We start from the raw sequence: 41,237 nt of genomic DNA, 5'->3' as shown, positions 1-41,237 counted from the left end.
GAGTTCAGGTAAGCCCGGCAGTTCGTCTTGCACTGTGCCTAAGATTTCAACGCGCTTGATGGAATCGATACCAAGATCGGCTTCCATATCCATGCCAAGTTCGAGCATTTCAGTGGGGTAGCCTGTTTTATCGGCAACCACAGCCATCATGGTTTGTTGTACTAAGGCTGCACTTAAACTGCTCGTTGCTGGCGCCGCAGGTGCAACTAAAACTGGTGCAACTTGTACTGTCACCGCAGGCGCAGCAGGAGCTGTTTGTACAACAGGCGCAACAGGTGTGCTAACCGCTGGTCTCGTCAGTACAGCCTGAGTAGCTACTGGTGCTCCATTGTGTGCCACTGTCGTTGTAGCAACAGGCGTTGGAACCGTTTGAGCTGGTGCGACAGGACGTGGCTGAGCAACCGCAGGGGTAAAGTTAATCGGCGCATTATTTAACATCGCCAAGGCCGCTTGGCTGCTACTGCTTTGTAGCTGCATAAAATCGCTATGGCTTTGCAGAGTTTGCGCTTGATGCTGGTGGAACATTTCCATCGAGCGTTGCAGGCTTTCTGGAATGGCAATGCCTTGGCTCGCCATTTGTGCTTGTGCTGTCATCAGTGTCGTGAAAGTATCGCCATATTGCTGCGGGATAGCTAAAAACTGCTGATGTAACTGCGCCGCTTGCGATTGTGCGCTGAAAAATGCCGTTAACGCATCGCCGCTAACGCTTGGTGTGCTTAAGCTTAACGGTGCAGACGCTTGTTGTGCGTTATTGTTTAAGCCTTGCGCGATGCCCTGAGATATTTTTTCCACTTTAATAGCTTCCACTTCAACAACCTTATCTACGATTTTTTCAACGACGACTTCTTTCTCAACAATTTTTTCGACTTCTTTTTCGAGAATTGTTTCAACGATGCGATCCACATATTGCACTTGGCTAGTCACGCTGCCTGTGGCGAGGGATTTGGCCATCTTCGCTTTGGTCGCAGCACTAATATGGTTAGTGGCAGTGAGTTTAATGTTCATTGCTGATGGTGCTTCACGTTCGCCAATCTCTTGTGACGTGACGGCTTGATAGGGGTCAACCTCAGTTAACGCCACACCGGCTACGGCTAATTGAACTGCGGCTAAGCGTAATTGACTGTCACTGTCGCCCTTAGGATTCGGGTTCATGCTGACAAGGCAAAGCTCATTTAAGTGTTCACCTAAGGTATTTTCAACTAACTTTTGCAGTATGTTCTTAGGGCCAAACTCAACAAACACCCGGGCGCCAGCGTCATACATGGCCTGCAGTTGTTCGCTAAAGCGAACCGATTGCAGCATGTGTTGTTTGAATTCTGCTTTAATCGCTTTGCCATCGCTTGGGTGTAATTGACCCGTGCCGTTGGCATAAAGTGCGACAGAAGGTGCGCTGAATTTAGCTTTATCAATGGCTTTGGCAAATGGCTTTTGTGCGTGTCCAATCAATGGGGTATGGAACGCGCCAGAGACGGGCAGGGCAATCGCTTTAAAGCCCAGTTCGCTAATGGCTTTAGCGGCCAGCTGAGTTTGCTCTGTGCCACCTGCGATGACTAATTGTGTCGGCGCGTTGTAGTTGGCAATTTTAACGCCATCAAACTGGGCTAAACAGCTATTGAGCGCATCGATGTCATTCTTTTGTTTAAGAATGATGGCGAACATTGTCCCTAAGTCAGTTTGAGTTCCAGTGTCTGCGGCTTTACTCGCGGTATCGCTCGGCACTTGCGCCATGGCGTGCCCGCGGGCGAAGGCCAGTTCGACGTAATCTTCATTGGAAATCACGCCTGCCGCGCAAAGGGCTGACAATTCACCAAAGCTGTGACCTGCCACCATATCGGGGGCAAATCCCGCCTGAGTTAATAGCGAATATTGCGCCATTGAAATTGCGCCAATGGCGCTTTGGGCGAACAGGGTATTGGTCAGCGCCGCTTCTTGGGCTTTCACCGCATCGGCATCGAATGCCGGAATAGGATAAAGGATGTTCGATAATGGCGTTTGGCCGTGGTGAGCAAATACCTTATCGCTGGCCATCACTTGTTGGCGCATTTCAGGGAAATGGCAGGCAAGTTCGCGGCCCATGTTCAGGTACTGTGAACCTTGACCGGCAAACAGGGCAGCTACTTTCTTTGATTCATTCTTAGCCACTAAGGCATGAGAGCGGTAGCTGATACCAGAAGGTAATTGCCACACTTCAATTGCATTGGTTTCTAAATGCGCAATCGATTGATTTAACTGAGCTTGCAGCTGTGGGATGTCCTTAGCCACAAAACCTAAACGGGCATCTGTGTCTGCCAGCGGGCGCAGCGGATATTGCTGAGCGATAGCGTTCAGGCTCGCAGCGCTGCTCTTATTCGCGTTTGCGCTCGTGTTCACGCTTTGGCTCAGCGCAGCTTTTAACTCGCTAAGCAGCGCGGCTTTATTGGCGGCGGCAAACAATAGTGTCTGCGGCACACTGCGCTGACGATATTGCTCGTCACGGCTATGCTCAGGTTTGTATTCTTCTAATACAAGATGGAAGTTGGTGCCGCCAAAACCAAAGGAGCTTACACCAGCACGGCGCGGCGTTGCATCGGCGCGCTGGAACCATGGGCGAGTTTCGGTATTTAAATAGAATGGTGAGCTTTCGATATTCAGTTTTGGATTAGGCTTGCTAACGTTAATGGTCGCAGGCAATACCTTGTGGTGCAGCGCTAGCGCGGCTTTGATCACCCCCGCAGTGCCCGCAGTTGATTTAGTGTGGCCCACTTGGGATTTCACTGAACCTAACGCGATATGCTGATTGGTGTCGTTGCCTTGGGCAAATACCGATTTTAAACCATTAAATTCAGCCACATCACCCGCGGCAGTACCTGTGCCATGGGCTTCAACTAAGCCAATGCTGTGCGGTGCAAAACCTGCATCGTCGTAAGCGCGTTCGAGTGCTTTAGCTTGGCCCTCAGGGCGCGGCGCATAAATACTCTTAAACTTACCGTCAGATGAGGCGCCAACGCCTTTGATGACGGCATAAATTCGGTCGCCATCGCGCTCGGCATCTTCAAGGCGCTTAAGCGCGACCATGCCAATACCTTCGCCGATCATCATGCCTTTTGAATCGATATCAAAGGGTTGAATGGTTTCGTTAGTGGTGAAGGCTGGCGTTTTTGAGAAGCTCATGTACATGGATGGCGAGTTGTCGGTACAGACGCCGCCGGTGATCATCATGTCGCTGCGACCTTCGGTCAGTTCAGTCAACGCCATACGCATAGCGGCAAGCGAGCCCGCGCAGGCAGCATCGACTACACAGTTCATGCCGCCAAAATCAAAACGGTTGGCGATACGGCCTGCAATCACGTTGCCTAAGGACCCTGGGAAAGAGTTTTCTTCCCAGTGGATATATTGGTCTTGGAACTTTTTGATCAGCATTTCGCTATCTTCATCGCTCAGGCCGCTGCTTTTGAATACTTTTTTCAATACTGGATATTGCAGGCGCGAGTTCAAGCTCTGACTGATTTTTTGACCACCGCCCACGCCTAGCGTGATGCCGATACGATCGCGATCGTAATCGGTGGGCAGATTGGCATCGGCAAGCACTTCTTTGGCGACAATCAGCGACAGCAGTTGTGAGGTATCTGTCAGCTCTAAAATATTGGGCGGTAGACCGAACTCCATGGGATTAAAGTCGACTTCAGGCAAAAAACCACCGCGTTTACAGTAGCTTTTATCGGCTTTGCTTTTGTCTGCATCGTAGTAATCTTCGGCGCGCCAATGGGTGTCAGGGATGTCAGTAATGGCATCGATTTTTTCGCTGATCAAATCCCAAAATTTATTTAAATAACGCGAGTTGGCAAAGATACTAGCCATGCCGACGATGGCAACGGGCATATCTTTCAAACGTTTGTTGAGTCGTTTATCTTTTTTTGACTCAGTCGCAGAATTTGGTACAGAAGGGGTATGGCTCATAAAGAGTCTCCACGGGTCGACCTGGATACGGTGACCTTGTTTTGGGATCCAGCCGCGCTTGTCATTGGAGTGCCATGGGCACCGGGAAAACGGGCTAAGAAAGTGTGATAGTTGCGAACGAGCAACTTTCGTAAATGAAACGGCCCATGTCTAAGGACATAGGCGATATATCTATTGGTCGCTTGGGTGTTACTATCTTGATAAATATCGAGATAAATCCAATCACTTGCCGTGTCTATGCCTAATAGCACAGAGCTTGGTGCTTGCTGCGTGAGCTGCGGCGGTATGGTGAGTGACACCACTTGCACCACGGTATCGCCGTCGGTACTGGGCAGTGCCAGCGCCTTGGCTAATGTTTCTGGATTGACCGTATAGGTTTGGATATCGCTGCCTTGAGTCACAGGCAATTGATTAAAATAGCGTTCGGGTACTTGTGGGGCTTCAAATTCATCGAGTCGTGATATGCCATAACGCTTTAAGCAACGGGCAAGACCAGAGCGCGACACATTGGGGTTAATATAAGTTTGAGTGACGCTGAGTAATCTATCTAAGGTCAGCCTTAACTGGTAACGCAGTCCTACCACCACATATTCTTCCATCGGCGTGAGTGTGGTGTTGAGATGGTGAGGAGTGTTTGAACTGTTGCTGATGGATTCGCGTTTACGCCACTTACGGACGGTAACTTCGGTGATATTTAAAATCTTTGCCAGTTGGCTCACGCTTAAATCCGATTGCTGAATAAAAAGCCGCATTTCTGGCGTAGTGGTGGCGTTGCGATGCCGAGGTGTACTGCCTTTTTTCGCTGCTTGAGTTGTACTCTTTGGAGCGTAAGACGGCGTTTTAGATTGAGCGTCGTGAGTTGCCATTAATAATAATTATCATCCGACATAATCTATTGGGACTGGTAAGCGGTTTTTACGAAGTTACCACAGTCAGTCTTTATGAAAAGGGTGGCGCTTGTTGTCAGCTCAGCACTTATCATCAGTGTCATTTAATGGGAAAGCAGGTTACCTGAGGTTTGGGTTCGATACAATCATGTGGGACTGAGAATTGTAGGCTTTTGTGAGCTGAGCCTGTTTTTTGTGCGGTCAGTTAGATGTTGGTTTGTGGTTTTTAGCTTTTAATCCTTTGATAAATCTAGCGTAAGATTTGTAATGTAGATGAAAACTGTTTTTTTGAGTTTACAGGGTAAAATAGCCCCTACTGGCTTAAGCTGCTTAGGTTTTATTGGTGACGAATTTGATGTTATCGCTAGATTTTCTCACCCTTAAACTGATAATTTCGCTATCGTGCGACTATTTATTATGCAATTAAAATATCATACGATTTAAAGTGACTCTAAAACGTCGTTAACACTATTTAAGATGAAGAATGAATCCAGATCATAACGCTGCAGAGTGTGCTCCCCAAAGCCAAAATATGACCGAGCATCAGCCGCAAAATACTGAAAAGCCTAACCCTGTCGTATCAGATGCTCAAACATTGGGCAAGGGCGAACGCAGTGTAAATGTAGATCTATTTTTTATTCCGTTTAGCGAGATGTCATCGCTGCATACCGTGCTGGCCCAGTCTTGGTTAAGTGATGATGAGCGCACTAAGGTTGCGCGTTATCGCGACCCCAAAGCGCAAAAGAAGGGATTGCAGGTGAGAGCAGCGCTGCGAGCTGTATTATCTTGCTATGCGGATTTATCACCCAAAGAATGGTGCTTTGAATATAGTGCTAAGGGAAAGCCAAGCTTAACGGCGCAATTACGCCAACAAACGGGGCTTGAGTTTAATTTAAGTCATAGCGGCGATTGGCTGGTGATTGGTGTAGCTCAGTTTCATGGCCTTGAGTCAGCTTTATTCGGCGTTGATATTGAAAGGTCGCGGCCAAAGACGGATATTTTTCCCATTTTAAATCACTATTTTTCATCCCAAGAAACCACAGCATTGCTAGCGCTAGCTGATGAATCGAGCCAGCGGCAACGCTTTTTCGATTTATGGGCACTAAAGGAGTCCTATATTAAGGCCACTGGCCTAGGTTTAGCGCAGTCGCTTAAATCTTTTGCCTTTGAGCTTAAGCCGTTTGAGCAATTATCTAACGTATCACTTAAGCTGTCAGGTCAAAATGCCGAAGTGAGACAGTCCTATGACATAGCGCCTATGCTCAGCATTTATCCTAATATCCCACTACAAAGCTCCGATACTGAGGTTCTATATTGGCAGACATATTTTGGGCGTTTGACCAACGAATACCGTTTTGCAGTGAGCTTAGCCCATGCTAATAATGTTGCTATTGCGGTGAAGTTAACGGCGCAACTAAGCAGTATTGAGAGCTTAATCGTCAGCGCGTAAATCATGAGATTTATTCGTACAAAAACTGCGTTAACCACTAAGTTGTGATAGCCCTTTTAGTCATGATTCTTTCTGTCTTTATCTATTTTTTAGCCTGTTTTATTCATCTTCGGTTAAACATTGCTGGGTATAGTCACGTCCATAATATTTTGCATTGGGATGCAATAAATGAGGCTCACAATGAAACGGATTAACTGCGTGTTATCGACGACTATGCTGGGGTTGCTGTCTGGCTGTGGCTATTTTGGTAGTGATGATAAACAACAATTAGAGCAGGCTTGGTTAGCTCAAGATCCACAATTGCAGCAAGTGGTTGAGCAAATTCGTACTAATGGATTAGATGTTGTGGCACAAAGCGCTGCGGCAGGCACAGTTTCAGCCTGCGTGACGCAAAAGCTTGTGCAGGATCCGCTTGGAAAATTAGTTAATGTTGAAGGCTCGCTAGTGGAATCGGCTAAGGTAGCTGAACTGTTAGGTGATTTACAGAAAGTGATGGAGCAGGACGTGAGTTTTGAAAAGCTTGCAAGTCTTCTGCAAAAAGGTGCCGATGCTGCCGTTTATGCAAAGAGTTTGATTGAACAGCAGGGATTAGAGCAAGCATTACAAAGTCTTAAGCAAATGGCGCTCGCGAGTGAACAATTTGCCAAGCAAGACTTAGGGGCACATTTTCAGCAATTATTGCTTGAGTGCAAAACTACAGAGTCAACGTCCACCTCAGTAAATTAAATTTCTATTTCAGTAAACAAATCGCCTTTAAGGTAGTGCCTATTAAGTACGAGTGATCTTTCTCGATAAATAAGCCTATGTTGAAGCATTATTTCGTTATTGAATCGCGTGGCAAATTTGGGGTTGTCACGGTTTATTAACATATTAACGCAATAAAAAGCCCTGATAATTCAGGGCTGTTTGGGCTTTTATTTAGCGAGCCACTTTACTGTAAACCTTTGACGTTATCTTGATTTACTGTCTCGCAAGCCTGTGATTTTCACCTGGTTGCTCAAAATCGCTACGATACGGGTTTATGTCTAAACCACCACGGCGAGTATAACGCGCATAAACGGTGAGTTTAGTGCAATGACAAAAACGTTTTAGATCGACAAAAATCCGCTCGACACACTGCTCGTGGAACTCGTTATGTTGGCGAAAAGAAATCAAATAGCGCAGTAGCTTCTCGCGATCGATTTTAGGCCCTTGGTAGCGGATCATCACGCTACCCCAATCGGGTTGCGAAGTAATTAAGCAGTTCGATTTTAGCAAATTAGAATTGAGCGTTTCTGCAACAATTTGTTTCTCATCGGTACTGTTTTCTAAATAATCAGGATTAAAAGTATAATCACTAACTTCAATATCAAGATCGTCAATACAAGTGCCTGGTAACTCAATGATTCGCTGAATAGCAAAGTTTTTCGGTTCGATAATCTTAATGTTAACATCACCTTGGGCGCATTGCCCTAGGTCTTGCGTTAACGTTTTTTGCAGTGAATCTATGTTATCGAACTTGGTTTGATTAAAACTATTGAGATACAGTTTAAACGATTTTGACTCAATCAGGTTCAGGCTTTCATAGCTCAAATACACTTCTACTATGGCCACCATAGGCTTACCTTTGGTATTTAACCAAGATAGTTCATAACCCGTCCAGATATCGGCACCATGAAATGGTAGCGTCTCCGTGAGTGCTATAGCGTTACGGTTTAGTGAGCGTGGAACCCCTTGTAACAGCGACGCGTCATATTCAGCTTGATAGTCTGTGGCTTTACCTAACGTCAGGCCAGCAAGCGCTTGCGCATCACTATAGGGATCGTGATTCTGTGTCATCAATACTGTTTCCATGTCAAAATAGGCATACATTATACCTGAAATTGGATTGTGCTTAAGTGTCTTGTCTGCCTGCACTCGATAAATTTTTGCAAAACTATCATAAAGCTTACTTAACGAGCTTAAGTGAACTACCGCGTTATTACCCGCAGGGTGAACCTTCTGTGTGTATTCAGGGCGAATTTCAACCCGAACTAGAACAGGCGGTTTTTTGGCAGCCTGTTAAACGCGAGGTCGAAGGGAGTTTCGCTAATGTTGAGCATGCGCTAGAATTAACTTTATGGCCAGAAATCAATCACTTTTATGGTCAATATTTCTCTGCACCACTCTTATTTGACTCAAAATGGGGTACGGGTGAGTTGCTGCAAGTATGGAATGAAAACGATTTTGATTGCCTGCAGCAAAACCTGATTGGCCATCTGATGATGAAAAAAAAGCTCAAGCAGCCACCTACTTGGTTTATTGGCCTGTTAGATGATGGCGATAAAATGCTCACTATTGATAACAATGACGGCAGTGTATGGATAGAGCTACCTGGTGAGTTGCCTTCGCAGCAATTATCGGCAAGTTTAGCTGAATTTATTGAGGCGCTATCGCCACGTATAGCACCGCCAGTAAAGCATGAAGAATTACCTATGCCGGCATTAGAGCATCCCGGTATTTTCGCTCGTTTTAAACTAATGTGGCAAAACTTGATGGGTAAACGCTAGCTAGCGTGAGCGACGCTCACCAATCAGAGTGAACTCAAGCTAAGTACGGCTTATCTTAGGTTGAGTTCTACAGCGGGATACTATGATGCTATTGATGATCCCAAGACAGATTGGACACTATGCGACAAGGCTCGCAGCGAAAATGAAACATATCTAACAGTGGTTCATCAAGTTTCCAATCTTGACTGTGACAACGTGGGCAAGCCCGTGTCATTTCAGAGGCAAGATCTTGGCCACCAACGCGATATAAATAGTAATAGGTCGGGATTTTAGTGAGATATTCGATACGACCGCGTAAATCCCAACCTCGACGAAATAAATCACTCTCTGGACTCGATAATTCCTCTAATGCGGCAAATTCAGCTTTTGTCGCCGCCGCCATTTGTAGCTCGTCACAGGCTTGCCATTCACTCTGCCAACGAATAACGCGCTTATGATCGCCATTAAAGGTGGCGGGAATTTGGTACAAGGGAATGGGTAATAAATTATCGCCACTGCGCAGGGGTGAGCACATATGCACAAAGCTAGTATAGAGTAACTGCCAGCTTGGGGTTTGGGTATTGCTGACCTCAGAGTTGATGTCCTGACCGATAAACTTTTCTCGTGGGGCCAGTAGCTTGGCTTCAGTTAATTCTGTTAACGCTTTTTTGACCCAAGGGCTGTGGTATTTGTGCGCCAAACTGTTTTTTTCTGGCATTAACAAACGCACTCTAAATTCACCATCATTAAAGGCGACCGCAAATTCTCGCCCTAAGATTTGACCGTTGGCTCGATAGGCTTCGAGAAGTTGATTAATGGCTTTTTCGGCTGCAGAAATAGTCGTGTCGGCAAAACATTCGAAGCGCAGTTCAGTGACAAACATTAAGCTTTTTTCCCTTGGGATTCTAGTAGGTTGATGCGTTGTTGAAGTTTGAGTAACTCATTTTTTAGTTGCACTATTTCTGCTGTTTGCTGTTCGGCATAGCGGTCAAAATATGTCTGTTGCGTCAATAGGCGCTCAGCAAGTGTAACAAGAGTTATGGCGTCCTGAGTTATGGGGGCTTCTTCTGTCGGGGACGTTGCTTGCAACTCGGTTAAACGTTCTCGCTCCGCCTTAGGCATTGATTTAAATTGTTGTAAACCTTGTATCAATATCGGCAGCGGTAAGCGGCTGCTTACGCGGGTTTTAATTAAGGCTAGGCTGGGTGTTTTTCCGCTGGCTTCGAGCGAACGTGCAGCCGCTAATACTTGGTCGATAGGACTCATCATTAGCAAAGTTCCTTTTTTAATAATTTAAGCAAATTGCATAGTGACACTTGAGTTTTAATTTAATAAAAAAAACAGTGTGTTATGTTTGTTTTTGCTTTATTTGTTGTCCAGTGATAATCATTTTTAAGCAAAAAAAATAATTACACAGAGGCTACATGATTAGCCATAAATGGAATAACGCACTTATCGCTATCACTTTTTAGGGCTTGCAAGCTTAGGTCTTAGTGGCAGTGTGGTCAATATGGAGGAGGGAGAATCGGACTGGAATTGCAGTTAATCTTGGGAGGCCGTTTAGGATGAAAATCTTATAAATTTATCCAAAATGAGCTTAGTAATGCCCAGAAACAAGTGATGAACTTAATACGTATTGCTGATTTTAGTGAAGCTTACATCCAACAAAGAGTTAAAAAAGGCGGTTCTAATCAACAAACCTTAATCTTGTTTTATGTACCCAGCGCAATAATAACGATGGAAAAACCACTAAGGATGAATGCACGCCTATCGTGCACAGAAACAATGCCTTAGTGGGTTGGAGTGAACGGCTTACGGTAAAATAGAATCGAATAACCTTATAATTTACGCAGCCGAGTATCTAATTTTTCAATAAGTGGCGTCCATTCAGCATCCGCTTCTAGGGCTTCAGTTAGAAAACTCTTTTGTGCGGAGTTCCAAAAGGGTGCTTGATTTAGATGAATATGATGGTCAATCTCATGGGTTTCAATAAACTGCTTTATAGCTTCATCGCTATTGTCTAAACCGAGTTGTTCGAATAAGTGGCTTAAGTCGACTGGAGTTGTGTCCATCATTATTTCCTTTTCAGTATGTTGCCAGTGTTTAGAGTAAGCGTCTGATTAAAAAATGCAATCTATGATTAAAATTTGCACTTTTTTGTTTCCTTGGTAAATTAATGGTACTCGTAAAAAGTGTGAGCTAATTCAAGGAATACGAATAATGGAAAATCAGACCTTGGAAAATTATCGAGCAGTCTATTTGACTGCGGAAGATTTACGTATTGCAGCTTCTATTCTTTATAACGCTTATCACGATGACCCCTTTTTTATTGAATCACTGTTTTCCTCAGATAAAGCGGCTTATGAACAAAAATTACGTGCTGCGATCCGTGAAGAGCTCAATACTTTATGGCAACAAAAACAAGCACTCATTGGTTTGTTTAACGGTGAAAGGCTGGTTGGTTTAGCCTGTGTTGTTACCCAGAAAATCCCCTTAGGAGAAGGACGTTATTGGCATTGGCGTTTAAAGATGTTGTTAGGTACTGGCTGGCAATCCACACAAGCTTTAATAAAAAAAGAGTCGAGTATTATTGAGTTGTTGCCCAATCATCACTGTGGCATTTTGCAGTTTATCGCACTGGTATCTAATGAGCGGCACAAAGGACTTGGACATCGTTTAGTTCAAGCGGTTGTGAGTTGGTGTGATGAGCAGCCTGACGTCGAAGGTATTGGTGTGTTTGTGACACAAGAGAGCCATACGCAATTATTTACCCAACATGACTTTTTTTCGTTGGGCGAGTTAAATATTGGCAGTATCGATGGACAGTTGTTATTTTATGCAGGCCAACAGCATGCATAATTCGAACCGTTCAGTTCGTTTGTATCGCAGTTTCACGGATTTTTACCCTTTTTATTTATCACAGCACCAAAACCCTATTTGTCGACAATTACACTTTGCTGGTAGTGGCATCGTGTTATTGCTGGTTACTATCACGATATTTACACAAACGTGGTGGTTATGTTGGTTTGTTCCATTGGTTGGTTATGGTTTTGCTTGGATAGGACACTTTGTATTTGAGAGAAATCGCCCCGCAACATTTCAATATCCATTTTATAGCTTGATGGCTGATTGGGTAATGTTTGCTCAAATGATTTGGCACTTTTTAGGTAGAAAAAATGATGTTAAGTAAGGTGCTCACTTTCGTGTGAGAGATCGCTTACACCTACTGTAGGATATCTAGCTTTATTTTTGATTGTTTTTTGTTCTCAGTGGCTTAATATCCAATTAAATCAACTTATAAAGGTTTAATCGCTCCATTGTTATATCTTAAAGTTTTGCATTGTGTTCTTTTAGCCGAACAAAGAGGTGTAAGTTAACGTAATATTCATTCATAGCCAAGATGAATGGATAGCAAGGAAAGCGAAACAGGCTTAATGGACGCAAGACGCAACAAATTAATTAGATTTCATGGTTGAAATCGCCGACAGCATGGTAGCTGTTAACTGCCTAGGACTGGCTAATGAAAAGCTAGGTTGCTTTTCAAAGATTATTAGGGATAGCGAGTTGAATTGTCAGGATGATGATTATCAGGATGAAAAAGGACACGCTTAAGGATTAAGCATGAGCTCGATGCAGGACGTGTCGAGTCAAGGATGGGGTATAAGGGTGAACAGCTTGTACTCATCTATGGAAAACTAATTTTGCAGGATGCAATAGGGAAACGTCATAGGAAGTGACTGGCTCTGTAAACGGATTTACAGGTCAAAGGATTGAGTGTTATCTCGCGAAAGCTAGATACACAGGGACAAAAAAGGATTACAGGGATGATGCTGGACGCAAACAAACGCATGGATGGTGCAGGGAGCACAAATCGAGCAGGAAGGCTTACAAAGGATAAATGGGGCGCACTATGTTGCGCCCTTTTCTTTGGCTAATTTTTACGATTGTAGATTGTATATGGTTAATTCTGTTTTGCACTGTTACCCTCAATACTGGACAGTGTGAGCCTTAATCTGACACGGAATTATGAAAAGCCTCTTATGGTTTTTGTTGTAGTGTTTTTTATCTGCATTATTTTATACATTTTGTAGTGCCCCTCCTTCTGTAAATGCTGAATATTTGCCGAAAGCTTTATTCATGTCGATAGATAAACGGAAGCTATGGAAAATATTTTCAGAGGGGCAAAACTAAACTACGAATGAATTTCATTCTAATTGCCATTATTCTTGTGAGAGATCTCTCACAATCACGTAAGTGATTTGTAAGTCCTTAGGTTGATAATGGCGCTATATTAATTAATATTCCATATTTATCATAATGTTATAGTGTAATGGCCATGTTGGTTTTTATATAGTTGGTAACATTATTAAATAATCCTCGATGAGTAAATTTGTGATTGCCGTAGAATTCATCTGGTACAAGGAATGACGAGCAACAGGATGTTGGCGATAAGGATGATTGAAGTGACAAAGGAATGTGACTAAAGGAGTGATAGGGATATAGGCTGTTCAGGATGAAACAGCGTCAACAGCCATGGAAGGGAGCAAGGACTGATTGACTCATTGCACTGGATGGCAATAGTACATGGAATGAAATTGAATGGATGCACCACTTGTTTTTCATGGATGATGATGGAACCGCTCTGGATGAGTAAGCTTGGTATGGGATGACCAAGAAATAGGGACGTACGCAAGTACAAGGAATATCAAGGATTGAGCAGGGATGAAGCAGGATGCAGATTGACGCATGGATGGTGCAGGGAGCACAAAAATAGCAGGATAGCTTAACAGAGAACAGAAAGGCGCGGCTTTATAGCCGCGCCTTTACTTGTTAATTTTTGATGTGAGTTATCTGCTAACACGAATGACGAATGACGAATGACGAATGACGAATGACGAATGACGAATGACGAATGACGAATGATAGTTAAGTTACAAAGGGTTCAATTTATTCATCAAAGTTTAATGACACTTGCCTGAACTACAACCGCTTTGTGTACCACAACCGCCAAATTTGCCCTGCGCTGTTGGCGCTTCTTGCCATTCTGGCTCAGGGAAGATAGGCCATTCTATTTTCTGAATTTTCTTGCCTTGCATCCAAATATGACCACAGTATTGGTTAATGCCATCTGTACTAAATTCAAATAAATATTTCGCTTTCCAACAAATACCTGTGGTGCCGCCAACGCTCGGGCGGGCAGTTTCCATTGCTATCGCTAATAATTGTACCTTTTGACGCCAACATTCTTTTTCAGCAAAAACACGGCTAAGTTCTGCCATTTGGCGTAATTGCCAGAAAAATGCGGCAATTACGACGAGGCCAATAATTAACAGTAGATCTGACATCATTTATTCGTTGCCTTAAACAAACCACCGATGGCTTGTGATAGTTGAACACTTCGATTGGGATTTCTTAATTCGCTTAGTAATTGATTGCGCAAACTAGGAATAGCCACAATATCAGCAAATACCTGATTAAAAAAGGCTTGGGGCTGTAGTGCTAGAGCTTCTAAGTAAAGACTGCGACTTGCATCGTGTTTTAATATCGACCAGTTACGCCCGGCAATGCTAATTAAAGTGTTAGCATCTAAATAAGATTGGCGATGAAGATGTTCGAAGGCCTGTTGGCTGTGTTTGGCTCTAGAAGCTAGAGCTCGGAGGAAATAGGCTTGATGTTCTGGGGCTGCATCTTGAAGTTTTGTAAGAATTTTATCGGCCAGCGTGTCGCTGACAGACAAATGCTCAAGACATTGGCATAGGGCTATTTGAACTTCGATTGCACCCGTATCAAAACTCGATACCAAGTGTTGTTGATGATCTAACTCATTTGCTCTGATGCACACATCGGCGATGCCTTGCATCCCAATATGTTGCCATTGCGCTGGCGCAACTTGGCCCGACAGATATAGCAGCGCAAATTCGTATTGCGACGATGCGCGTTGCCCGAGCTGTTTACGAACAAGAGCATTAAATACGGCGAGTTTTTCCTGGCTTGGCTTGAAGTTAAACGGATTATGCGCAAGTCGTTCTTGCTGCTCATCGCTAAGTGGCTGGGTGGGGTCTTGCCCTAATGCGGCTAATATCATTTCGATAAATTGTGAGCGCGGCGCGGGTGACAGTAACCCTTGCTCATCTAATGCCAGTTTTAGAAACCAAATAAAATGTTGTTGGCTTGCATCCCAAAAGACGATAGCAAATTGTGCATGCCCCTGAGTTGGATAAGGATAAGGTGTTGCAAGAGATTCAATTTGGTGAAATGCGAGCATATCGATATGTTGTACCCTACGACCAAGATCATACACTTGGAACTGGGTTTTGGCTGTGGTTAAAAATTGGCTTAAAGTGGTTATTTCAGTCATTTGGTTGCCATATCAATCAAAGAGGCTCAATAAATTGGCGCTATTATAGGGGGAAGCGCGTCTGGATGGTATAATTGCTGGACTTTAATCGACCTATTCGGCCTGTAATTATGGAAAGTTTCTCAATCATAACGGCTAAATAAGAATGGATCTGAATGTATGCTATACCGTCAAACCCAAGCTAAATTAACTCAGCTTACCCAAGCGCTACAAGAGGCCAATCTCTGGTCTGAGCAAGCGCCGTCTCTTGATGCGATGGCAAGCACTGCGCCTTTTGCTTGCGATCTTATGCCCCTTGAGCAGTGGCTACAGTTTGTGTTGTTACCTAAAATGCGAAACTTAATTGATGCCGCAGCTCCTTTACCAACACAAATTGCGATAGCGCCTATGGCTGAACATGTTTGGCTGAATATGCCCCTACGGCAAAACCTGATAAGTGTATTGAATGAATTGGATATGTTGTTAAATGAATCAAGATGATATCTGGCTTGAAACGCCCGAAAATGCAATGAATGCCTCCCAAGATGATACTGATGAACTGGCGCCTGAGATTAACATTCTCTATGAAGATGAGCACCTAGTGGCAATTCATAAACCGGCAGGTTTATTGGTCCACCGCAGCTATTTAGCCCGTCGAGAACGATTTTTTGCGATGCAGCTCACCCGTGATTTAGTGGGGTGTCATGTATTTCCCGTACATCGCCTTGATAGGCCGACATCCGGTGTATTGTTATTTGCGAAAAGTAGTGAAGTGGCCAATGCGCTCTGTGAGCAATTTGCTGCCCATACGGTTGAAAAGCAATATCTGGCCTTAGTGCGCGGCAATATGCATGAGAGCGGTATTTTAGACTATGCGCTGAAGGTTGAGTTAGATGAGCTGGGTGATAAAAATGCCGATCCTAACAAAGCGGCGCAGGAAGCGGTGACGGCTTATCAGCCACTTCTTAATACTGAAATTCCTTATTCGTCGGGCCGTTATCCCAGTAGTCGTTTTGCGTTGGTACGTTTGACTCCTAAAACGGGACGTAAGCATCAACTAAGAAGACATATGGCACATTTACGCCATCCTATCCTCGGTGATACTACGCATGGAGACGGTAAGCAGAATGCATTTTTTCGTGAGCATTTTGGCATTAATCGTCTGTGGCTTATCGCAAAAAAACTCTCCTTTATTCATCCCGTGACTCAAACTCGACTTAATATTGAAACCGAGCTTGAGCCTTTGTGGGAAATCGTATTTGCCGAGCTAGGTTGGGACGATATGACCTTGAGCCAGCAAGCCGAACTGTTAATTGCCAAAGATAAATAAACCGTCAATGTTGGCACTGTCGTATTGATTAAGGCAATTTAAGCCTATTATCCGCAATTGGATAAATTAGCGCGCAGTGAAGCTGTGAAATCATTAGCTTCGCTGTGCAAGCTGGTGTTTTAAAAGAATTACACTTATTAATCTGAGTGTTGTGGTGTCTGCGTAGTTTCTGGCATCATCACGGCCAAGGTTGAAGAACCTGAGCTTAATACGAGTCGCGATGCTAAATTTTGTTGGGCGGAATGGAAATAATTTTTACGTCGAGTTTGGATCGTTTTGTAGTGTTGTTTGAGGTGTTTTTGCCGGGCAGACTGTCGCATCAGATATTTCCTCATGCTCAATGACTTGATTTATAAAAATTTACGCCTTAGCTTGCCCATAGACTTAACAATAAAGTAAGGTCAGTCTATTAAGGTTTGCAATAGAATGTGGAGTGTATCATGAAAAAGGTCAATCTGGTGTTTGGCACAGTGTACGGCAACGCACAATTTACTGCTGAAACCCTAGAAAAAGAGCTGAAAACTCTAGGTTATGATGTGACATTGTGGCAACCCGATGCGGTCGTAAATTTTACTCCTCCGCAAGATGAATTATTAATCGTTGTCACGTCAACAACCGGCCAAGGAGATTTACCTGAGGATATTCAACCTTGGTATCATCATCTTAAAACTAACGCTCCCTATTTGCCTGCGCTTAAATATAGCGTTATAGCGCTGGGGGACTCAGGTTATGAGACTTTTTGTGGTGCGGGTAAATCAGTTGATGTTCTGTTGACTGAGCTTGGTGCTAAACCGTTAGTGGAATTATTTGAAATTGATGCCTGTGAAACCATGGAACCTGAGGTTGAAGCAATAAAATGGCTAGAACGCTGGAATCAAATCGTCAAATCCGAGCTCGCCGCTTAGGAAGATTCGTCACTCAGCAATGGTTTAAATTTGCCCAGCGCTTAAGTCAAGCGCTACTTATTCCTATTGCCATTTTACCCGCTGCTGGGGTGATGCTTGGCTTAACGGTTAGCCCTATTCCCTTTATGCCCGATGAGCTGACAGTACTTATGCTGGCAGTAGGCAAACTCATTTTTGCTATTATGCCGATGCTATTTGCGGTTGCTGTGGCCATCGGTTTTTGCCGCGATCAGGGCATTGCTGCATTTACAGCCGTATTTGGTTATGGGGTCATGACAGCGACGTTAGCCGCTCTCGCTGATTTGTATCGACTCCCAACTCAGTCTTTATTGGGAATGGACACCTTAGATACTGGGATTGCCGGCGGCATGTTACTCGGCGGTATTACCTGCCTTGCCGTGCATTGGAGCCAATATATTCGCTTACCAGCGATTTTCTCATTTTTTGAGGGGCGTCGCAGCGCCTCTTTATTGATTATTCCTTTAGCGATGGGACTTGGGTACGTGCTTGCCCATATGTGGCCACCACTGGCATTGTTAATTGAGCGTTTATCTGACTGGGCGGTTTATCAAAAACCAGCTATTGCCTTTGGCGTGTACGGCGCGTTAGAGCGGCTACTTATTCCCCTTGGACTGCATCATATTTGGAATGCGCCCTTTTACTTAGAAGTAGGCCAATATCAGTTATTAGGGAATGAGATTGTTCGTGGTGAAGTTGCGCGCTATTTAGCGGGCGATCCGCAGGCAGGTAATTTAGCCGGTGGATATCTGATTAAAATGTGGGGATTACCAGCTGCGGCTTTAGCGATGTGGCGCTGCGCTGATAAATCAGAGCGTAATCGCGTCGCCGGTATTATGTTGTCAGCGGCGGCGGCGAGTTGGTTAACAGGGGTGACTGAACCTATCGAGTTTGCTTTTATGTTTGTGGCGCCGATTTTATTTATCATTCACGCCTTACTCACTGGGCTGGCTTATTTTGTCTGTATTACGCTCGATATCCATCACAGTATTGTATTTTCCCAAGGGTTGGTAGACTTTACGCTGTTATTTCCATTATCCCGCAATATTAGCTGGTTTATTTTCCTTGGTCCGTTAACGGCAATGATATATTACCTACTGTTTAGGATAAGTATTTTGGCTTTTAACTTAAAAACGCCTGGCCGGTTTGAGCACCCTCATCATAACGGACCGAAAGAAAGTCTGCGGGCGATTATTACTGCGCTCGGTGGGCGTGACAATATTGTTGATCTTAATGCCTGTTTGACTCGTTTGCGCCTAAGTGTGCACCGACCTGAGTTAGTCAATAAAGTACGTTTGAGTCAGTTGGGGGCAAAAGGGGTGATCGTTATGGGTAAAGGCGTACAGGTGGTTTATGGCACGAAGGCAGAAAACCTGCGTAAAGTATTACAGCGTTATTTAGATACACGTGGTTAAGGAAGTAACAGACGCCGCAATAGTTATATTTTTACAACATAAATAGCTTAAATTTTGCATTTTATTGATTTAAGCTTCTGAAATATTATTTTTATTCTCGCATTATAGGGTTTTTATACTGCCAGTGGGGGATTGCTATGGCAAACTCAAACTAGGGACAATATAGGAGATCCAACTTTGCAACAAATGACCGAAAATCAGACGAATACTCCGCCAACCATAACCCGTAAAATCTTACTGACAGATTGTGCCGATGCCCAAGGCTTAATTGCTAAAATCACCAGCGTTTGTTTTAACCATAAGCTTAATATCATCAAAAATAGTGAGTTTGTCGACAATGCCCAAGGACGCTTTTTTATGCGTACTGAATTAGAAGGCATTTTTAACAGCGAACAGTTATTGCAGGATCTGCGACAAGTGCTGCCTGCGAAAAATCATATGACCTTAGTCAGTGCTGGAAAAAAACGTATTGTGGTGTTGGTGACAAAAGAAGCCCACTGTTTAGGCGACTTACTCATGAAAGCCTATTATGGTGGCCTAAGTGTCGAAATTACCGCAGTAGTGGGCAATCATGACGCACTACGTGAATTAACCGAAAAATTTAATATTCCCTTTCATCTGGTCAGCCACGAAGGCTTAGACAGAATTCAACATGAGCAAGCCTTATTAGCCGCGGTATCTCAATACGAGCCTGATTATCTGGTGTTGGCTAAATACATGCGGGTGTTAACCCCTGATTTTGTGGCGCAATATCCTAATCGAATTATCAATATTCACCATTCCTTCTTACCCGCCTTTATCGGCGCAGCGCCCTATCGACAAGCTTGGGAACGTGGGGTGAAAATCATTGGCGCGACAGCGCATTTTGTCAATAACTGCCTCGATGAAGGCCCCATTATTAAACAAGATGTCATCCCCGTCGATCACAGCTACAGTGCCTTAGAAATGGCGCGAGCAGGGCGCGATGTGGAAAAAAGCGTCTTGAGTAAAGCACTGCAATTAGTATTGAATGAACAAGTGGTTGTATACGGTAATAAGACCGTTGTGTTTTAAAGCGGTAAATAAAAAATGCCAAGACAAAATCTTGGCATTTACACTTAAATTTATAATAAGTTAAGCGCGAGCAGTTCAATCATTAGTCAACGATACGTAGTAACTCGTTAATACCAACTTTACTGCGTGTTTTTGCATCCACTTTTTTAACAATAATGGCAGCATAAAGACTGTATTTACCACAGGCTGACGGCAGGTTGCCCGACACAACGACAGAGCCAGCAGGGACGCGGCCGTAATGGACTTCACCCGTTTCGCGATCATAAATACGCGTACTTTGGCCAATATACACGCCCATTGAAATCACTGATCCTTCTTCAACCACAACGCCTTCAACAATCTCAGAGCGCGCACCGATAAAGCAGTTATCTTCGATAATCGTTGGGCCAGCTTGTAATGGTTCTAATACGCCACCAATGCCAACACCACCGGATAAATGTACATTCTTACCAATTTGTGCACATGAACCGACAGTCGCCCACGTATCAACCATAGTGCCTTCATCAACATAGGCGCCTAAGTTCACATAAGATGGCATCAATACGGTATTTTTACCGATAAAGGATCCTTTACGCACGGTAGCAGATGGGACTACGCGAATGGCTTCTGCTTTAAAACGTGCTTCGTCATATTCGGCAAATTTTAACGGCACTTTGTCGAAGTATTTGGTTTCAGCACCATCAATGACCACGTTGTCAAAAATACGGAATGACAGTAACACGGCTTTCTTTAGCCATTGATGTACATGCCATTGTCCGTCGATTTTTTCGGCAACACGCACTTCGCCTCTGTCGAGCATATTGATAACATTTTGCACATCGTTGCGAATGCTGGCATCGACTGTGCTCGGTGTGATATCGGCGCGCGCTTCAAACGCTGCTTCAATACGTTGGCGTAAAGCCTCCATTTATTTCTCCCACTGGTTTCGTTAATTAACGGATTCGATATTCTTTACATCCAGGGCGCTGATTAACGCTTCCCTGAGGGTGTTTTCTTGATGTTCATTGAGCTGTAAACCTTCATTAGTCTGCAGCATAAAAAAATCTTCGGCACGTTCACCAATAGTGGTGATCTTGGCCGCGAGCAATGTTGTATTGCAACGGTAAAAGATATCACCGACTTTAGCCAGTAATCCTGGGCTATCTAAGGCAATAAGCTCCATCATACTGGTCCCTTGACGGCTACTTTTAAGGAAGCTTACTTGTGTTGGAACATGAAACGGCTTCATCTTACGTGATAGTTTTCTAAAACGTGGCAATTTTGGACTATCACTTGTCAGCGCTTTTTCAAGGGCTTTACGCACACTTTGAATACGCGATAGCTGACTAACAGGCTCACCATTTTGCTCTAAAATAACAAAGGTATCGAGTGCGTAATTGTCTTTTGAGGTCATGATGTTAGCATCATGGACAGTAATGTTTTTATTGTCGAGTACCGCCATCACAGTGGCGAACAATTTAGGCCTATCTTGGCAATAAACAAATAATTCGGTACCGCCGCGAGTGGCATGTTTTGAAACGAGCACTAAAGGTTCGTCGAATTGCTTGTGTTTTAAAATGGCTTCACCGTGCCAAGCCAGTTGATTTGGCTGGTGGCGTAAAAAGTAATCGGCTTTAAAGCGCTGCCATAAAATATCCAGATCTTTTTCTTTGAACCCACGGCGTAGTAATTCTTTTTTTGCCTTCGCTTGAGATTCGCGCACCCGCGCTCGAATGTCGACCGGCTTTTCTTTACCGCGAGCGAGTACTCTTTGGGTCGAAAAATATAAATCTCGCAGTAGCGAGCCTTTCCAGCTATTCCAGGTTTTTTCGTTGGTGGCGCAGATATCGGCTACGGTTAAGCAGTATAAATAACTTAGATGCACGGCATCGCGCACTTTGCTCGCAAAGTCGGCAACCACATCGGGATCAGAAATATCACGGCGCTGGGCGGTAATTGACATCACCAGATGGTTTTCAACTAACCAAGCGACTAAGCGGCCATCATGATCGTTCAAGCCATGCAGTTTACAAAAGGCGAGGGCATCAACGCTGCCCAGCTTGCTATGATCACCGCCGCGGCCTTTGGCGATATCGTGAAAGATAGCGCCTAACACGAGTAAACCTTTTTTGGGTAATTGGTTGATAAGCACAGAGCCTAAAGGAAATTCTTCCTTTTGTTCCGCTTGTGAAAATCGTTCAATATTGAGCAGTAATCTGTGGGTATGTTCATCGACAGTATAAGCATGAAATAGGTCAAACTGCATTTGACCTTCAATATTGCGCCATGCCGGTAAATAGGCCGATAACACACCATGCTTATGCATTAAGGATAAGGCTACTATGCCGCGAGGATGGCGTAAAATCTCCATAAAGGCTTGGCGACAAAGAGGATTTTCCTGTAATGCCTGTGGCTGGGCGCGTCTAGCACGGCGCAGTGAACGTAGCGTTGGCGCGTAAATACTCTTGATGTTGGAGTTTTTAGCCACTAATAAAAACAGTCTAACAATTTCTTCACTACTATCGAATAGATCGTCGCTTAAGGCTTCAATGAAGGTGCCACGGCGTTGGTAGTGTTTGTCTATTGATTGGATTTCAAGTGCTTTTGTTTGGCCTAATGTGGCGCGCTTAAATAGCTGCAACAGCATTTCGTTTAGCTCCATCACCCGGCGAACCGTGCGATAGTAGCGTTTCATCATTTGTTCGACGGCAAGCTGAGTCGCATCTTCATAACCCATAAGCTCTGCTACTTGACGTTGTACATCAAACAGTAGGCGATTTTCATCGCGACCTGCTGTCATGTGCAGGGCAAAACGTAGGGTCCATAAAAAGGACTGGCATTCGAGCAGCTCTTCTAGTTCAGCGGGCTCTAAAAAGTCGTATTGGACTAATTCTTCAAGACGCGCGGCACCAAAATGGCGCATAGCCACCCAAGCTATCGTTTGGATATCCCGCAGGCCACCGGGGCAACTTTTGATATTAGGCTCAAGGTCGAAGGCACTGGCTCTGGCATGACGGGCATTTTGCTCATCACGTTTAGCGATAAAAAAGTCACTCGATGTCCAAAAGTCACCTTGGCGAATGGCATCATAAAGTCTGTCAAACAGGGATTCAGTACCAGTTAAAAAGCGGGCTTCGAGTAAGTTCGTGGCAATCGTGACATCGACTCGTCCTAAGCTAAGTGTGTCTTCTAAGGTGCGAACACTGTGGCCAATCTCAAGGTTTGCATCCCATAAAAAGGCGATGAATTGACTGAGGGCATTTTCAGCATCTGCACATAAGCTGTTATCGTAAAGGAAGAGTAAATCGATATCTGAATGAGGGTGTAATTCGCCGCGACCATACCCTCCTACTGCAATCAGCGCGATATCAAATCTATTGAGCCCAAGTTGGGCCCAAACGTGCTTGACAAGGGAATCGACAAACTGACAGCGCTGCAAGACCAGTTCAACAATTGGAGCCTTTGCTTGAAAACGGGCGAGCAAGGCTTGGTTTTGTTCGATAAGTGCTTGTTTAGCCAGTAGCGCTGTGTTCATTTAGTCCCTTGTTATTGCCATATATTAATGGTTGATAATTCGTGGAAAATCTTCTTCATTACGCAGTGTGAGCACTTCAACGCCTTTGTCTGTTACCAGTAAAGTGTGTTCCCACTGGGCAGAGTTTTTACCATCAGAGGTTGTTACCGTCCACTTATCCTCACGATCGAGTATGGTGGTGTGCCGACCCGCATTGATCATTGGTTCAATGGTGAAACACATGCCTGGACGTAAAATCGTGTTATCACCATTGCGATAATGCATGACCTGCGGTTCTTCATGAAACCCCGATCCAATACCGTGGCCACAATAATCTTGCACGATAGAGTATTTCTCAAGGCCTGTTTTGCTGGCTTTGATGAATTTTTCGATAGCATTGCCAATTTCGCCCAGTTTTAGGCCCGGACGAACCTTACGAATTGCTAAGTACAGGCTTTCTTGGGCAATACGACATAAACGCTTATCTTTTGGACTGACTTCACCAATAAGAAACATTTTTGAGGTGTCGCCGTGGTAACCGTCTTTAATGACAGTGATATCGATATTAAGAATATCGCCGTCTTTCAATGGCGGATTATCGTTGGGAATACCGTGGCAAATAACATTATTGATCGAAGTGCAGATAGATTTAGGAAATCCATGGTAATTAAGTGGCGCAGAAATGGCGCCTTGTTCTTGCGTATATTGAGCGCAAATATCATTGAGTTCGTTGGTGGTTACGCCAGGTTTTACATAAGGGGCGATCATTTCCAATACGTCGGCAGCCAGTTTACCCGCAGCCCGCATTTTCTCAATTTCTTCAGCTGTCTTAATGACGATACTCATTGCGTTTTCTCTTCTGTCTTAAATGTTCGGTGGCGGCGCAATCTAACGCAAAAATTTGTGCTTTAGAGCTATTTATGGTATAAAGCGCGCCGTTATGTTTAAGTCTTGATGGATTGTCCTCGCCGGCTTTATGCTCAGTTTGGATGGTAGCAAGACTAAATATTGCGGCCATTATACATGGCAATTTGTCTAAATACTAAATCACACACGTATCGACACATTCTTCGGGGTGCCCTAAGTGGTTATATAAGGGGTCGAAGACATGGGATGCGTGGAGGTCTAACCCCCTAAATTTTAAGGTAATAGAAATGACTACAGTTTCAATGCGCGATATGCTTCAGGCCGGTGTCCACTTTGGTCACCAAACCCGTTACTGGAACCCAAAAATGAAGCCATTCATTTTCGGTGCTCGCAACGGTGTTCACATCATCAACCTTGAGCATACAGTGCCAATGTTCAATGAAGCCCTTGCTTTCATCAGCAACGTAGCTTCAAAGAAAGGTAAAGTATTATTCGTTGGTACTAAACGTGCTGCTGGCGAAGCGATCAAAGAATCTGCTTTGTCTTGTGATCAGTTTTATGTTGATCACCGTTGGTTAGGCGGCATGCTGACTAACTGGAAAACAGTTCGTCAGTCAATCAAACGTCTGAAAGAGCTGGAAGTACAGTCAGTAGACGGTACTTTCGACAAGCTGACCAAGAAAGAAGCGCTGATGCGTACTCGTGAGCTTGAAAAGCTAGAAAAATCTTTAGGTGGTATTAAGAACATGGGCGGCCTGCCAGACGTATTATTCGTCATCGGTGCTGACCATGAGCATATCGCGATTAAAGAAGCTAACAACCTGGGTATCCCTGTTGTTGCAGTTGTTGATACTAACTCTGCGCCAGATGGTGTTAATTACATCGTTCCTGGTAACGACGACGCTATGCGTGCTATCCGTCTGTACACTTCTTCTGTTGCTGCTGCTGCGAAAGCTGGCCGTGGTCAAGATTTGGCTGTTCAAGCTGAGCAAGACGGTTTCGTAGAAGCCGAATAATAATAAGGCGCGATGATTATCATCACCCTTATTAACCAAGTTTTTTGATTGGTTAACAGGGGCCATTGTGCCCCTGTTTTATATCTGCAAATTAGTCGATTTTTTTATAGAGGATTTAACAATGGCAATTACTGCTGCCCAAGTTAAAGAACTGCGCGACCGTACTGGCGCAGGCATGATGGATTGTAAAAACGCACTGACAGAAACTGACGGCGACATGGAGTTAGCAATTGACAACATGCGTAAGTCTGGTGCTGCCAAGGCTGCTAAAAAGGCCGGTAATATCGCGGCTGACGGCACAATTCTAATTAAGAATGGCGAAGGTTTCGCTGCACTGTTAGAAGTTAACTGCCAAACAGATTTCGTAGCTAAAGATTCAAACTTCTTAGGTTTTGCTAATGCAGTATTAGATGTTGCTGCAGCGTCTAAAGTGACTATCGAAGACTTAAAAGCACAGTTTGAAGATGCCCGTGTTGCATTGGTGACTAAAATCGGTGAAAACATCAACATTCGTCGTGTTGAATATATCGATGGTGCTAACCTTTCTTCTTACCGTCACGGTGAGCGTATTGGTGTTGTTGTTGCTGGTAATGCTGACGAAGAAACATTAAAGCATATCGCAATGCACGTTGCGGCTTCTAAGCCTGAATTCGTTAATCCAGAAGATGTTCCTGCAGATTTAGTGGCAAGAGAACGTACTCTGCAAATCGAAATTTCAATGAACGAAGGCAAATCTGCTGAGATCGCTGAAAAGATGGTTGCTGGTCGTATGAAGAAGTTTACTGGTGAGATTTCTCTTACTGGCCAAGCTTACATCATGGAACCAAAGAAAACTGTTGGCGAATTCTTGAAAGAGAAAGGCGCTACAATCACTAACTTCGTTCGTTTAGAAGTCGGTGAAGGTATTGAGAAAAAAGAAGAAGATTTCGCAGCTGAAGTTGCTGCTCAAATCGCTGCTTCTAAAAAGGCTTAATAGCCTACGCTAAATACCCCAAGACCGCGGCAATAGCTGCGGTCTTGTTATACCAGGATAAAAATTATGAGCACCAATCCAAAACCCGCATTTAGACGCATTCTTCTCAAATTAAGTGGCGAAGCGCTGATGGGCGACGAAGGCTTCGGCATCGACCCTAAAGTGTTAGATCGCATGGCTCAGGAAGTAAAAGAGCTGGTTGAACTGGGTATTCAGGTGGGCGTAGTTATTGGTGGTGGTAATCTGTTTCGCGGTGAAGGCCTGGCAAAAGCGGGTATGAACCGTGTGGTGGGCGATCGCATGGGTATGCTGGCAACGGTTATGAACGGCTTAGCCATGCGTGACGCCTTACACCGTGCCTATGTTAATGCTCGTCTGATGTCTGCTATCCCATTAAAGGGTGTGTGTGACGACTATAACTGGGCTGAAGCGATAAGCTTGCTAAAATCTGGCAGAGTGGTTATTTTTGCTGCCGGTACTGGGAATCCATTTTGCACCACCGACTCAGCGGCCTGTTTACGCGGCATTGAAATCGAAGCTGAAGTTGTGCTGAAAGGCACAAAAGTTGATGGTGTATACTCCGAAGACCCAATGAAGAATCCAGATGCTGTTAAGTATGATGAAATGACTTACACAGAGATTCTGGAAAAAGAATTAAAAGTAATGGACTTAGCGGCCTTTACTATGGCGCGAGATCATGACATGCCTATTTTAGTCTTCAACATGAATAAGCCTGGCGCGCTACGCCGCGTTATTATGGGTGAAGAAGAAGGCACATTGATCAGAGCGAAAAAAGTTATTTAATGACCAAGAAGGACATTTAACGTGATTGAGAACATTAAGAAAGATGCGCAAGAACGCATGGGTAAATGTGTAGACGCGACTAAAAATCAAATGGCGAAAGTGCGTACGGGTCGTGCTCATCCAAGCCTGCTTGATTCTATTCAAGTGTCTTACTACGGCACGATGACACCGTTAAACCAAGTGGCAAACGTGGGTATTGAAGATTCTCGTACGCTATCGGTAACCGTATTTGACCGTAGCGCTATTCAAGCCGTTGAAAAAGCGATTATGAGCTCAGATTTAGGTTTGAACCCTATGTCTGCAGGGGCCACTTTACGTATTCCATTGCCTTCTCTGACTGAAGAACGTCGTAAAGATTTCATTAAAGTGGTACGTAACGAAGCTGAAAACGGTCGTGTTGCCATTCGTAACGTGCGTCGTGATGCAATTTCTGAAGTTAAAAAACTTGAGAAAGCTAAAGCGTGTACTGAAGATGATGTTCGCCGCAGCGAAGAAGAAGTGCAAAAATTCACCGATGCTCACATTAAAAAGATTGATGAAATTTTAGCGGCCAAAGAAATTGAGTTGATGGAAGTCTAATCTCAGTTCGAGAAGCTAGAGTTGATGCGCCGTGTAGGGGTATACTACACGGCGTTTGTCTATTTTAAAGGGCTGTATTAAATGTCATCCACAGTGGAACTTGATCCGTACCCTAGATCAAATGAGAGCAATTTATGCACTCAAACGACCTTGCCTGGACAATTGCCCGAACTGGTTAACCAGTTGTTACCCAAACACGTTGCCATTATTATGGATGGCAATGGACGCTGGGCTCAACTCCAAGGTAAACCACGCGTCATGGGACATAAGGCCGGTGTTAAGGCCGTGAGACGAGCCGTCAGTACGGCAAGCCTACTAGGAATTGAATCGCTAACCTTGTTTGCATTTTCTAGCGAGAATTGGCGTCGACCTGACAAAGAAGTTAGCTTGTTGATGGAGTTGTTTTTTACTGTGCTGCAGCGTGAAATTAAGTTGCTGCATAACAACCAAGTTAAGCTCAATATTATTGGCGATATTAGCCGTTTTTCTGTGCGCCTACAAAAACAAATCGCTACAGCTCAAGAGAAAACATCCGGCAATACTGGCTTGATTCTAAATGTTGCAGCTAACTATGGTGGCCGTTGGGACATACTTCAAGCGGCACAAAAATTAGCACAAAAGGTCGAAACTGGTGAAATGAACAGCAGTCAGTTCACCGAAGAAGCCTTAAGTGAACATTTGTGCATGCAAAATCAGAGTGAAGTTGATTTAATGATCCGCACTGGCGGGGACTGCCGCATTAGTAATTTTTTACTGTGGCAGGCAGCTTATGCTGAATTGGTGTTTACCGACACCCTTTGGCCTGATTTTGATGAACAGGCTTTTCATGAGGCGATTGCCATTTTTGCAAGTCGTCAGCGTCGCTTTGGTTTGACTGGAAGTCAGATAGATGAAATGCGCGCATTGTAAAATCGCATGAGGGATTTTTTTTTGCTAAAACAACGAATAATAACAGCAGTTTGGTTAATTCCATTAGTCTTGGGTGCGATATTTATCCTCCCACCGAATTATTTTGCTTGGGCATTAGTTGCCGTATTTCTCATTGCTGCAAAAGAATGGGGAAGAATTATTGATAGTCAGTGTGACGTCACCCAATGGAGTTTTACCTGCACAATCGGAATCCTGTTGATTGCCATCAATCTCATCGTTCCGACCGAAGCAGTTTGGCTGAGCAATCAGTTACATCCTATTTATTTGGCGATCCTTTATATTGGTGCATTGTGGTGGGTCGTCTCATTATTTTTAGTGGTGACTTATCCTAAAAGTGCGGCGTTTTGGCAAAAAAATCCGATGTTTAAGTCGATGTTTGGCCAGTTAACATTAGTGCCTTGTTTTGTCGCACTAATAGCGCTTAAGTCTATTAGTTCGCAAGCCTCAGCGTATTTTGGTCCCATTTTAGTACTGCTGGTGATGTTGGTTGTATGGGCCGCCGATTCTGGTGCTTATTTTGTTGGTAAAGCGATAGGTAAAACTAAACTGATGCCGGCGGTAAGTCCTGCGAAGACCCTTGAGGGCTTACTTGGAGGTTTAGTGACGACTATGCTAGTGGTTGCTGGCGTGATGTATTACTCTCCAGAGCAAGAACTCGGCTTAGTGGTTGCAGTGACCTTATTTGTTGCCTTAGTTTCAGCACTCGGTGATTTATCTGAGAGTATGTTTAAGCGTGCGGCTTGCATTAAAGATTCTGGCACTATTTTACCCGGTCATGGTGGTGTGCTCGACCGCATCGACAGTCTAACAGCAGCTTTGCCAGTGTTTACCTTGATCTACATTGTATTCTGGATGTAACGCTATGCAAAATATGGTGATATTAGGGGCTACCGGTTCTATTGGAGCCAGTACCTTAAGCGTGATTTCGGTTAATCCATCGGCTTATTGTGTTTATGGATTAGTGGCTAATACTAGCGTAGATAAGATGCTCGCTTTGTGCGTGGCACATCGGCCGAAAGTAGCACATATGATGGATGAGGCAGCTGCAAAGCAGTTACGTGCTGCTTTACCGTCTGCGCTTAATATCAAAGTCACCACTGGCATGAACGATTTACTCGGTTTAGTCACGGCGGCTGAAGTCGATACTGTAATGGCCGCGATTGTTGGCGCGGTGGGACTAGTGCCCACGCTAGAAGCCGTTAAAGCAGGCAAACGGATATTATTGGCCAACAAAGAAGCTCTGGTGATGTCGGGCGAGTTATTTATCGAGGCGACCAAGCGTTCTGGTGCAGTGCTCTTACCTGTTGATAGTGAGCATAATGCTATTTTTCAGTGTTTACCCCAAGAAGTTCAGGCTAATTTAGGTCGTTGTGATTTAACCGCATCAGGTATCTCACATATTTTATTAACGGGCTCTGGTGGTCCGTTTTTGCATTCAGATCTTGCAACGCTTGGGGCTATGACGCCAGCTCAAGCATGTAAACATCCTAATTGGTCGATGGGACCTAAAATATCTGTCGATTCTGCCACTATGATGAATAAGGGCTTAGAGTTTATTGAGGCGCGCTGGTTGTTTAATACTGGGACTGAGCAACTTAAAGTCGTTATTCATCCGCAAAGCGTTATCCATTCTATGGTGCAATACCGCGATGGGTCAGTCATTGCTCAGATGGGGAACCCCGATATGCGTACACCCATTGCCCACTGTATGGCTTATCCGCAAAGAATTCACTCCGGTGTTGAACCTTTAGATTTTTTCAAAGTCGGACAGTTAAGCTTTTGTGAACCTGACTTTAATCGTTTTCCCTGTTTAGCATTGGCCATGGAGGCATGCGCCCAAGGCCAAGAGGCAACAACCGTATTAAATGCGGCCAATGAAATAGCAGTTGAGGCTTTTTTGCAGGGACAAATAGGTTTTACGCAAATTGCCAAAGTGAATGAAGCGTGTTTGGTGACAGTGCCTAAACGGCCAATGGCGAGCATAGAAGATATTTTAGCACTAGACGCTCAAACCCGCGTTTATGCACGTGAAACATTAACAAGCATAACTTAGCTATAGCTGAGTGATTTAATCAAGGATGTAAGGAGTGGGATGTTAGATTTTTTATGGAACTTGGGTTCTTTCATCGTTGCATTGGGTTTGCTCATTACCGCCCACGAGTATGGCCACTTCTACGTTGCACGTCGTTGCGGCGTTAAAGTCGAACGTTTCTCCATTGGCTTTGGTAAGGCGATTTGGCGTCGGGTTGGTAAAGACGGTACTGAGTATGTGTTAGCCATGATCCCGCTGGGTGGCTATGTTAAAATGCTCGATGAGCGTGTTGAAGAGGTTCCTGAGGAATTAAAACACCAAGCATTTAATCGCAAAACAGTATGGCAGCGCATTGCGATTGTGGCCGCGGGACCAGTAGCGAATTTTATCTTTGCTATTGCTGCTTTATATTTGATGTATTTAATAGGTGTGCCGTCGCTTAAGCCCGTTATTACATCGACAATACCTGAAACTTCTGCCGCGCAAATTCAAGTTACAGAGCCTATGCTAATTACCGCGATTTCGGGTCAAGCCGTGCGTAATTGGGAGGAAGTCAATTTAGCCTTAGTAGGACACATCGGCGATGATAGCGTGAGCGTATCGTTGACGCCTTTAAACGGTTTGCAGGGACTTGATTCTAATGATAAAACCTATCAACTCGATACGCGTAATTGGCATTTTGACCCAGAGAAAGAATCCCCAATAACGGCTTTAGGCTTAGGTATTTATCGTCCCGAAATTGTGCCTACCGTTGCGGCAATTAGTCCTGATAGCGCTGCTGCAAATAGCGAGCTAAAAGTGGGGGATACCTTAGTCGCGATAAATGGTGAAAATTATACCGATTGGCAGGCTTTTGTTGACATTATTCAACATTCTGCCAATGTGCCTGTGAGTTTAACTGTGCGTCGTAATGGTGAACAATTTAACCTAGCAGTAACACCGTTAAGCAGTAAAAATGCAAATGGTCAACAAATCGGCGTGCTTGGTGTGAGCCCAACACAAGCACAATGGCCAGACAATATGCGTTTACAACTTGAATATGGACCAATCGATTCTTTTGGTATTGCAGCGGATAAAACATGGCAACTCGTTGCTGTGAGCTTTAAGATGATTGGCAAATTATTTACCGGCGATGTGTCGGTGAAAAACCTGAGTGGACCTATTTCAATCGCACAGGGTGCGGGCAGTAGTGCAAACTATGGCTTGGTCTATTTTCTCAGGTTCCTCGCGCTCATCAGCGTCAATTTAGGCATCATTAATTTGCTGCCTTTACCTGTGCTCGATGGGGGACACTTGCTGTATTACTTTATTGAAGTAATAACTGGTAAACCTGTATCTGAAAAGGTGCAGGAAATAGGATTCAGGTTTGGGGCAGCGATATTGCTGATGTTGATGAGCATTGCGCTTTTCAATGATTTTGCCCGACTCTGAGCAAGGACAGACTAATAATTAGAAGTGCTCTATGAGATTGAATAAACTTTTTGCCTCGATGTTATTCGTCGGTGCGTCGTTTTCAGGGACTGTGTTGGCTGATACTTTCCAACCGTTTGAAGTGACCGACATCCAAGTTGAAGGTTTGCAGCGAGTTGCACTCGGTGCTGCCCTATTAAGCTTACCAGTAAAAGTAGGTGACACTGTTGACCAGTTAAGAGTGCAACAAGCCATTAAAAGCTTGTATGCCTCGACTAACTTTGAAAATGTGACTGTGAGCCGAGATGGCGGTGTATTAGTGGTGAAAGTCACTGAACGTCCCACGATTAGCGCAGTGACATTTGATGGCAACAAAGACATTAAAGACGAACAGTTACAAGAAAGTCTGGACGGTTCTGGCGTTAAAGTCGGTGAATCACTCGATCGCACTATGTTGACCGGTATTGAAAAAGGTCTGCAGGATTTCTACTATGGCGTGGGTAAATACGGCGCGAAAGTAGAAGCACAAGTGATCAATTTACCGCGTAATCGGGTAGAGCTTAAATTTAAGTTCACCGAAGGTTTGGCGGCCGAAATTCGCCAAATTAACGTAGTCGGTAATCATGAGTTCACTGATGCCGAGCTGATTGGCATGCTAGAACTTAAAGATTACGTGGCTTGGTGGGATTTGTTTGGTGAGCGTCGTTATCAGAAGCAAAAATTGCAGGCTGATCTTGAGACCATCAAAACCTACTATCACAACAAAGGTTATATCCGCTTTGAGGTCACCTCGACTCAAGTAGCGATGACACCTGATCGAAAAGGTCTTTATATCACTATCAACGTGAATGAAGGTGAAAAATATAAAGTTAAAGCTGTCAACTTGACTGGCGATTTGATGGGCCGTGAAGAGTTGATGCAATCAATTCTGCCAATCAAGACTGGTGATATGTACAACGGCGGTGATGTTACGTTTACCGAAGAAATGTACAGCAAATATCTAGGCCGTTTCGGTTATGCCTACCCAGAAGTTAAAACTTACCCTGAAATTGATGATAAGACGAAAGAAGTCACCTTAAACATCAACATTAAACCCGGTAAGCGTGTTTATGTTCGCGCCATTAACTTCACTGGTAATACCGTTACTAAAGATGAAGTGATGCGTCGTGAATTACGCCAAATGGAAGGGGCTTGGTTAAACTCCGCACAAGTTGAGCAATCGAAAGCACGATTAAATCGTTTAGGCTTTTTTGAAACCGTTGATACTGAAACGATTCAAGTGCCAGGCACGGATGATTTAGTTGATATCGCGGTTAAAGTAAAAGAGCAGCCATCAGGCTCCTTTAACGCGGGTGTAGGATATGGTACTGAGTCAGGACTTAGCTTGCAGTTTGGTGTACAGCAGAGCAACTTCTTAGGCACAGGCAATCAAGCGGGTATTAGCATGAGTACTAACAAGTACTCTAAAAACGTTAACTTGTCTTATACCGATCCGTACTGGACAAAAGATGGCGTTAGTTTAGGTGGGAGTGTTTATTGGAGTGAATTTGACGCCAATGAAGCCAACTTAGAACGTTATAAAAACAGTTCTTACGGCGTTGCGCTGAACTCGGGTTTCCCCATCAATGAATACAACCGTATTAATGGTGGCATAGGTTATCGTCATAACACGATTTCAGAAATATCAGCCTATGAGCAAGCATTGCGTTTTTATAATATTTATCGCGCTGATGATCCTGATGCTGACTTAAGTTTTGATAACTTTGAACTGAGTTTAGGTTGGTCCCGTAGTACGTTAAACCGTGGAACTTTCCCTACAGATGGTTCATCACAGCGTTTGAATGGCAAGATGACAGTGCCTGGATCGGATTTACAGTACTTTAAGACCGATTTTGACACTAACTACTATTTCCCTGTTAACCGTAGTCACAGCTTTGTGCTCTTGGCTCGTGGTCGCTTAGGCTATGCTAATGGCTATGGTCAGTATAATGACAACGACCAAATATTACCGTTCTGGGAAAACTATTACTCAGGCGGTAGCAGCTCACTGCGTGGCTTTAAGTCTAACTCAGTTGGACCACGTTCATTCTATCTCTATCGAGGTAGTGAACCATGTGCACCGGATCCATCAGGCGATGGTTGTAGCTTACCGGGCGATCCTAACAGTATTAGCGTAAGTTCTGGCCGTTCTATTGGTGGTAACGCAATTGCAACTGCGAGCATGGAGTTGATTGTACCTACACCATTTTTAGATGAAGCTTACTCGAACTCTGTACGTACCAGTCTCTTCTTGGATGCGGGTAACGTTTGGGATACCGAGTTTGATTTAGATCAGTATCAAACGCTTCCTGCTGAAGAGTTTGCTAAGTTGCAAGATTACAGCGATCCAGAGCGTCTGCGTGCATCATGGGGCCTTAGTGTACAGTGGTTGTCACCTATGGGACCTATGGTGTTTAGCTTAGCCTGGCCGCTTAAAGAATATGAAGGCGATCAGACAGAGATCTTCTCTTTCAATATTGGCAAAACTTTTTAAAAAGCATACACTCGGCAGGTTTTGCTGATAATAACAAGGTAACAAGGAGTTTATTTTGAAAAAGATGGTAAATCGCGCGCTGATGACGTTAATTTTGCTAGGCGCGCCATTAGTGGCACATGCTGAGAAAATTGCTGTAGTGGATATGGGCGCTGTGTTTGAACAGCTTCCACAACGTGAACAGATCTCTCAATCTCTGAAGAAAGAGTTTGGCGATCGCATGGCTAGTGTGCAGAAAATGCAAGAAGAAATGCGTTCTCTCATGGAGAAGCAGCAACGTGACGGTGCATTGATGAATGATGCGCAAAAAACGGAACTGGTTCGTAAAATGGAATCGCTAAAATCAGAGTATCAGTTAAAAGGCAAAGCATTGGACGAAGATTTACGTCATCGCCAGGGTGAAGAGCAAAATAAACTGTTAGAAAAGGTTCAGAAAGCCATCAACATTATCGCTGAAAAAGACCAATATGATTTGGTATTGCAACGTGGTGCTGTTATTTATGTCAAGTCTAACGCTGACATCAGTAGCAAAGTGGTTGAAGCCTTAAGCAAAGGCAAGTAATAGATGAAAAGTGTGACTTTAAAAGAGCTAAGTCTGCTACTTGATGGTGATATTCAAGGTGACGAAACGTTGTTTTTTAATAGCGTAGCGACTTTGGAACATGCCAAGCCGGATCAAATCTCTTTTTTAGCCAACAGTAAATATCGCTCTCAGCTTGAGATGACTCAAGCGGGAGTGGTGTTATTGTCAGCTAAAGATGCGCAGGATTTCCAAGGTACTGCGTTAATTGTAAAAGATCCCTATGTGGCTTTTGCCCGTGTAGCCCAATATTTAGATACCACACCTAAAGCTGCTGTGGGTATTCATGCCTCAGCACAAATAGATTCGTCAGCCCATTTAGGTGAAGGCGTTGCTATTGGTGCGAATGCGGTGATTGGGGCCAATGTAATTCTTGGTGAAAATGTGCAAGTTGGTGCTGGCTGCGTAGTCGGTCAAGATGTCGTTATTGGTTCTGAAACTCGTTTATGGGCCAATGTCACTGTCTACCATGATGTGCAGCTAGGACAAAATTGTATTATCCATTCTGGCACGGTATTGGGCTCAGATGGTTTTGGTTATGCCAATGAACGTGGTCAGTGGATTAAAATTCCGCAGATAGGCGGCGTTCGTATCGGCGATCGGGTTGAGATTGGTGCTAATTCAGCGGTAGATCGCGGTGCATTAGGTAATACAGAGATACACAATGGTGTGATCATTGATAACCTAGTACAAGTTGCCCATAACGTCATTATTGGCGAGAATACCGCAATAGCAGGCTGTACCACGATTGCAGGCAGTGTCACCATAGGTAAATATTGTATTATTGGTGGTAGTAGTGCCATCGCAGGTCATTTGAGCATTGCTGATGGCGTGCATGTCTCTGGTGCGACTAATATTACCAGTACCATGCGTGAGCCGGGGTTATACTCTTCTGCTACTGTGGCTATGGACAATAAACTTTGGCGTAAAAACACAGTTCGTTTCCGTCAGTTAGATGAACTGTTTCAACGTGTTAAAACGTTGGAAAAAAATTTAAAAACACCAGATTAATTGCTCCAGAGCAATTTGAGGAACTCGGTTCGTGTCTAATCAAATGAACACTATGGATATTAAAGAAATTCTTCAATATCTACCCCATAGATATCCATTTCTATTGATTGATCGTGTGCTGGATTACACCCCAGGTGTCAGTCTGCATGCGATTAAAAATGTTTCAATCAATGAGCCATTTTTTCAGGGACACTTCCCCGTACAACCGGTAATGCCCGGCGTGCTTATTTTAGAAGCGATGGCGCAAGCAACAGGGTTACTTGCGTTTAAAACCATGAGTGATGATGTACCACCTCCGGGTGTTTTGTATTACTTTGCCGGCATCGACAATGCGCGTTTTAGACGCGTAGTTGAACCTGGTGATCAAATTCATTTTGAAGTGAAAATGATTAAAGAGCGCCGTGGAATAGGTGTTTTTCATGGTGAAGCTAAAGTCGATGGTGAAGTAGTGTGCTCCGCTGAAATTATGTGTGCCCGCAGAGAGATTAGTCAGTGATAGATACATTAGCGTTTGTTCATCCCGATGCGAAAATTGGTAATAATGTTACGATTGGTCCTTGGACCTACATAGGTGCAGGTGTTGAAATCGGTGATGATTGCTGGTTAAGCTCACATGTGGTTGTTAAAGGTCCAACGGTTATTGGTAAAGGAAATCGTATTTTCCAATTCGCTTCAGTGGGCGAAGAATGCCAAGACAAAAAGTACGCCGGCGAACCTACACGATTGATCATGGGTGACAATAACGTCATCCGTGAACATGTAACCATCCATCGCGGAACCGTGCAAGATAACAGTGAGACTCGTATCGGCTCGAATAATCTGTTTATGAACTATGTACATATTGCCCATGACTGTGTGGTCGGGGACAATGTGATTATGTCTAATAACGCTTCTATCGCAGGTCACGTACATGTGGGTGACTGGGCTATTTTAGGCGGTATGACTGGCGTGCATCAGTTTGTGCATATTGGTGCCCATGCGTTTACTGCAGGTTGTTCTTTAGTGCTGCAAGATGTACCTCCTTTTGTGATGGCTGCGGGTCAACCGACTATTCCGCGTGGTTTAAATAGCGAAGGCATGAAGCGTCGTGGTTTTTCTAAAGAGAGCCAATTGGCAGTGCGCCGTGCTTATAAAACCTTATATCGCAGTAGTTTAACTGTTGAAGAGGCGATTGATGCGTTAACGGAAGATGCACAGAACGATGAGCAAGTGAAATTGTTCGTTGAATTTGTAAAATCCTCGGGTCGCGGCATTATTCGCTAACTTGACGATTGCATCGCAAACAAAAGGGCATTTAATGCCCTTTTGTATTATAAGCTTAAGCTTTTTTATGGTAAGAAATGTGTATCTTGAGATGTACTCATATCTAGTTATGCTCAATAAAAATGCACTTATCAATTAATGAGCTTAACCATGGTGAATTTACCCCGTTATTATTCAATTATATAGGGGTAAACGTGGGCTTGGATGAGGCGTCGTAGGCTAAATACCGATAATCATCCGATATCATTACTTTATGAGACATGATTGGTTTATGAGCAATAAAACTCCATTAGTGTTTGCTATGGTCGCCGGAGAGCTTTCGGGCGATATTTTAGGTGCTGGTTTAATTACTGCACTACAAAAGATACACCCCGATGCACGCTTTGTTGGTATTGGTGGTCCGCGTATGGAAGCCCTTGGCTTTCAATCTTTGTTCGCGATGGAAGAACTCGCAGTGATGGGGATTGTTGAAGTTCTGTCGTGCTTACCTCGTTTATTAAAAATTAGGGCATCACTGATAAAAGACATCACGGCACTTAAGCCTGCTTGTTTTATTGGGATTGATGCGCCCGATTTTAATATTGGTTTAGAACTTAAACTTAAAGTACGTGGCATTAAGACCGTTCATTATGTGAGCCCGTCAGTGTGGGCATGGCGCCCAAAACGTATCTTCAAAATCGCCAAGGCCACTAACATGGTGTTGTCGCTGTTGCCCTTTGAAAAAGCCTTTTACGATCAGCATCAGGTGCCATGTACCTTTGTCGGTCACACCTTAGCTGACGATATTCCACTGCAAAGCGATAAAGCGGCTGCTCGTGCATTGCTCGGGCTTGATGCAGATGCTGAGTATTTAGCGATACTGCCCGGTTCCCGCGGTGGTGAGCTAAAGCAATTGGCAGAACCTTTTGTGAAAGCAGCTTTGTTAATTAGACAAAATTTCCCTGACATACGTTTTGTCACGCCGTTGGTGAATCAAAAGCGTCGTGAGCAATTTGAGCAAGCGCTGAAGGATTTTGCCCCAGATCTTGAAATCCATATGATTGAAGGTCAATCGCGCGAAGTCATGGCCGCCGCTGATGGAATTTTATTGGCCTCTGGCACTGCGACTTTAGAGGCTATGCTGGTTAAACGTCCTATGGTGGTGGCTTATCGCGTCAGCCCGATAACTTATGCTATTGCTAAACGTATGATGCAGGTCGAACGTTTCTCTTTACCCAACTTACTCGCTGGAAAAGAGCTTGTACCAGAGTTAATTCAAGAAAATTGCACGCCAGAGAAAATTGCTGCAGCGGTCACCCTTGAGTTAAATCGCGATTTTGGGCCACTAAAGGCCGAGTTTGAAGCTATGCATCAAATGTTACGTTGCGATGCGAGCTTAAAAGCCGCTGAGGCTGTCATGGCATTGGTTGAGATAAAGCCTGCGGTTAAATCGCATGAGGTTAATTAGTGGCAACGTTTAAAAGTTTAACTGAAGCTGATTTATTAGCCTTTTCAACCGGATTAATTGCCGGAGTGGATGAAGTCGGCCGTGGCCCCTTAGTTGGTGATGTCGTCACTGCTGCGGTGATTTTGGATCCTCATCGGCCCATTATTGGACTGAATGATTCGAAAAAACTCACTGAGAAGCGCCGCGAGGTCCTATTTGATGAGATTTGCACTAAAGCGCTGTGTTATCACGTTGGACGAGCCAGTCCTGCTGAAATCGATGAGCTTAATATTCTACACGCCACCATGCTGGCGATGCAGCGCGCAGTCGCTGGCCTCAATATAGCGCCTGAGCTTGTACTTGTGGATGGTAATCGCAGCCCTGTATTTTTGGCCCATAATGGTGCAGGGCTCACTAGTCATAGCATTATTAAAGGTGATGGCTTAATTGCCAGTATCAGCGCGGCTTCAATCATCGCCAAAGTGACGCGGGATCGCGAGATGGACGTGCTTGACGCCGCTTATCCACAATACGGCTTTGCTAAGCATAAAGGGTACCCGACCAAGGCGCATTTTGAGGCTATCGCTGAACATGGCGTGTTTGACCAATACCGTAAAAGTTTTAAACCCGTTAAGGCAATATTAGATCGCTAACGTGTGCTTTTAACGCGATAGCCTCTGTTATCAAGCAAAGTCACTGGCTCTGGCTGCGTGACTTTGCTAGTCTGCTTTTTAGTTATCGTTAACCTGCTATTCAAAGATAATCCTAATTATGTCCGATCCTCGTTTTGTACATCTACGTGTCCACAGTGATTACTCCATGACCGATGGCGTGGCCAAGGTCAAGCCTATTTTGGCGCAGGTAGAAGCGCATGGCATGGCTGCTGTTGCTTTGACAGACCAAAACAACTTTTGTGGTTTAGTGAAGTTTTACAGTGGTTGCCATGGCTCGGGGATAAAACCAATTATCGGAGCCGACTTTTGGATGCAGGTACCCGGATTTGAAGGCGAATTGTGTGCCTTGACCATTATTGCGATGAATAATGTTGGTTATCAGAATTTGACCCAAATAATTAGTCAGGCTTATTTACGAGGTCAAGTGGCGGGGCGAGTGGTGATCGACCAAGAGTGGTTACTCACTTATAACGAAGGTATTTTACTGTTATCGGGCGCAAAAGAGGGGGATGTTGGCAAAGCGCTACTCAAGGGTAATAGTACGCAAGTTGAATCTTTATGTACGTTTTACCAGACTCATTTCACCGATCGCTATTTTCTTGAGCTTATCCGCACCGGTCGCGCCGATGAAGAGCGCTATCTACACATGGCGGTGGGTTTAGCACAGGAGAAGGGCATCCCCGTGGTAGCAACCAATCAGGTAGTGTTCCTTAAACCTGAAGATTTTGACGCCCATGAAATTCGCGTTGCAATCCACGATGGTTTTACCCTTGCCGATCCGCGTCGTCCTAAAAAGTATAGTGAACAGCAGTACTTACGTAGCGAAGAAGAAATGTGCGCGCTATTTGCCGATATTCCAATGGCGCTGGCGAACAGTGTTGAAATTGCTAAGCGTTGCAATGTAACGATCCGTTTATACGAATATTTTTTGCCTAATTTTCCAACGGGCGATATGTCTATCGAAGACTTTCTGGTCGACTGTTCGAGAAAGGGCCTTGAAGAACGACTCGAGTTTTTATTCCCAGAACCGCAGGTACGCGTCGAAAAACGGGGTGAGTACGATGAGCGGCTGGACATTGAACTCAAAGTGATTAACCAGATGGGGTTCCCTGGTTACTTCTTGATCGTAATGGAGTTCATCCAATGGGGTAAAGATAACGGCATCCCTGTTGGGCCAGGTCGTGGTTCAGGCGCGGGCTCACTCGTGGCCTATGCGCTTAAAATCACTGACTTAGACCCACTTGAATTTGATTTGTTGTTCGAGCGATTTCTCAACCCTGAGCGGGTATCAATGCCCGATTTTGACGTCGATTTTTGCATGGATAGACGTGATGAAGTGATTGATCACGTGGCCGAGTTGTACGGCCGCGAAGCGGTATCGCAAATTATCACCTTTGGGACTATGGCGGCAAAAGCGGTTATCCGCGATGTGGGCCGTGTGCTCGGCCATCCTTATGGCTTTGTTGACCGGATTTCAAAATTAATTCCCCCTGAGCCCGGGATGACACTCGCCAAAGCCTTTGAGGTTGAGCCAGCGCTACAAGAATCTTATGATGGCGATGAAGATGTAAAAGATCTTATCGACATGTGTCGTAAGCTTGAGGGCGTAACGCGTAACGCTGGTAAACACGCGGGCGGCGTGGTGATAGCTCCGACTAAAATCACTGATTTCGCACCACTTTATTGCGATGCAGAAGGCAAAAACCCTGTCACCCAATTTGATAAAAATGACGTTGAAACCGCAGGATTAGTTAAGTTTGACTTCTTGGGGTTAAGAACCCTAACAATTATCGATTGGGCACTAGAGA

At 44.4% G+C, this 41,237-nt stretch carries 38 protein-coding genes and 1 pseudogene (1 of these 39 running past the window's edge); 27 read left to right on the top strand and 12 right to left on the bottom strand.

The annotated features are described in order from the left end of the window. Positions 1-3,936, bottom strand: a 3,936-nt coding sequence (locus BW947_RS02825; RefSeq protein ID WP_143562197.1) for a type I polyketide synthase, incomplete at its 3' end; no start/stop codon positions are given. Further along, entirely contained in the window at positions 3,933-4,802 is an 870-nt protein-coding gene (locus BW947_RS02820; RefSeq protein ID WP_076496809.1) for a DNA-binding protein, read from the bottom strand. The genes BW947_RS02825 and BW947_RS02820, both read right to left, overlap by 4 nt. A gap of 505 nt (positions 4,803-5,307) precedes the next feature. On the opposite strand from BW947_RS02820, the gene BW947_RS02815 reads away from it, so the two are divergent. Beyond that, positions 5,308-6,273: a 4'-phosphopantetheinyl transferase family protein gene (locus BW947_RS02815; protein ID WP_083948125.1), complete on the top strand. Its 966-nt coding sequence runs from the start codon at positions 5,308-5,310 to the stop codon at positions 6,271-6,273. 180 nt (positions 6,274-6,453) lie between these two features. Next, complete coding sequence (locus BW947_RS02810) at positions 6,454-6,999, top strand: hypothetical protein (protein ID WP_076496808.1); 546 nt, start codon at positions 6,454-6,456, stop codon at positions 6,997-6,999. Positions 7,000-7,233: 234 nt separating this feature from the next. Here the strand turns inward: BW947_RS02810 and queF are convergent, their stop codons facing one another. Then, positions 7,234-8,091 (bottom strand): NADPH-dependent 7-cyano-7-deazaguanine reductase QueF, encoded by an 858-nt coding sequence (gene queF / locus BW947_RS02805; protein ID WP_076496807.1) that lies wholly within the window; start codon positions 8,089-8,091, stop codon positions 7,234-7,236. Between the two features lie 59 nt (positions 8,092-8,150). On the opposite strand from queF, the gene syd reads away from it, so the two are divergent. Then, entirely contained in the window at positions 8,151-8,801 is a 651-nt protein-coding gene (gene syd / locus BW947_RS02800; RefSeq protein ID WP_076496806.1) for a SecY-interacting protein, read from the top strand. An 88-nt stretch (positions 8,802-8,889) separates the two neighbouring features. Here syd and BW947_RS02795 read toward each other — a convergent pair whose 3' ends face one another. Both BW947_RS02795 and BW947_RS02790 read right to left on the bottom strand, forming a co-directional pair. Continuing rightward, positions 8,890-9,663 (bottom strand): Zn-ribbon-containing protein, encoded by a 774-nt coding sequence (locus BW947_RS02795; protein ID WP_076496805.1) that lies wholly within the window; start codon positions 9,661-9,663, stop codon positions 8,890-8,892. Further along, positions 9,663-10,046 (bottom strand): hypothetical protein, encoded by a 384-nt coding sequence (locus tag BW947_RS02790; RefSeq protein ID WP_076497067.1) that lies wholly within the window; start codon positions 10,044-10,046, stop codon positions 9,663-9,665. The genes BW947_RS02795 and BW947_RS02790 overlap by 1 nt, the downstream gene beginning before the upstream one ends. 491 nt (positions 10,047-10,537) lie before the next feature. Between BW947_RS02790 and BW947_RS19065 the strand changes: the two are divergent. Beyond that, positions 10,538-10,606, top strand: a pseudogene (locus BW947_RS19065) (hypothetical protein); the annotation flags it as partial. Positions 10,607-10,618: 12 nt separating this feature from the next. Here the strand turns inward: BW947_RS19065 and BW947_RS02780 are convergent. Beyond that, the gene (locus BW947_RS02780) at positions 10,619-10,852 is read right to left on the bottom strand and encodes a DUF2789 domain-containing protein (RefSeq protein ID WP_076496804.1); all 234 of its coding nucleotides are present in this window, start codon (positions 10,850-10,852) and stop codon (positions 10,619-10,621) included. Positions 10,853-11,000: 148 nt separating this feature from the next. Here BW947_RS02780 and BW947_RS02775 point away from each other — a divergent pair, with 148 nt between their 5' ends. Further along, positions 11,001-11,639, top strand: a complete 639-nt coding sequence (locus tag BW947_RS02775; protein WP_076496803.1) for a GNAT family N-acetyltransferase — start codon at positions 11,001-11,003, stop codon at positions 11,637-11,639. Further along, complete coding sequence (locus tag BW947_RS02770) at positions 11,632-11,970, top strand: Mpo1-like protein (protein ID WP_076496802.1); 339 nt, start codon at positions 11,632-11,634, stop codon at positions 11,968-11,970. The genes BW947_RS02775 and BW947_RS02770 overlap by 8 nt, the downstream gene beginning before the upstream one ends. A gap of 1,771 nt (positions 11,971-13,741) precedes the next feature. On the opposite strand, the gene BW947_RS02765 is transcribed toward BW947_RS02770, so the two are convergent. Together BW947_RS02765 and BW947_RS02760 are read right to left on the bottom strand one after the other, a co-directional pair. Further along, positions 13,742-14,128, bottom strand: coding sequence for a DUF3301 domain-containing protein (locus BW947_RS02765; RefSeq protein ID WP_076496801.1), 387 nt, complete (start codon positions 14,126-14,128; stop codon positions 13,742-13,744). Next, a complete protein-coding gene (locus BW947_RS02760; RefSeq protein WP_076496800.1) occupies positions 14,125-15,138 on the bottom strand; it encodes a DUF3549 family protein in 1,014 nt (337 codons plus the stop codon). Before BW947_RS02760 ends, BW947_RS02765 begins: the two co-directional genes overlap by 4 nt. A gap of 159 nt (positions 15,139-15,297) precedes the next feature. Between BW947_RS02760 and BW947_RS02755 the strand changes: the two genes are divergently transcribed. Both BW947_RS02755 and truC read left to right on the top strand, forming a co-directional pair. Continuing rightward, positions 15,298-15,618, top strand: coding sequence for a YqcC family protein (locus BW947_RS02755; protein ID WP_076496799.1), 321 nt, complete (start codon positions 15,298-15,300; stop codon positions 15,616-15,618). Continuing rightward, positions 15,605-16,447, top strand: coding sequence for a tRNA pseudouridine(65) synthase TruC (gene truC, locus BW947_RS02750; protein WP_076496798.1), 843 nt, complete (start codon positions 15,605-15,607; stop codon positions 16,445-16,447). The genes BW947_RS02755 and truC overlap by 14 nt, the downstream gene beginning before the upstream one ends. A 137-nt stretch (positions 16,448-16,584) precedes the next feature. On the opposite strand, the gene BW947_RS02745 is transcribed toward truC, so the two are convergent. Beyond that, a complete protein-coding gene (locus BW947_RS02745) occupies positions 16,585-16,767 on the bottom strand; it encodes a hypothetical protein (protein ID WP_076496797.1) in 183 nt (60 codons plus the stop codon). A gap of 120 nt (positions 16,768-16,887) precedes the next feature. On the opposite strand from BW947_RS02745, the gene BW947_RS02740 reads away from it, so the two are divergent. From BW947_RS02740 to purU, 3 genes are all read left to right on the top strand, one after another. Next, on the top strand, positions 16,888-17,352 hold the full coding sequence (locus BW947_RS02740; protein ID WP_076496796.1) for a flavodoxin: 465 nt from the start codon (positions 16,888-16,890) through the stop codon (positions 17,350-17,352). Next, positions 17,304-18,785: a PTS transporter subunit EIIC gene (locus BW947_RS02735; protein ID WP_076496795.1), complete on the top strand. Its 1,482-nt coding sequence runs from the start codon at positions 17,304-17,306 to the stop codon at positions 18,783-18,785. The genes BW947_RS02740 and BW947_RS02735 overlap by 49 nt, the downstream gene beginning before the upstream one ends. A gap of 186 nt (positions 18,786-18,971) precedes the next feature. Further along, positions 18,972-19,838, top strand: a complete 867-nt coding sequence (purU, locus tag BW947_RS02730) for a formyltetrahydrofolate deformylase (RefSeq protein WP_083948130.1) — start codon at positions 18,972-18,974, stop codon at positions 19,836-19,838. 82 nt (positions 19,839-19,920) lie between these two features. Here purU and dapD read toward each other — a convergent pair whose 3' ends face one another. Genes dapD through map form a run of 3 tightly spaced genes read right to left on the bottom strand, consistent with a single transcriptional unit; the run spans position 19,921 to position 24,177 of the window. Continuing rightward, entirely contained in the window at positions 19,921-20,745 is an 825-nt protein-coding gene (dapD, locus tag BW947_RS02725) for a 2,3,4,5-tetrahydropyridine-2,6-dicarboxylate N-succinyltransferase (RefSeq protein ID WP_076496794.1), read from the bottom strand. 21 nt (positions 20,746-20,766) lie between these two features. Beyond that, entirely contained in the window at positions 20,767-23,352 is a 2,586-nt protein-coding gene (gene glnD, locus BW947_RS02720) for a bifunctional uridylyltransferase/uridylyl-removing protein GlnD (protein WP_076496793.1), read from the bottom strand. A gap of 24 nt (positions 23,353-23,376) precedes the next feature. Then, positions 23,377-24,177: a type I methionyl aminopeptidase gene (map, locus tag BW947_RS02715; RefSeq protein ID WP_076496792.1), complete on the bottom strand. Its 801-nt coding sequence runs from the start codon at positions 24,175-24,177 to the stop codon at positions 23,377-23,379. A gap of 308 nt (positions 24,178-24,485) precedes the next feature. On the opposite strand from map, the gene rpsB reads away from it, so the two are divergent. From rpsB to dnaE, 16 genes are all read left to right on the top strand, one after another. Next, positions 24,486-25,214: a 30S ribosomal protein S2 gene (gene rpsB / locus BW947_RS02710; RefSeq protein WP_076496791.1), complete on the top strand. Its 729-nt coding sequence runs from the start codon at positions 24,486-24,488 to the stop codon at positions 25,212-25,214. A 121-nt stretch (positions 25,215-25,335) separates the two neighbouring features. Beyond that, entirely contained in the window at positions 25,336-26,187 is an 852-nt protein-coding gene (tsf, locus tag BW947_RS02705; protein WP_076496790.1) for a translation elongation factor Ts, read from the top strand. Positions 26,188-26,253: 66 nt separating this feature from the next. Continuing rightward, complete coding sequence (gene pyrH, locus BW947_RS02700; protein WP_076496789.1) at positions 26,254-26,991, top strand: UMP kinase; 738 nt, start codon at positions 26,254-26,256, stop codon at positions 26,989-26,991. 21 nt (positions 26,992-27,012) lie between these two features. Continuing rightward, on the top strand, positions 27,013-27,570 hold the full coding sequence (gene frr, locus BW947_RS02695) for a ribosome recycling factor (RefSeq protein ID WP_076496788.1): 558 nt from the start codon (positions 27,013-27,015) through the stop codon (positions 27,568-27,570). 81 nt (positions 27,571-27,651) lie between these two features. Continuing rightward, positions 27,652-28,479, top strand: a complete 828-nt coding sequence (locus BW947_RS02690) for an isoprenyl transferase (protein ID WP_076496787.1) — start codon at positions 27,652-27,654, stop codon at positions 28,477-28,479. 21 nt (positions 28,480-28,500) lie between these two features. Next, the gene (locus BW947_RS02685) at positions 28,501-29,358 is read left to right on the top strand and encodes a phosphatidate cytidylyltransferase (RefSeq protein ID WP_076496786.1); all 858 of its coding nucleotides are present in this window, start codon (positions 28,501-28,503) and stop codon (positions 29,356-29,358) included. Between the two features lie 4 nt (positions 29,359-29,362). Further along, positions 29,363-30,553 carry a 1-deoxy-D-xylulose-5-phosphate reductoisomerase gene (gene ispC / locus BW947_RS02680; protein WP_076496785.1) on the top strand — a complete coding sequence of 397 codons (1,191 nt, stop codon included), beginning with the start codon at positions 29,363-29,365 and terminating at the stop codon, positions 30,551-30,553. A gap of 39 nt (positions 30,554-30,592) precedes the next feature. Further along, positions 30,593-31,963: a sigma E protease regulator RseP gene (gene rseP, locus BW947_RS02675; protein WP_076496784.1), complete on the top strand. Its 1,371-nt coding sequence runs from the start codon at positions 30,593-30,595 to the stop codon at positions 31,961-31,963. A 31-nt stretch (positions 31,964-31,994) separates the two neighbouring features. Continuing rightward, positions 31,995-34,475: an outer membrane protein assembly factor BamA gene (gene bamA / locus BW947_RS02670; RefSeq protein WP_076496783.1), complete on the top strand. Its 2,481-nt coding sequence runs from the start codon at positions 31,995-31,997 to the stop codon at positions 34,473-34,475. 64 nt (positions 34,476-34,539) lie between these two features. Further along, positions 34,540-35,037 (top strand): OmpH/Skp family outer membrane protein, encoded by a 498-nt coding sequence (locus BW947_RS02665; RefSeq protein WP_076496782.1) that lies wholly within the window; start codon positions 34,540-34,542, stop codon positions 35,035-35,037. 3 nt (positions 35,038-35,040) lie between these two features. After that, positions 35,041-36,066: a UDP-3-O-(3-hydroxymyristoyl)glucosamine N-acyltransferase gene (gene lpxD, locus BW947_RS02660; RefSeq protein WP_076496781.1), complete on the top strand. Its 1,026-nt coding sequence runs from the start codon at positions 35,041-35,043 to the stop codon at positions 36,064-36,066. Positions 36,067-36,097: 31 nt separating this feature from the next. Beyond that, entirely contained in the window at positions 36,098-36,562 is a 465-nt protein-coding gene (gene fabZ / locus BW947_RS02655) for a 3-hydroxyacyl-ACP dehydratase FabZ (RefSeq protein ID WP_076496780.1), read from the top strand. Beyond that, on the top strand, positions 36,559-37,329 hold the full coding sequence (gene lpxA / locus BW947_RS02650) for an acyl-ACP--UDP-N-acetylglucosamine O-acyltransferase (RefSeq protein ID WP_076496779.1): 771 nt from the start codon (positions 36,559-36,561) through the stop codon (positions 37,327-37,329). Before fabZ ends, lpxA begins: the two co-directional genes overlap by 4 nt. Before the next feature lie 271 nt (positions 37,330-37,600). Then, a complete protein-coding gene (gene lpxB, locus BW947_RS02645; protein WP_076496778.1) occupies positions 37,601-38,776 on the top strand; it encodes a lipid-A-disaccharide synthase in 1,176 nt (391 codons plus the stop codon). Further along, positions 38,776-39,408: a ribonuclease HII gene (rnhB, locus tag BW947_RS02640; protein WP_076496777.1), complete on the top strand. Its 633-nt coding sequence runs from the start codon at positions 38,776-38,778 to the stop codon at positions 39,406-39,408. Before lpxB ends, rnhB begins: the two co-directional genes overlap by 1 nt. 118 nt (positions 39,409-39,526) lie before the next feature. Continuing rightward, positions 39,527-41,237: the 5' portion of a DNA polymerase III subunit alpha gene (dnaE, locus tag BW947_RS02635; RefSeq protein WP_076496776.1), read on the top strand. It continues 1,763 nt past the right edge of the window; 1,711 of the gene's 3,474 nt are visible here — the first part of the coding sequence; the start codon lies at positions 39,527-39,529; the stop codon falls past the right edge of the window.

Source organism: Shewanella morhuae, assembly GCF_900156405.1.
Taxonomy (GTDB): domain Bacteria; phylum Pseudomonadota; class Gammaproteobacteria; order Enterobacterales; family Shewanellaceae; genus Shewanella; species Shewanella morhuae.
Note: the sequence above shows the minus strand (reverse complement) of the source record. Positions and strands in the feature narration are given on the sequence as shown.

Excerpts from the sequence above, each read along its gene's own strand:
- BW947_RS02820 (WP_076496809.1), bottom strand. The coding sequence starts at position 4,802 with ATGGCAACTCACGACGCTCAATCTAAAACGCCGTCTTACGCTCCAAAG.
- BW947_RS02815 (WP_083948125.1), top strand. The coding sequence starts at position 5,308 with ATGAATCCAGATCATAACGCTGCAGAGTGTGCTCCCCAAAGCCAAAAT.
- BW947_RS02810 (WP_076496808.1), top strand. The coding sequence starts at position 6,454 with ATGAAACGGATTAACTGCGTGTTATCGACGACTATGCTGGGGTTGCTG.
- queF (WP_076496807.1), bottom strand. The coding sequence starts at position 8,091 with ATGACACAGAATCACGATCCCTATAGTGATGCGCAAGCGCTTGCTGGC.
- BW947_RS02795 (WP_076496805.1), bottom strand. The coding sequence starts at position 9,663 with ATGTTTGTCACTGAACTGCGCTTCGAATGTTTTGCCGACACGACTATT.
- BW947_RS02790 (WP_076497067.1), bottom strand. The coding sequence starts at position 10,046 with ATGAGTCCTATCGACCAAGTATTAGCGGCTGCACGTTCGCTCGAAGCC.
- BW947_RS02780 (WP_076496804.1), bottom strand. The coding sequence starts at position 10,852 with ATGGACACAACTCCAGTCGACTTAAGCCACTTATTCGAACAACTCGGT.
- BW947_RS02775 (WP_076496803.1), top strand. The coding sequence starts at position 11,001 with ATGGAAAATCAGACCTTGGAAAATTATCGAGCAGTCTATTTGACTGCG.
- BW947_RS02770 (WP_076496802.1), top strand. The coding sequence starts at position 11,632 with ATGCATAATTCGAACCGTTCAGTTCGTTTGTATCGCAGTTTCACGGAT.
- BW947_RS02765 (WP_076496801.1), bottom strand. The coding sequence starts at position 14,128 with ATGATGTCAGATCTACTGTTAATTATTGGCCTCGTCGTAATTGCCGCA.
- BW947_RS02760 (WP_076496800.1), bottom strand. The coding sequence starts at position 15,138 with ATGACTGAAATAACCACTTTAAGCCAATTTTTAACCACAGCCAAAACC.
- BW947_RS02755 (WP_076496799.1), top strand. The coding sequence starts at position 15,298 with ATGCTATACCGTCAAACCCAAGCTAAATTAACTCAGCTTACCCAAGCG.
- truC (WP_076496798.1), top strand. The coding sequence starts at position 15,605 with ATGAATCAAGATGATATCTGGCTTGAAACGCCCGAAAATGCAATGAAT.
- BW947_RS02745 (WP_076496797.1), bottom strand. The coding sequence starts at position 16,767 with ATGCGACAGTCTGCCCGGCAAAAACACCTCAAACAACACTACAAAACG.
- BW947_RS02740 (WP_076496796.1), top strand. The coding sequence starts at position 16,888 with ATGAAAAAGGTCAATCTGGTGTTTGGCACAGTGTACGGCAACGCACAA.
- BW947_RS02735 (WP_076496795.1), top strand. The coding sequence starts at position 17,304 with ATGGCTAGAACGCTGGAATCAAATCGTCAAATCCGAGCTCGCCGCTTA.
- purU (WP_083948130.1), top strand. The coding sequence starts at position 18,972 with ATGACCGAAAATCAGACGAATACTCCGCCAACCATAACCCGTAAAATC.
- dapD (WP_076496794.1), bottom strand. The coding sequence starts at position 20,745 with ATGGAGGCTTTACGCCAACGTATTGAAGCAGCGTTTGAAGCGCGCGCC.
- glnD (WP_076496793.1), bottom strand. The coding sequence starts at position 23,352 with ATGAACACAGCGCTACTGGCTAAACAAGCACTTATCGAACAAAACCAA.
- map (WP_076496792.1), bottom strand. The coding sequence starts at position 24,177 with ATGAGTATCGTCATTAAGACAGCTGAAGAAATTGAGAAAATGCGGGCT.
- rpsB (WP_076496791.1), top strand. The coding sequence starts at position 24,486 with ATGACTACAGTTTCAATGCGCGATATGCTTCAGGCCGGTGTCCACTTT.
- tsf (WP_076496790.1), top strand. The coding sequence starts at position 25,336 with ATGGCAATTACTGCTGCCCAAGTTAAAGAACTGCGCGACCGTACTGGC.
- pyrH (WP_076496789.1), top strand. The coding sequence starts at position 26,254 with ATGAGCACCAATCCAAAACCCGCATTTAGACGCATTCTTCTCAAATTA.
- BW947_RS02690 (WP_076496787.1), top strand. The coding sequence starts at position 27,652 with ATGTCATCCACAGTGGAACTTGATCCGTACCCTAGATCAAATGAGAGC.
- ispC (WP_076496785.1), top strand. The coding sequence starts at position 29,363 with ATGCAAAATATGGTGATATTAGGGGCTACCGGTTCTATTGGAGCCAGT.
- rseP (WP_076496784.1), top strand. The coding sequence starts at position 30,593 with ATGTTAGATTTTTTATGGAACTTGGGTTCTTTCATCGTTGCATTGGGT.
- bamA (WP_076496783.1), top strand. The coding sequence starts at position 31,995 with ATGAGATTGAATAAACTTTTTGCCTCGATGTTATTCGTCGGTGCGTCG.
- BW947_RS02665 (WP_076496782.1), top strand. The coding sequence starts at position 34,540 with ATGGTAAATCGCGCGCTGATGACGTTAATTTTGCTAGGCGCGCCATTA.
- lpxD (WP_076496781.1), top strand. The coding sequence starts at position 35,041 with ATGAAAAGTGTGACTTTAAAAGAGCTAAGTCTGCTACTTGATGGTGAT.
- lpxB (WP_076496778.1), top strand. The coding sequence starts at position 37,601 with ATGAGCAATAAAACTCCATTAGTGTTTGCTATGGTCGCCGGAGAGCTT.